Here is a 57,671-nt window from a genome sequence, read left to right as displayed (position 1 = left end):
GCGAACGCGGGCGCCCAGCGGCGCACCAGCATGCCGATGCCCACCGGGACGAGCACGATGGCGAACACCTGGACCACCTTGCCGAACTGCAGCCCGACCGACTCGCCGGTCTCGGCCGGGTCGAAGTAGCCGATCGCGAAGTTGGTCACCAGCGGGACCGTGACGACGGCGATGACGGAGTTGACCGCGGTCAGCGACACGTTGAGCGCGACGTCCCCGCGGAACAGATGGCTGAACAGGTTCGCCGTCGTCCCGCCCGGCGACGCGGCGAGCAGCATCATGCCGACCGCAAGGAGCGGTTGCAGATCGAACAGCAGCACCAGCCCGAACGCGACGATCGGCAGCGCGATCAGCTGGCAGACCAGGGCGATGGCGGCGATCCGCGGGTTCTTCGCGATGCGCGCGAAATCGGCGGTGGTGAGCGACAGACCCAGTCCGAACATGACCACGGCAAGGGCCAGTGGCAATCCGACGGATATCAGCGGTGAGTTCATAGCCATCCTCATCGAGCAGCCCGGCGAACCCGGGTTTGAGACTCGTTCGTCTCAATGAGAGAGCGTAAACAGCTGTGACCTACATCGCAGTGAAATCACGGTATTACGCCACCACGGATTCCTCGGATGTCGCGTTGCTGCGCTCACACAGCTCGTGCACGAAGCGCATCTTCTCCAGGACATGATCGGGCAGGACGAACGGATAGAGATCGTCGTGTCCCATCGAGCGGTTGACCATGTTCAGCGACCAGGCCAGGGGCAACCACAGCTCGATGATCTTGTCGAAGCCGGCGCGCCCGACCTGCGGCCGATCCAGGGTGGCGCCCGCCGGGGCGATCCCGAAGGCGGCCGCGGTGTCGAGGGTGTCGCGGATGTGCAGGTAGTGGGCGAAGGTCTCGGCCCAGTCCTCGGCGGCGTGCATGGTGGCGTAGGACGACACGTAGTCGTCTTCCCAGCCGGGCGGCGCGCCCTGCGAATAATGCCGGTTCAGCGCCTCCTGGTAGTCGGCGAACGGATCACCGAACAGATCGCGGAACCGTTGCAGCGCTTCGTATCCGGTGACCAGCACGGTGAAGTAGTAGTGGCCGATCTCGTGCCGGAAGTGGCCGAGCAGGGTCCGGTAGGGCTCGTCCATCTCGATCCGCAGCTGCTCGCGGTGCGGGTCGCTCGCCTCGGCCAGGTCGAGGGTGACGACGCCGTCGATATGGCCGGTGCGCACGCCGTCGGTGCGGCTGGAGAGCAGGTCGAAGGCGAGGCCGTGCTGGGGATCGGCGTCCCGGCCGACGATCGGAAGCCCGAGTTCGACCAGCTCGAAGATCAACCGCCGCTTGGCCGCCTCGGCCTCGGCGAACGCGGCGAGGCCGTCGGCGTCGGCGTCGTTGGGCCGGGTGCGGGTGAGCGCGCACGACTCGCACAGCATCGGCCCTGCGGTGTCGCCGGATCGCGAAACCAGCCAATTGCATTGCGCGACATGCAGGTTGTCGCACAACCGGAACCGGTCCCCGCAGACGACGCCACCGGCGTGATCGATCGCCGCGTCGCCAGGCGGATAGCCGATCACCACCAGCGCCCGTTCCCGCAGGCTGAATCCGAGCGGGCTCGAGCACGACAGGCACACCGAATTCTCGAAAGCCAGCTGCTGTCCGCAATTCGGGCAGACGAAATCACGCAAGGGACTACACCTCCACCGGGGCTACATCGACCGAGACCGTGATCGTGGACTGTTTGGCGTCGGTGTAGATGATGCCACGCAGCGGCGGAACATCCTGGTAATCGCGCCCCCAGGCCACGGTCACGTAGCGCTCGTCGGCGAACTGATCGTTGGTGGGGTCGAAGGCGATCCAGCGGCCGGTGCGGTCGGTCTCGTCGGTGCCCGGCAGCCAGACAGCGGCCCACGCGTGCGTGGCGTCGACCCCGACCATGCGTTCCTTGCCCGGCGGTGGATCGGTGGCGAGGTACCCCGAGACGTAGCGCGCGGCCAGCCCCAGCGACCGCAGGCAGGCCGCGCCGATCCGGGCGAAGTCCTGGCAGACACCCTCGCGCGCGGCGAAGACGTCGGCGACGCTGGTGCTCACGGTCGTCGAGCCGGAGCGATACCGGAAATCCTCGTGGATGCGGGTGTTCAGCTCGGTGACCGCGCCCAGCAGCGGCCTGCCCGCCGGGAAACTCCGCGCGGCGTAGGCGGCGACCTCCGGGGTGATCTCGGGCGGCAACAGGTCGAGGGTGAACTCGACGGCCAGCGGACCGGTGGCGGCGCTCGGCCGTGCCCGCTCCCACGGCAGGTCGGCGCCCGGCATCGTCGACGGATGGTCGCCGTCGACGTCGACGAGCGATTCGCCGGTGACCTCGAGCCTCCGATGTTCCGATGTCACATGGAAATACGTCGTCGTATTGCCGTAGACATCGGTGCCGACGGATCGGTCCGACGGCACCGGGTCGATGTAGATGTCGTGCTCGAGCGGCCGCTGACCGCCGAATTCACGCGGGGTCAGATACGCGCGGCCATAGGAACTGGTGACCTCGTCGGAGTAGCTGTAGGTGGTGCGGTGCACCACCCGGTACCGCCTGCTCATCCGACCATCCTGGTGTTGCCCCACAGCGGCTGGATAGCCACCGGTACAGCGAGTTTGGTCGTCTCGAACGACTCCGACAGCTTGCGCAGCCGCAAGTGCACCCCCTCCAGCAATTCCACCAGCTCGGTGCGCACGCCGTCGGCGTCGGTGGTTTCCAGCTCGGCCGGGTCGATGCGGCGCAGCATGCGCTGGGCGTCGGCGAGCAACCGCTGTGACCTGGACGCGCCGGAACCTCCCGGCAGCGCCTGGAAATCGGCTTCGAGGCGGTCGAGCTGGTACACCAGCGATCGCGGGTTGCCCGCGTCGAACAGCAGCAGCCCGGCCAGCGCGGCGACATGCGCCGAACCACGGTGGCGGCGGCGGTAACTCACCGCGGACTCGGTGGCGACGAGCACCGAATCGGTGACCACCCGCTCCACCTCGGGCGGACTCGCCTGCGCCAGTGCGGCTTTGAGCAGCGAGGTCAGCGCGAGTCCGCGTTCGATCCGTTTGCCGATGTCCATGACATACCAGCCGGTGTCACGCACCAGCGATTCCGCGCCGATGCCGGAAAGGGACAGCAGCGCGGCCAGCGACAGCGAGTGCACCGAGGACAGCGCGGTCTCCTGTTCGGTACTGGCACTGCGGAATTCGGCCAGCGCGCGATCGACGGCGCCGACGATCATCCAGGTATCACCGGAGAGCTGGTCGCGCACGGCGCGCGCCGCCGAACCGTAGTGGTCGACGGCGTAGGACAGCGAGCCGGGCAGATGCCGGTCGCCGGTGAGCGTGGCCAGGTATTGGAAGCCCGCGGCGGAGGCGCCGGCGACGGCGCGGGGTTCCGCGCTGACCGGCTTGCCCGAAACCTTGGGGCGTGCGGTGGCTTTCACCTGATCCTGGCGCTCGCGATCGTCACGGTCATCCTCCGCGGACTCCGTGCCGCGCTCGGCCGCACTTCCCGTGGTGCGCAGGGCACGGGCCAGCGCACTCGTCCCCGCGCGCTCCCACGGCGAGGACTGCTCGTCATCGGAATCCGCCTCGGCAGACTCCGCACTGGTGATCTCCCCGTCCTTCGAGTTCGAGGACCGGCCCGGTGTGGCGGCGTCCGGCGCGCTGGAACTCGCCCCATCGCCGGCCTGTGGCTCCACCCTGACCAGCGCGCCGACAGGCCTGGTCACGTTGGGCAACACCGATTCCGGCGCGACCGTGCCCGTGGTCACCGACAACGCCCGCATCAGAATCGGCAACGCCTCGGCGCCGTCCAGCCAAGGCCGGTACCGGTAGTCCTGATAGACGTCGTGGGTCGCCGCGAGCAACCGGACCACCGCTTCGGCGCGTTCGCTGTAGCGGCCCATCCAGAACAGATCGTTGAGCACACGCGGCGAACTGATCGCCTCGACGACCGGCACGGCCCGGCGCAGCCGTTCCTCGTGCGGCGCGTCGGCGCCGACGGCGGGCGCGGTCGCAGGCGCGGCGCGCACCCAGACATCCTTGGCCGCCACCTTGATCACGCTGCGCGTCGGTTCCAGCCGCATCCGCTGCTGGCCGAGCCCACCCGACATGGCCGTATAGCCACCGCGCCGGGCCAGCGAGAACAACCGCATGCCGACCGGGGCAGGCGCGATCCCCGCCTCCCCTTCGACCGCGGGCGCGACCGAGAACTCGGCGGGTTCCTGCCCGACCCATTTCCACCGCTCGGCCTCGATCCGCGCGGCGAGTTCCGCGCGTTCGGCGGCGGCCAGGCTCGGCCCGAAGATCGTCGATCCGTCGACGGCGGAACGGATCACCAGGTCACCGAGGTTCGCGACGAGGTGCGCGCGCTCGGTGTCGTCGCCGCCCCAGTAGGCGGGCATCCCGTCGAGCTGCAGGTCGGTGCCGAGGACCGAGCGGGCGATCCGCGGCAGGAACGCGCTCAGCGCGGGCGATTCCAGCAGGCCGCTGCCGAGGGTGTTGACCACCGTGACAGCACCGCGGCGCAGGACCTCGACCAGCCCGACCACGCCGAGACGCGAATCGGGACGCAGGTCGAGCGGATCGGAGAACTCGGCGTCGACGCGGCGCAGCACCACGTCGACCCGTTCCAGACTGCCGAGCGAGCGCATCCACAGCGCGCCGTCGCGCACGACCAGATCGGCGCTCTCGACCAGCGGGAAGCCGAGCGTCTGCGCGAGATAGGCCTGGTCGAACGCGGTTTCGGAATGCGAGCCCGGGCTCAGCACGACGACGACCGGTTCCTCGCCGTCGGCCAGCTCGGGCGCGGCTTCCTCGAGCATCAGCCGCATGGCCCGCGCGAACGGGGTGAGCGGGCGCGGGCCCGCGTGCTCGAACGCCTCGGGGATGGCCGAGGCGACGACGCGGCGGTCGGCCAGCGCGTAGCCCGCGCCCGACGGCGCCTGCGCCCAGTCGGCCAGCACCCGGAACTGCCCGTCGCTCCAGCGACTGATGTCGCAGGCGTGCAGGAACAGCTGATGGGTGCCGGGGATGGTGATGCCGTGCGCGGCCCGCACATACCCGGTATTGCCGAACACGATCTCCGGCGGCAGCAGGCCGGAGGCGATCAGCCTGCGCGGGCCGTAGACATCGGTGAGCACCTCGTCGAGCACGAGCGAGCGTTGCACCAGACCGGTTTCCAGGCGGGTCCAGTCGTCTGCGGAGACCAGCAGCGGGATCGGGTCGAGCCGCCACGGCATGGGGGTCGGCGCGTCGTCGCCGAGCCCGACTTCGGTGTAGGTGACGCCGTCGTCCTCGATCTGTCTGCGGACCCGGTGATCGATCCGGCCGAGTCCGCTGATGCCCTGGTCGACGAAGTCGGCCGAGAGTTCCGACCACATCGACCGCACCCGGCCGCGTCCGTCGACCAGTTCGTCGTAGTAGCCCCGGGTCGGCCTGCCGCACTCGTCGTAGCGCGCCCCCGTCTTGCTCTCGGCCCGGTACCGCGCCAACTGCTCGGCGACCTGAGCGCGCACGCCCGGTGCCTTCCCGTCCCGTAGCGCCTCGTCGCGCTGAGTCACCGAGCCGACCTCGCTTCCTGTTGTCGCCTACCGGCCGTCGGCCCAGTCCCACACGGTGCGCGCGCGACGTAGATCCAGGATGCCCGGCGCACCGACATCGGTCGACCGCGCCGCGATCTTCGCACGGAGCTCGGCGGGATCCATCGGATTCACCGTATGCCCCGCCGCCTCGAAGCGACGGTTGCGGCGCGACTGCGCGGCCACCGCGTTGACGGGCGCGTCGTCGAAGGCGCGGCCGCCGGGATGGACGACGTGATATGTGCAGCCGCCGTGTGAGAGGCCGGTCGCGGCGTCGACCAGGTCGAACACCAGCGGCGCGTCCACCGTGATGGACGGATGCAGCGAGTTCGGCGGCTGCCAGGCGCGATAGCGCACGCCCGCCACCTGCACATCGGTCTTGTCGGTGGCCAGCAGTGGTACCGGCATGCCGTTGCAGGTCACCACGTAGCGGCCGCGGTCGGCGCCGACCACCCGCACCTGCAACCGCTCCACCGAGGAGTCGACATAGCGCGCCGTGCCCTGGCCGGTGGTCTGCTCACCGAGGGTCAGCCACGGTTCGATCGCGCCGCGCAGTTCCAGTTCGACGTCGCCGATCATCGCGGTCCCGATCCGCGGGAAACGGAATTCGGTGAACGGGTCGAGCCAGCTGGTGTCGAAGTCGATGCCGTGCGCGCGCAGATCGGCGGCGACCTCGGCGATATCGCTCATCAGGAAGTGCGGCAGCAGGTATCGGCCGTGCAGGTTGTCGCCGTGCCGCAACAGCGGCGCGCGGAAGGGCTCGTCCCAGAACATCGCGACCAAGCCGCGCACCAGCAGCGACTGCACCATCGCCATCTGGAAATGCGGCGGCATCTCGAAGCCGCGCAGTTCCAGCAGGCCGAGCCTGCCGCGCGCGGAATCGGGACTGTAGAGCTTGTCGATACAGAACTCGGCGCGGTGGGTGTTGCCGGTGAGATCGGTCAGCAGATGCCGCAGCGCGCGGTCGATATGCCAAGGGGCGGAACGGATTTCCGATGGCGTGCCTGCTGCTACCTGCGCGCCGGTCAATCGGGCGATCTCGGCGAAGGCGATCTCGAGTTCGTACAGCACGCCCGCGCGCCCCTCGTCGGCGCGCGGTGCCTGCGAGGTCGGGCCGACGAATCGGCCGGCGAACAGGTACGACAACGCCGGATGACGCTGCCAGTAGGTCAGCATCGACACCAGCAGATCGGGCCTGCGCAGCAGCGGCGAGCGCGCGGGCGAGACCCCGCCCAGGGTGATGTGGTTGCCGCCGCCGGTACCGCCGTGGGTGCCATCGACATCGAACGACTCGGTGCTAAGCCTGGCCAGCCTGGCTTGCTCGTAGAGGGTGCCGAGCACCACGGCCTGCTCGGCGAACGAGCTGGTCGGCATGATGTTCACCTCGATAACGCCAGGATCGGGCGTCACCGAGAAGGTGTGCAGCCGAGCGTCGTTCGGTGGCGCGTAACCCTCCAGCACCACCGGCTGACCGAGCGCGACCACGGCCTGCTCCACCTTGGCGATCAGGTCGAGGAAGTCGTCGAGCTCGCCGACCGGCGGCAGGAACACATGCAACCGCCCCGCCCGCACCTCGGCCACGAGCGCGGTGGTCGGGGTGAAGTCCGCCGGTTCGAGCACGGCGGGTGGTTCCGCGCGTGGCAGCCGCAGCGGACCCTGGAACAGTGGATCGGCTTCCGGGAGCGGCGGCGGGGTGTGCCAGGACACCGAGTCCAGCGGAAGCCGCAGTCCCGCGGGCGAATCGCCGTCGGTCAGAACGATTCGACCAGGACTATCGTCGCCGTCGCGACCGCGCCGCAGCTGCCAGTCGGCACTGGCCCAGCCCATACCGTCGTCCCTGCGGTGAATAGGCAGCACGTAAGCGGTCGGTTCGTTGACGGACTCGTCGAGACGGCCGAGCAGGGCTCGCCGGGCAGCGGGCGAATCCTCGGCCGGGTCGAGATCGGCCTCCGGCGGTTCGCCTACCGGTGCGGTGACGGTGGCGGCCAACCGTGCCAGTGGGTCCTCGAAGGCGGGGCGGACCTGGCTGTCGGGCAAGCCGAGCGTGCCGGCGACATGGGCGATCAGCGATCGAGCCGCAGCGACACCGGGACGCACCGAATTGCGCCGTGGCAGAACAGCGGTAGAGGTGGGGTGGCCTTCGACCGGTCGGGTCGCAGCAGCGTTGGGCTGCTGCGCCGCTGTGCTCTGTGCGCGGTCCCCAGCCAGGGCGAGTCCGCCCGGCGCCGTGTCGCGCCCCGGTGGGACGTCGCGACCGTTCGCTCCCGCAACCGGCGACCCGGCACCCGGTACAGCGCCACGTGCCCCGTCGCCGTCATCGTGCGACGCGGCATCGTTCACCGGCGCGCCGTCGCGGTCCTGTGCCGCACCATCTTCCGAATTACCGGCGGCGGCGTCGGACACCGGCGACGGCCCGGCGAGGTCGCCCGCGACCGGTGACCACGGGTCGGCGAGCAGGTCCTGCCTGGTCCACACCGGCTCACCATCCGCCCGCCAAGCGATGGCGATCTCCCAGCGCGGCAACGGTTCTCCGGGGTACCACTTGCCCTGGCGGTACTGCACCAATCCGGTCGGCGCGTAGATCGAGCGCAGGCGATCGGCCAGGTCGACGGCGCGTTCGCGTTTGTGCGGGCCATCGGCATCGGTGGTCCACTGGGCACTCATCTGATCGTCGATGGAGACGAACGTCGGTTCGCCGCCCATCGTCAGGCCAACGTCGGCGGCGGCCATCCGCTTGTCGACGGCCGCGCCGGACGCGGTGATCCGCTCCCACTGGGAATCGGTGTAGGGCAGGGTGACTCGCGGGTCCTCGTGCACCCGCCGCACCACATTGCTGAATTCGAGCGTGGCCTCGGTGATCCCCGTCGCGCCGGTGATCGGAGCGGCGGCGCCGGGGTGCGGGGTCGCGGCGAGCGGGATGTGTCCTTCGCCCGCGAACAGGCCGGAGGTGGGGTCCATGCCGATCCAGCCCGCGCCCGGCAGGTACACCTCGGTCCACGCGTGCAGGTCGGTGAAGTCGGCGCTCGGCCCGGACGGTCCGTCCAGCGCGGGCGTGTCCGCGGTCAGCTGCACCAGGTAGCCGGAGACGAAACGCGCCGCCAGGCCGAGTTCGCGCAGGATGGCGACGAGCAGCCACGCCGAATCACGGCAGGAACCGAGCCGGCGGCGCAGCGTGTCGTCGGGCGTCTGCACGCCCGGCTCCATCCGCACCGTGTAGTCGACGGTGTTGCGCAGGGCGTAGTTGAGTTCGACCAGGTAGTCGATGGAACGGATACGGCCCTGCGCGCGATGCACCCGCACCCAGTCGCGCAACAGCTCCCCCGGCCCCGATCCCGGCTCCGCCTCGTCGACCGGGCGCAGATACGGCTCCAGGTCGGCGGCCAGCGCCTCGGGATAGGCGAACGGGAAATGCTCGGCGTAGTCCTCGACGAAGAAGTCGAACGGGTTGACCACCTCGAGGTCGGCGATCAACCCCACGGTGATCGACAACTCCCGGGTCGGCTCCGGGAACAACAGCCGCGCAACGAAATTGCCGAACGCGTCCTGCTGCCAGTTCACATAGTGTCCGGGCGGTGACACCCGCAGCGAGTAGGCCTCGATCGGCGTCCGCGAATGCGGCGCGGGCCGTAGCCGCACCTCGTGCGGATGCACGTCGACGAGACGATCGAAGGAGTACGCGGTCCGGTGCTCGAGTGACACCTTGATGCCCATGCACCCAGTTGACCACACCCCACCCGTGCGCCGTGGCCTGACGAAACCGGAGTTTCCCGACGGGCACCGGGTCGAAACACACCGGAAATGGTATCGGCCCGCCCTCGATTCTGGACTGACCGGAGGGTGCGACGAAGGAGTGCCCGGAGGGAGGGAAGAATCGAGGTCACAGGGCCGATACCCGCGGCGCCAGCCGCCGATGTCACAGCCCGTAGGGTGGGGCGGGTGAGCTACGACCACATCCTCTTGCCGTCCGGCGTCGCCACCTCCGTCGACGAGGTGGACGCGTACCTGGCCGCCCAGGAAGGTCAGCCGGAGTCCGACGCGATCGCCGAGATCGCGGCCGAGTTGAACGCCCGCAACAACGAACTGCCGGTGGACGACTCGTTCCTCAGCGTGGAATCCGTCGGCGGCGCGAACGGGACCACGCTCTACATCCCGTCGCCGTACGACGCGATCGGCTTCGTCCGCACCCTGCTCTTCGACCTCGCCACCCCGCGCGGCTACGCCGTCTACGACCCGCAGCTGAGCTGGCTGATCGACCCGGCCGGGCACGTGCCGGTCGCCGTCACCCACGGTGGCGCAGGCGAATTCCCGTATCTCACCGAGGAATTGGCGCACCAGTGGGTCGCCGGACTGGCCGACCCGAACCCGTACCTGATCGTCGAACGCGGCGAGCAGCGCTACATCCAGACCTACCGCGACCCGACGGGCCCCTACACCGTCGAATACCGCGACGGCTCGCCCGACAAGCACTTCGGCACCACCGTCGAGGATCCGGCGCAGGTCGCCCGCATCATCTGGGACTGGACCACCGAGAACCACGACGCCGGTGCCGAGGTGACCTGGACCCGCGTGGAGTTCTAGAGCGCCCGCCTGCCCGACAGCGCGCGGCCGAGCGTCAGCTCGTCGGCGAACTCCAGATCGCCGCCCATCGGCAGACCGGAAGCCAGCCGGGTGACGGTGAGCCCGGGGAAATCGCGCAGCATGCGCACCAGGTAGGTGGCCGTCGCCTCGCCCTCGGTGTTCGGGTCGGTCGCGATGATCACCTCGCTCACGTCGACGCCGTCGTCCTGATTGCCGATGCGGGTCAGCAGTTCCCTGATCCGCAGCTGATCGGGGCCGACGCCGCTGAGCGGATCGAGCGCACCGCCGAGCACGTGGTAGCGACCACGGAACTCGCGAGTGCGCTCGATCGCCTGCACATCCTTGGGTTCCTCGACCACACAGATCATCGTGCGGTCGCGGCGCGGGTCGGCACAGATCCGGCACAGCTCACCATCGGCCACGGTGCCGCACGAGACGCAGAACTGCACGCCGTCGCGCACCTTCTGCAGCGCGGCCTGCAACCGGTCGATCTCCGGCGGTTCCACCTGCAGCAGGTGAAAAGCGATGCGCTGTGCGCTCTTCGGACCGACGCCGGGCAGCTTGCCCAGCTCGTCGATCAGATCCTGAACCGGCCCCTCATACATCAGAAATCGGGCAGACCGGGCATCGAACCGCCGCCGAGGCCCTGCGAGAGCGGGCCGAGACGCTCGGCGGCCAGCTTCTGCGCGTTGGCCATGGCGTCGTTGATCGCGCCGATCACCAGGTCCTGCAGGCCGTCGACATCGGTGGGATCGACGATCTTCGGGTCGATCGTCAGCGCGATGACCTCACCGCTGACCTTGATGGTCGCCTGGACCAGACCGCCACCGGCCTGCCCCCGCACCTCGGACTCGGCGAGCTCGGCCTGGGCCTGCATCACCGCCTGCTGCATCTGCTGGGCTTGCGCGAGCAGGGCCTGCATATCGAACTGACCATCACCGGGTTGCACAGCACGTCCTCTCCAGAAGTTTCGTCCGCGTCAAGCGTAGCCCTCACGCGCCGCCGGGATACTCCCACACCCGCCGCCGCGGTGGCGCCTACCGACCGTGCCGTTATCCGTGACCTTCCTGGTAACAGCTTGATTGCTGCCTGCCCGCAACAGATCCGGGGATGGGCCTCACGCCTAGGATCGATCGGGGTCGGATCCAGGTTCAGCAATTCTAGGGAGAACAGATGAGTGTCATCCGCGCGTCCCTGATCACCGTCTCGGTGTCAGCCGTTGGCCTGCTCGTTCTAGCACCGGTCACCGCGTCGGCCGAGCCTGCCGCGGAGCGCGCCGACTACGGGAACGGCTGCGTTGTCGATCCCGGCAATTCCGCGGCGACCCTCAATTCGCTGCGTACTCGCTGCAGTGTCACCCAGCAGGACCAGATCTACCGCGACGCGCAGGCGGGCGCCGTGCCGACGGGTGTCACCAACGGCTGGGTGACCCGCCCGCCGCAGCTGGTGGCGGTGGCGCCCGCCCTGTGGACCGGCAAGGTGTTCCGCACCGGCCCCGACGGCGGCACCCTGACCAACCGGGTGGTCGGCACCGAGGCGTTCCCCGCCGATGTCTACCAGGCGCCGTCCATCCTCGACGGCCGTCCCGCCTGGGCACTGAACTACGCCCCGTCACCGACACCGCAGGTCTACGACGAGATCCGCGAGATCACCCCGGGTGTCTGGTTCGGCTATTCGTGGTGGCGCGAGGGCGAGTGGCCGCTGATCACCGCGTTCATCCTCGCGCCCGCGTGAGTCGATATTGACCCTCCCCCCGCTGGAGGGTGTTGGCTGATTCTCATGACAGCCACCGTGGCGATCGGCGAGTTCGCCCGCCTCACCCATCTGAGCGTCAAGACGCTGCGCTACTACCACGAGATCGAGCTGCTGGAGCCGGTCGCGGTGGACGCGGGCACCGGGTACCGCCGCTACTGCACCGACCAGGTGGAGACGGCGCACCTGATCCGCAGACTCCGCGACCTGGACATGCCGCTGCCGCAGATCCGCACCGTGCTCGCCGCCGCCGACCCGGCCGACCGCGACGCCACCCTGCGCGCGCATCTGACCAGGATGGAAGCCGAATTACGGCGGACCAGCGAGGTCGTCGCGTCGCTGCGCGCGCTGCTCACCGAGCCCGCGCCGCCGCTGCGCGTCGACTATCGGGTCGAGCCGGCGTTCACCGCGCTCACCCGCACCGAGCGGGTCGAACGCGGCGCGATCGCGCAGTGGTGCGGCGTCACGTTCGAACAGCTGTACGTGAGCCTGCTCGGTGCGGGCGTCACACCGGGAGGCGTTGCGGGCGCGACCTATTCGACGGAGTTCTTCGCCGAGGACACCGGCGCCGTCACCGCGTACGTACCGCTGCCGCCCGGCACCGAGCTCACCCCGCCCGACGGGCTGGCGATCACCGAATTCCCGGCCCGCCGCTTCGCCGTCGCCGTGCACACGGGCGCGTTCGAGGACTTCGACCGCACCTACGGCGCGCTGGGCAGCCATGTCGCCGAGCACGACACCGTCGCCCCCGACGAACCGGTCCGCGAGCGCTATCTCGTCGGACCTGACCTCACCGATAACCCGGCCGACTACCGCACCGAAGTGTGCTGGCCGATCACCGAAGGAGAAACCCGATGACCCTCGCCCTTGGCAATGTCACGTTCGACTGCGACAACGCGACCGCGCTGGCCGAGTTCTACGCCCAGCTGCTCGACCGGCCCGTCGACCCGGAGGCCTCGGCGTTCTTCGCCACCGTCGGCCAGACCTCCGGCGCCTCGCCGGTGCTGATGTTCATCAAGGTGCCCGACAAGACGCCGGGCAAGAACGTCGTGCACCTGGACTTCCACTCCGTCCAGTGGCGCGACTACGTCGAGCGCGCGATCAGCTTGGGCGCCAAGCACATCGGCGACTTCGACGAGTACGGCCAGCAGTGGGTCACCCTCGCCGACCCCGAAGGAAATCTCTTCGACATCGGCAAGGAGTAACGCTCAGGCGAGCTCGCGCGCCAGGTTCGCGAGCACCTCGGCCTGGATCTTCTTCAGGCCGAGCGGGGCGAAGATGCCCTCGAAGATGCCCGACACACCACCTGCGCCCTGCCAGGTGGTGCGGAGGGTGACCTGCGAGCCCGCGCCGTCCGGGGTGACGGTCCAGGTGTTGACCATCGAGGAGTTGGCGTCGCGCTCGGTGAGGATCGAGTCCGACACCGTGACGTTCGCGCGCACGTTGCGCGAACGCTTCTCGGTGGCCTGCAACGTCCACTCCACCACGGTGCCCGCGCCCTTACCGCCCTCGACGACCTTGTAGTCGTGGTAGTGCGAGGAAAGGATGCGCGGACGGATCGTCTCGTAATCACCGATCGCTTCGAGCGTGCGCTGCGGATCCGCGGCGACGACAATCGAACTGCTGGCGCTGACCTGTCCCACTGTTGACTCCTTGTCGGGGGTGCGATGTCTCGACCTGGTTACATCCTGCCTTGCGCAAGATCGGATCGGCCGACCAGGTTGGGCGAAAAGAGAAACATATGCGTGACATTTCGTCGTGGCGTGCAGTTATCTGGTAGCCGGACGGACACGGTCGTACTAGCGTCGAACCCGTGGCAGTGAGTCTTTTGGGTAGGGCCGGCCACGAACCGGCCGCACGCGAGTCTGGATATGCCGCGCACCGAGCGGGTGTGGAGCGACTGCTGGCAAGCTATCGCGCCATTCCACCCGGCGCCGTCGTCCGCTTGGCGAAGAAGACGTCGAACTTGTTCCGGGCCAGGGCGGCGACCACCGCGCCCGGCCTCGACGTGTCCGGTCTCGGGCAGGTGATCGCCGTCGACCCGAATTCCAGAACCGCGGACGTCGCCGGGATGACCACCTATGAGGACCTGGTCGCGGCAACACTCCCCTACGGTCTGGCGCCGCTGGTGGTTCCGCAGCTCAAGACCATCACCCTGGGTGGCGCGGTCACCGGTCTCGGCATCGAGTCGACCTCGTTCCGCAACGGCCTGCCGCACGAATCCGTGCTGGAAATGGACGTGCTGACCGGTTCCGGCGAGATCATCACCGTCAAGCCGGATGGCGACCGCGCCGATCTGTTCAAGGGTTTCCCCAATTCCTACGGCACCCTGGGTTACACGGTCCGCTTGAAGATCGAGCTCGAACCCGTCAAGCCCTATGTCGCGCTGCGCCACGTGCGCTTCCACGACCTGCGCGAGCTGGAAGCCGAGCTGGAGCGCATCGTCACCGAGCGCAGCTATGACGGCGAGCAGGTCGACTACCTCGACGGCGTCGTGTTCACCGCGACCGAGAGCTACCTGACCCTCGGCAGGCAGACCGACGAGCCGGGCCCGGTCAGCGACTACACCGGCATGGACATCTATTACCGGTCCATCCAGCACCCCAACGGGGTGAAACCGGACCGGCTGACCATCCACGACTACCTGTGGCGCTGGGATACCGACTGGTTCTGGTGCTCGCGCGCCTTCGGCACCCAGAACCCGAAGATCCGCCGCTTCTGGCCGAAGTCGCTGCGCCGCAGCAGTTTCTACTGGAAACTCGTCGCCCTCGACCGCAAATACCACATCGGCGACCGTTTGGAGGCCCGCAAGGGCAACCCGCCGCAGGAACGGGTGGTCCAGGACATCGAGGTGCCGGTGCACCGCACCGCCGACTTCGTCGAATGGTTCCTGAAGGAAATACCGATCGAGCCGATCTGGTTGTGCCCGTTGCGGTTGCGGGAGAACGCGGCCGACCCGGCGGGCGACCGTCCGTGGCCGCTGTACCCGCTCGAACCAGGGCGCACCTACGTCAACGTCGGATTCTGGTCGGCCGTCCCGGGCAAGCCGGGTCAACCGGAGGGGGCGGCCAACCGCGCGATCGAGAAGATCGTGTCCGAATTCGACGGGCACAAGTCGCTGTACTCGGATTCCTACTACGCCGAGGACGAATTCGCCGCGCTGTACGGCGGCGAGACGTATGCCGCACTGAAGAACCGTTACGACCCGGACCAACGACTGCTGAATCTGTATTCGAAGGCGGTGCAACGCAAGTGACGACATTCAAGGACCGATCCGAGGTATTCGCCGAGCTGGGAACCCGGCTCAGCATTGCCGAGGTGTTCGAGACACTCATCGACGGTGAGATCCCGATCCGCCTGAAGGCCTACGACGGCAGCGCGACGGGACCGGAGACCGCGCCCTACACCCTCGAGATCAAGACGCCACGCGGCATCAACTACCTGGCCTCGGCGCCCGGCGACCTCGGCATGGCACGCGCCTACATCGCCGGCGACATGGTCACCGAAGGCGTGCATCCCGGCGACCCGTACGAACTCTTGAAGGCCATGCAGGCGATGAAGTTCCATCGCCCGTCGGCGCTGTCGCTGGTCACCATCGCGCGCTCGCTGGGCTGGGAACGGCTCAAGCCGATCGCGCCGCCGCCGCAGGAGACGCTGCCCCGCTGGCGCCGGATCGCCCTGGAAGGCCTGCGCCACTCCAAGACTCGCGACGCCGAGGCCATCCACCACCACTACGACGTCTCGAACAAGTTCTACGAGTACGTCCTCGGCCCGTCGATGACCTACACCTGCGCGGTCTACGGCGAGCCGGACTGGACCCTCGAGCAGGCCCAGGAGAACAAGTACCGGCTGATCTTCGAGAAGCTGCGGCTGAAGGAAGGCGACCGGCTGCTCGACATCGGCTGCGGCTGGGGCGGCATGGTCCGCTACGCGGCCCGGCGCGGGGTCAAGGTGATCGGTGCGACGCTCTCGGCCGAGCAGGCCGCCTGGGCGCAGCAGAAGATCGCCGAGGAGGGCCTGAGCGAGCTGGCCGAGGTCAGGCACAGCGACTACCGCGACATCCCCGAGGGCGAATTCGACGCGGTCTCCTCCATCGGCCTCACCGAGCACATCGGCGTGCACAACTACCCGTTCTACTTCGGCTACATCAAGGACAAGCTGCGCGACGGCGGCCTGTTCCTCAACCACTGCATCACCCGGCCGGACAACACCCGCACCACCAAGGCGGGCGATTTCATCGACCGCTACGTCTTCCCTGACGGCGAGCTGATCGGCTCGGGCCGCATCGTCTCCGAGATCCAGAACATCGGCCTGGAAGTACTGCACGAGGAGAACCTGCGCGAGCACTACGCGCTGACCCTGCACGAATGGTGCAAGAACCTGGTCGAGAACTGGGACGCGTGCGTCGCCGAGGTCGGCGAGGGCACCGCGAAGGTGTGGGGCCTGTACATGGCCGGGTGCAGGCTCGGCTTCCAGCGCAATGTGGTGCAGCTGCATCACGTGCTCGGGGTGAAGCTGGGTTCCGACGGCGCCTGGACCGTGCCGCTGCGCCCCTGGTGGCAGCCGTAGTTCGCGCCTGAGCCCGGGTGCGCGCGCACCCGGGCTCAGGCGAGCAGCTCGTCGAGGAAGTCGCTCGGCACCCCGTCGAGCACCGGATGACGCTGCTCGTCGTGGGCTTGCGTGCGCAGCACGTGCAGCAGCCCGACGACACCGGGACCGGCGTCGAGCAGCGGCCGGGTCCAGCCCAGGTCGGCGCAGGTGCGCAGCACCGGCAGCACCAGCCCGGTGGCCTCGCCGACCCAGCCCGCCGTCGCCAGGCACTCCGCCAGCAGCAGAATCGCGTCCAATTCCGCACGCGGCCGGGACTGGTCGAGCAGCCGCGCGTAGAGCACCCTGGCGTGCCGGGCGGCCCGATCGTCGGCGCGCAGGCGCTGTTCGGCCAGCAGAGCCCTGATCTCGGCGAGCTCGCGGGCCTCCGCGATGAGCACGGCGGCACCGGACTTGCGCCGCTTGCCGTTGGCGGACAGCTCGGTGGCGAACCGGTCGGCGCTGTCGCCGGTGGGCAGGCCGAGCCGGGACCGTTCGGCCCGCACCTGCGCGTCGAGCCGGGCCAGTCCGTTCTCCGCGGCCACCCGTGTGCCCTCGTCCAGCCGTGCCGCCGCCGTGTACTGGTCGCCGAGCGCGGCCTTCACCCGCGCCCCGATCACGAAGGTCGCGACCAGGAAGTCGACCGGGCCGACCCGGGTCACCAGTTCGTGGCTCTCGTCGAGCAGCCGGTCCGCCAGCGCCAGATCGCCACGGCGGTAGGCCACTTCGCCGAACAGCGCCGCGGCGACGCGCGCGGCGTCCGAGCGCGGGCCGGCCCCGTCTCGTGCCTTCTCGTAGGCCAGCTCGAAACACTCGGTGGCGGTGGCGATGTCGAGTTGCTCATAGGCGGCGGCACCACGGCAGCAGAGCCCGAAGACGGCGCCGAGCGGGTCCTTCGACTGCACGTGATAGTCCGCGGCCCAGTCCTGCATCTCCGTCACACCCACGAAGTCGAATTCGCAGATCCGGACGAACGAGATCAAGTTGGCTGCGGTCGAGACGATCCACGCGGGCAGCTCGCCCGGGTCGGCCAGCAGGTCCGCGAGGTGGTCGGCCACCTCCGCGGTGTCATCGTGCGCCACCCGGTCGGCGGCGTCGAGCACCGTTGCCGCACCCAGTTGTTCGGCCAGCTCCGGCTCGCCGCCACCGCGGGCGAGCAGATTCGACAGCCTGCTCAGCGCCGAGCGCGCCGTGCTGGTCTGCTGGAGGTTCATATTGGCCCGGGCGACGGCCATCAGCAGCTTGGACCGTGACGTCACCTGTTGCACCGGCAGTTTGGACACACTGCCGAGCAGGGTCGCCAGCCGGGAGCGGTCGATCAGGTCCATGCCGCCGCTCTCGAGCAGGTCGCCTGCGAGCTTGAGATCGGTCGCGGCCAGCGCGTGGTCGACCGACTTGCGCAGCAGGTTGTGCTCGGCGTACCAGCGAGCGGCCTTGCGGTGCAGCATCTTCGCGCGTCCAGGGTGCATGCGGTCGAGCCGGGTGCGCAGGTGCTCGGCGAACAGCGGCTGCATCCGGTACCACTCCGGGTCGTGCTCGATCCGGTGCACGAACAGTTCACGCTGCTCGGCTTGTTCGAGCATCGACGCGCCGTCGGGGACATCGGCGAGCAGCGCGGCCAGCGAGCCGCTGACCCGCTCGACCACCGAGATCGCCATCAGGAACTCCAGCAGCTCCGGATCCATGCTGTCGAGCACGTTCTCGGCCAGGTACTCCCGCATCCCGTGCCCGCCCTCGGCGAGCTGAGCGAGCAGCTGGACCGGATCGGCCTTGCCGCGCAGGGTCAGGCTCACCAGCTGGATCGCGGCGGGCCAGCCCTCGGTGGCCGTGTGGATCTGCTCGACCTGCTCGTCGGTGAGCGCGAAACCATTGCGCTCCACCAGGATCTGGCGCGTCTCGGCCTCGGTGAGCCGTAGCTCCACCGCGCCGAGCTCGACCAGCTCGTCGCGGACCCGCAGCCTGCTGATCGGCAGCCCGGACTGGTCACGGCTGGTCACCACGAAACGCACATGGTGACAGCCGTTGTCGAGCAGGGTCGCCATCGCGCGGTGCACGCCGGGGTCGCTGACCCGATGCCAGTCGTCGACGACGACCACCACGCTGCGGTCGCTGGCGTGGATCTCATCGATCAGGGTCGCGATCACGAACGCGGCGGCGTCGGCGGGGCGCTCCTCGAGCACCTGCTCCAGGCCGGCGCCAACATCGGGGCGGACCCGGCGGATGGCCACGATCAGGTGGGCGAGGAACCAGATCTCGCTGTCGTCGTCCTGGTCGATGCCGAGCCAGGCGACCGGGATATCGCGGGCGATCAGGTCGGCCCGCCACTGCGCGGCGACGGTGCTCTTGCCGAACCCGGCGGGCGCGTGGACCAGGGCGAGCCTGCGACGGCCACCGGCGCGCAGCACGTCGAGCAGGCGCTGCCGCGGGAGGGGTTCGCGGGCGGGCGTCGGTGGCCGGAACTTCGTCGCCGCGGTCGGTGGAAAGGTGCCGGTGTTGCCGCTGCGCAGCGGCACAGCGGAGCCGACGGGCTGCAAGGTCAGCGGCCAGCTGCGGCGGCCGGTGACGGCTTTCAGCGATTCCGGGGTGTCCGCCTCGGCGGTTTCCGCGGTGGTGTCGAGCAGGGCCATCTCGTCGGGCATCTGGCCGTGCGCGCGCTGCACCTGGCGCAGCATCTCGCCGAATTCGTAGGCCGTGGCTGGACGGTCGACCGGGTCGGGTGACATGGCCTGCTCGATCACCGCGGCCACGTCGCCGGGGATGTCCTGGGCGCGCAGATCCGGCACCGGCTGGGTGGTGATCCGCAGGAACTGCGCGACCACCTTCTCCCCCGCCTGCCGCTCGAACGCGGCGTGGCCGGTCAGCAGGGCGAACAGGGTCGCGCCGAGCCCGTATATATCAGACCGCACAGTCGGTTCATGGCCTTTGAGCACCTCGGGAGCGGTGAACGCGGGCGAACCGGTGATCAGGCTGCTCGAGGTCTGGAAGCCGCCGGGGATGCGGGCGATGCCGAAATCGGTGAGCTGCGGTTCGCCGTATCCGCTGATCAGCACGTTCGCCGGCTTCACATCGCGGTGCAGGATGCCCGCCCGGTGCGCCGACTCGATCGCCGCCGCCAGCTTCACCCCGGCACGCAGGGTATCGGCCCAGGTCAACGGTCCGCGATCGTGGATGAGCCGTTCGAGCGAACCGCGCGAGCAGTACGGCATGACGATCAGCGGCAGCCCGGTCGCGGTCACGTCGACCTGCAGGATGTCGACGATGTTCGGATGCCCGGACAGCCTGCCCATCGCCTGTTCCTCGCGCAGGAACCGTTCCCGGCTCTCCTGATCGATCTCCGAAGACAGCACTTTCACCGCGACGACCCGGTCCAACGCGGGCTGCAAACACCGGTACACCACGCCGAATCCGCCGCGCCCGATCTCCTTGGCCCCGGTGAGCCCCATGGCGTCGAGCTCGGCGACAACCGCCTCGTCGATCTCCCCCGGCACCTTGGCCCGCTGGGTATTCGTCGCCACCGGTGACGACTCGGACGGCCCGCGCTGTATACGGGTCGGCTCCGGTTCCATGTGACCACCCCTCGAAGCGAATCGGCGTCACCGGCGTTTCAGTCGGCATACGGACCCCCGAACAATCCGTACATATCCAAGCTAGCGCGATCCGGCATCTATCGGGTGGAGATTCGATGCTGCGGCGGCATCGGTTACCCGCCGTATTGCCTGCCGGTCAGTGCGGGGTGGATGACCGGCGGGCGTTGAGGGCGTACATGATCAGGGCGCCGAGGGTGGCGCCGACCGGCCAGGACAGGGCGGTGATATTGCCGGAGTCGGGGGCGAGGGCGACGACCACCGCGACCGGACCGGCGATGCCGAGGGCGATCAGCGCCTTGGGGTTGAAGCCGCGGGTGTACCAGTAGCTTCCGGTGGGCTGGTCGCTGTAGAGGTCGGCCTGGACGGTGCGCTGGCGGCGCACCAGGTAGTAGTCCACCACCAGGATGCCGAACACCGGACCCATCAGGGCGCCGACGCCGCCGAGGAAGTAGATGATGAAGTCCTGGTTCTCCCACAGCTTCCACGGCAGCACCACGATCGACAGCAGGGCGGTGATCACGCCACCCGTGCGGAACGAGATGTACTTCGGCGCCGCGTTGGAGATGTCGTAGGCGGGCGAGACGAAGTTGAGCACCACGTTGATGCCGACGGTCGCGGTGGCGAACAGCACGGCCGCGACGACCACGATCACGTCGCTGTCGATATCGGCGACCAGGGCCACCGGGTCGGCGAGCACCTTGCCGTACACCTTCAGGGTGGCCAGCGCGATCACGATGGACAGCACAACGAACGCGGTCTCGTTGAACGGGATGCCCCAGGCGTTGCCACGCAGCACCGCCTTGCGACTGGGCGAGAAGCGCGCGAAATCGGCGTAGTTCACCAGCGGACCCGCCATGAACGCCACCATCAGGAACGCCACGCCGACGAACGTCGCGACGGTCGCGCCGCCGCTGAGCGGCTCCCCGGCCCGCGCGTTGAAATCGATGCTCCAGTCGGCCTTGCCGAGAATCCAGATCGCCAACGCGATCATCCCGATCCAGACCGCGGGTCCGGCGAAGTCGGAGGCCCTGCGCACCACCTCCATGCCGTAGTTGATGATCGCCAGCTGGACGGTCCACAGCACCAGGAACGCGATCCAGCCCAGCGTGGACAGGCCGAGCACGTCGTTGTCGGTCAACGATTCGAGCCCGGGCGCCACGCGCAGCAGCAGGATCATCAGCGCGGTCGAGGCCAGGTAGGTCTGGATGCCGTACCAGAACACCGCGACCAGGGCCCGCAGCAACGCGGGGATATTGGCGCCGAACACCCCGAACGCGCCACGGGCGAAGACCGGGAACGGCACCCCGACCTTCTGCCCCGCGACGCCGATCAGGTTGCTGCCCAGCCACAGCATCAGGACACCGGCGAACAGCGCGAGCATCGTCTGCCAACCGGTCATGCCGAGGGCGAGCATGCCGACGGCGAAGCCGTAGCTGGCGATACTGTGCGCCGAGGTCATCCAGAGGCAGAAGATGTCCCAGGTACGCCAGGTCGCCGTCTCCTTGGTAGTTGGTGCCAAGTCGTCGTTGACCAGCGTGGAACCGCCCGGCGCGTCATCGGACCGCCGTACCCGAGTTTCTGTCATCGGATGTCCTTCGTGCTTGGATCGTGCTAACTGTTCCGCGGAAAACCGAGGTCGATGCCGCCGTGGCTCGGATCGAGCCAGCGGGAGGTGATCGCCTTCTCCTGGGTGAAGAAGGCGAAACCGGTGGGGCCGTAGGCTTTCGCGTCGCCGAACAGCGACGCCTTCCAGCCGCCGAAACTGTGGTAGGCCACCGGCACCGGGATCGGCACGTTGACGCCGATCATGCCCACGTTCACCTGCCGCTGGAAGCGCCGCGCTGCACCGCCGTCGTTGGTGAAGATGGCGGTGCCGTTGCCGTAGGGCGAGGCGTTGATCAGCTCGACGGCCTGCTCGAACCCCTCGACCCGCACCACCGACAGGACAGGGCCGAAGATCTCGTCGCGGTACACCGCCGAGCTCACCGGCACCCGGTCGATCAGGGTGGGGCCGAGCCAGAAGCCGTTCGGGTCGCCGTCGAAGCTCGACTCGCGCCCGTCGACCACCAGCTTCGCCGCGTCGGCGACAGCGGTGTCGAGGTAGCCGGCCACCTTGTCGCGGTGTTCGCGGGTGATCAGCGGGCCCATATCGCAGCCGCGGCGGCCGTCGCCGGTGCGCAGGTCCTTCATCCGCTCGGCGATACGCGCCACCAGGTCGTCGGCGACGGACTCGGTGGCCAGCACCACGCTGACCGCCATGCACCGCTCGCCCGCCGACCCGAATCCGGCGTTGACGGCGGCGTCGGCGGCCAGATCGAGGTCGGCGTCGGGCAGCACCAGCATGTGGTTCTTCGCCCCGCCGAGGGCCTGCACGCGCTTGCCGTTCGCGCTCGCGGTCCGGTACACGTACTCGGCGATCGGCGTCGAGCCGACGAACGAGATGGCCCCGACCTCGGGATGGGTGAGCAGCGCGTCCACGGCCTCCTTGTCGCCGTGCACCACATTGAGCACCCCGGCCGGGAGCCCGGCGTCGGCGGCGACCTCGGCCAGCCAGTTCGCCGCCGACGGATCCTTCTCGCTCGGCTTGAGCACGACGGTGTTACCCGCCGCGATGGCGATCGGGAAGAACCACAGCGGCACCATGGCCGGGAAGTTGAACGGGCTGATGATGCCGACCACGCCCACCGGTTCGCGCACCGAGTACACATCGACCCCGGTCGAGGCGTTCTGGCTGAACTCGCCCTTGAGCAGGTGCGGCATCGACAGCGCGAACTCCACCACCTCCAGCCCACGCGCGATCTCCCCTGCCGCGTCGGCGAGCACCTTGCCGTGTTCGGCGGTGAGGATCTCGGCCAGCGCGTCCTTGCGGGCATTGAGCAGTTCGCGGAAGTTCAGCAGGAAACGGTGCCTGGTGGCGATCGAGGAATCGGCCCAGCCGGGCAGCGCGGCCGCGGCGGCCTTGACCGCGGCGTCGACATCGGCGGCCGTCGCCATCCGGACCGTACGGCGCGGCACGCCGAGGGCCGGGTCGAATACCGGTGCGGTACGGGTGGATTCACCGGTCCACGGCTTGCCGTCGACCCAGTGCTCGAGCGTGTCGGTGGGATGCGTCATCGGATCTCCAAGGGTTTGGCCAGTACTTCACTCAGCGCGGCGACGGCCTCGGCGACCTCGGCCTCGGTGACCACGCAGGGCGGGACGAAATGAATCCGGTTGTCGGCGCCGAACACCAGCACGCCCCTGGCGGCCAGCCCGGCCTTGATCCGCGCGATGGTGGCGGCGTCGACCGGCTCGCGGGTCGCCTGGTCGGCGACCAGCTCGATCGCCCAGAACACGCCTTCGCCCCGCACCTCGCCGACGATCGGATGCTCGGCGGCGAGCTTGTCCAGCGCGGGGCCGATCACCGTGCGCCCGATCCGCTCGGCGTTGTCGACGATGCCCTCGGCGGCCATGGTGTCGAGCGCGGCCACGATCGAGGCGGCCGCCAGCGGATGCCCGCTGTAGGTCAGGCCGCCGGGGAAGACCCGGTCGTCGAAGGTGGCGGCGATGGCGTCGGCGATCACCACGCCGCCGACCGGCACGTACCCGGAGTTCACGCCCTTGGCGAAGGTGATCAGGTCGGGAGTGACGCCGTAGCCGTCGAACGCGAACCACCGTCCGGTACGACCGAATCCGCACATCACCTCGTCGAGGATCAGCACGATGCCGTAGCGGTCGGCGATGGCGCGCACCCCGGCCAGATAGCCGGGCGGCGGCACAAGGATGCCCGCGGTGCCTGGCACGCTCTCCACCAGGATCGCCGCGACGGTCTGCGGCCCCTCGGCCTGTACCACCCGTTCCAGATGCCGCAGCGCGCGTTCGCTCTCCTGTTCCGGCGTCTGCGCCCAGAACTCGCTGCGATACAGGTAGGGGCCGAAATAGTGGACGTGGCCGCGCGCGTACTCGTTCGGCATCCGGCGCCAGTCGCCGGTGGCGACCACCGCCGCTCCGGTATTGCCGTGATAGGACCGGTAAGCCGAGAGCACCTTGTCGCGACCGGTGTGCAGGCGCGCCATCCGGATCGCGTTCTCGACGGCGTCGGCGCCGCCGTTGGTGAAGAACACCTTGTTCATGCCGTCCGGCGCGCGCTCGGTGATCCGCGCCGCCGCCTCGCCGCGCTGCAGATTCGCCACCGCCGGACCGATGGTGGTCAGGCGGGCGGCCTGCTCGGCGATCGCGGCCGTGACCACCGGATGCTGGTGTCCGATATTGACATTCACCATCTGACTGGCGAAGTCCAGGTACTCGCGGCCCGCGTGGTCCCACACCCGGCAGCCGCGGCCACCGGCCAGCACCATCGGATCCAGGCTCGCCTGCGCCGACCACGAGTGGAACACGTGGGCGCGATCGAGTTCGTAGGCGCGTGCGTCCAGGTCGACGCCGACCGTCGCCCCGGTCATGCCGACACCGTCGTCGCGGTGACGGCCTGGCGCAGCCGCGGGATCACCGTCTCGCCGTAGACACGCAAGGTCTCCTCCTTGTTGTCGTGTTGCAGATAGCCCGCGAACTGGTCGACGCCGAGATCGGCGAGGGCCCGCAGTTTCGCGATGTGCTCCTCGGGGGTGCCGAGCACGCAGAAACGCTCAACGATCTCGTCGGAGACGAAGTCGGCGTGGGTGTTTCCGGCTCGGCCGTGCTCGTTGTAGTCGTAGCCGTGCCGATCGGCGATGTAGTCGGTCAGCGCCTTCGGAACGCCGCCGCCGGTCCCGTACCTGGTGACGATGTCGGCGACGTGATTGCCGACCATGCCGCCGAACCAGCGGCACTGCTCACGCATGTGGGCGCGATCGGTGCCGATGTACATCGGCGCGGCGACGCAGATCTTGATCGAATCCGGGTCGCGGCCGGCGGCTTTCGCCGCGGACCTGACGGTCCCGATCATCCACTCGGCGATATCGAGATCGGCCAGTTGCAGGATGTAGCCGTCGGCGACCTCGCCGGTCAGCGCCAGCGCCTTCGGCCCGTACGCGGCGACCCAGACCTCGAGGGCCGAGCCGGTGCTCCAAGGGAATTGCAGTGTGCTGCCGTTGTATTCGACCGGGCGCGAGTTCGCCAGTTCGCGGATCACGTGCACCGCTTCACGCAGGACGGCCAGCGTGGTCGGCTTCCCGCCACCCACGCGCACCGCCGAATCGCCGCGGCCGATCCCGCAGATCGTGCGGTTTCCGTACATCTCGTTCAGCGTCGCGAACAGCGAGGCGGTGACGGTCCAGTCCCGAGTCGCCGGATTGGTCACCATGGGTCCCACCGTGATCCGCTTCGTCTCGTGCATGATCTGGCTGTAGAGCACATACGGCTCCTGCCACAGCAGATGCGAATCGAAGGTCCACAGGTGGCTGAAGCCGTACGCCTCGGCCAGTTTCGCCAGGTGCACGGTGCGCGCGGCCGGTGGATTGCACTGAAGTACCGCTCCGAATTCCATGGCGTCTCCTCAGATCAGGTACTGACACGGGTCACGGCGCACGAACTTCCCGTCGCCCTTGCGGCCCCGATATTCGCCGTCGGCCACCAGGACCTTGCCGCGGGAGAGCACCACGTCGACGTGACCGTCGATCTCGTAGCCCTCCCAGGCCGAGTGGTCCATGTTCATGTGGTGGGTCTTGCCCATCCCGATGGAGGTGTGGCCGTTCGGGTCGTAGACCACGATGTCGGCATCGGCGCCGGGGGCGAGAACGCCCTTGCGGCCGTAGAGGCCGAACATCCGGGCCGGGGTGGTCGAGGTGATCTCGACCCAGCGCTCCAGGGTGATCCGGCCCTCCACCACGCCCTGATACATCAGGTCCATCCGGTGCTCCACCGAGCCGATCCCGTTGGGAATCTTGGAGAAATCACCGATTCCCATGTCCTTCTGTCCCTTCATGCAGAACGGGCAGTGATCGGTGGACACCATCTGCAGGTCGTTGGTGCGCAACGCCTGCCACACCTGGTTCTGGTGGTCCTCCTCCCGCGAGCGCAGCGGCGTCGAGCACACCCATTTCGCGCCCTCGAAGCCCGGCGCGCCGAGGTTGTCCTCCAGCGAGAGATACAGATACTGCGGACAGGTCTCGCCGAAGACGTTGCGGCCACGATCGCGGGCCGCGGCCAGCTGCGCCACCGCCTGTTTCGCCGAGACGTGCACCACGTACAGCGGCGCGCCGGTGAGGTCGGCGAGCATGATCGCGCGGTGCGTGGCCTCCTCCTCCAGCTGCCAGGCCCTGGCCACTCCGTGGTAGTACGGATCGGTCTTGCCCTGGGCGAGCAGCTGTTCGACGAGCACGTCGATGGCCGGACCGTTCTCGGCGTGCATCATGGTGAGCAGCCCGGTGTCGCCGCCGGTCTGCATGGCCCGCAGGATCTGCGCGTCGTCGCTGTAGAACACGCCGGGGTAGGCCATGAACAGCTTGTAGCTGGTGATGCCCTCGTCGGGCAGACGCCGCAGCTCCGCCAGCGACTCCTTGTTCACCTCGCCGATGATCTGATGGAACGAGTAGTCGACGGCGCACTGCCCGGCGGCCATCTCGTGCCAGGTCTGCAGGCTCTCCGGCACCCGCTCACCGAACTTCTGCACCGCGAAGTCGATGATCATGGTGGTGCCGCCCCAGGCGGCGGCCCTGGTGCCGGACTCGAAGTCGTCCGCGGCTGTGGTGCCGCCGAACGGCATCGACATGTGCGTGTGCGCGTCGATACCGCCGGGGATGACGTACTTGCCGCTGGCGTCGACGACCGTGTCGACGGTCTCGGCGAGGTTCGCGCCGAGCACGGTGCTGCCGGGTTCGAGCAGCGCGACGATGCGTTCACCGTCGACCAGCACGTCGGCCGCGCCACGCCCGGTGGCGGAGACGACGGTTCCGCCGGTGATCAAAGTCGTTGCCATGCTTACCCTCCCGTACTCAGGGCGCCACGATGGCGTCGTAGGAATCGGGGCGGCGGTCGCGGTAGAACTGCCAGTCTCCGCGCACTTCGCGCACCACATCCAAGTCGATGTCGCGGATTACCAGCTCGTCGGTGCCGGTGGAGGCGATGTCGCCGACGAAGTTGCCGCGTGGATCGACGAAATACGAACTGCCGTAGAAGGTCACCGCGTCGTCGCCGAATTCGGCTGTCTCGGTGCCGATCCGGTTGTTCGCGGCGACGAAGTACTGGTTCGCCGCGGCGGCGGCCGGCTGTTCGAGTTCCCAGAGCCGGTTCGACAGACCGGGTTTGGTGGCAGAGGGGTTGAACACCAGTTCGGCGCCGCCGAGTCCGAAGGCGCGCCAGCCCTCCGGGAAATGGCGGTCGTAGCAGATGTAGACGCCGATCTTGCCGACCGCGGTGTCGAACACCGGATAGCCGAGATTGCCGGGGCGAAAGTAGAACTTCTCCCAGAAACCCGGCAGGTTCGGAATGTGGTGCTTGCGGTATTTGCCCAGGTAGCTGCCGTCGGCATCGATCACCGCCGCGGTGTTGTACAGCACCCCTGGCTGCTCTTCCTCGTACACCGGGAGCACGATCACCATCTGATGCGCCCGCGCCAGTTCGGCGAACCGCTCCGTGGTCGGGCCAGGCACCGATTCGGCGTATTCGTAGTACTTCTTGTTCTGCACATTGCCGAAATACGGCCCGTAGAACAGTTCCTGGAAGCAGATGACCTGCACTCCAGCGGCCGCGGCCTCCTCGACGAAGCCCTCGTGCTTGGTGAGCATCGACTTCTTGTCGCCGGTCCACGTGGCCTGGGTGATGGCTGCCTTGATTGTCGTCACCTGTCGATCTCCTACCGAAGTTGGTTATGTTATCTTCGACGGTAAACATTTCCTGAATATTTCAGTCAGTGCCGGAAGTGTAAATCTCGCATCGAGATCGAGAAGTGGAAATGAACGACCGGATTCAGATCGATGACCCGACGCCCGCCGGGATCGCCGGGGCTATCGCCCGCCTGATCACCAGCGGAGAGCTGCGTCCGGGTGATCGGCTGCCGACGGTGCGGGAGCTGTCAAGCCGTCTGGGCGTGAGTCCGGCGACCGTCAGCCACGGCTGGCGGGCACTGGCCCAGGCCGGGCTCGTCGTTTCCCGGGGGCGCAGCGGCACCTTCGTCGCCGAGGGCGGACACCGCCCACGGCCCACCTCCCGCACCGACGGTATGACCAAGGGCGCCACCTCGGCGCGGCTCGACCTCTCGCTGGGCACCCCCGACCCGCTGCTGCTCCCCGAGATCGGCACGATCCTGTCCCGGCTGGCCACCGGTGCCGAGACCACCGACTACCACCAGGCACCGGTGGTACCCGAGCTCGGTCGGCTACTGCAGGCCGACTGGCCGACCAAGTCCGGAGCGCTCACCGTGGTCGACGGGGCCATGGACGCCGTCGCCCGCAGTCTGCAGGCGGTCGTCCGCTTCGGCGACCGGGTGATCGTGGAGGACCCCACCTTCCCGTACATCCTCGACTACCTCGACTCCATCGGCGCCGAGACCGTCCCGGTCGGCATGGACGAACAGGGGCTGCTACCCACCGAATTCGCCCGCGCACTGGCTACCGGGGCCACAGCGGCAGTCCTGCAACCGCGTGCGCAGAACCCGACCGGCGCGTCGATGAGCGCCGACCGCGCCGCGGAACTGGCCGACATCCTGCGTCGCGGCGAACACCGGTGCATGGTCATCGAGGACGACCACTCAGGTCCGGTGGTGCCCGCTCCCGATGTCAGTCTCGGGCGCTGGCTGCCCGACCAGGTGCTGCACGTGCGCAGCTACTCCAAATCGCACGGGCCGGATCTGCGGATCGCGGCGCTGTCGGGCCCGGCGGAGGTCATCGACCGGATCGTCGCCACCCGGGTACTCGGCCCCGGCTGGACACCGCGCATCCTGCAGCGACTCCTGCACGAGATGCTGCGCGACGAGACCGTCACCCGCACTGTCGAATTCGCTCGCGACCAGTACCAGGCCCGGCGCCGGGCCCTGGTCACCGCGCTCGGCGCCCACGGTGTGCGGGTCGCGGACGGCCAGGGCCTCAACGCGTGGCTACCCGTCGCCGACGAGCGCAGCGCCCTGGTCCACCTGGCGGCCAACGGCATTCGGGTCGCACCGGGCGGACCGTTCTTCGCCGCCGATCGCGGACACCCCGAGGCGGTGCGTGTCACCATCGCACCGCTGACCGACGCCGTCGACGAGGTGGCCGCCGTCCTCGCCATGGCCGCGCGCCCCCGCCAGGCCGAGTACTTCTCGCTCGGCGACAGCACACACTGAGCGCGAACGACGGAAGCCCGCCACCGAATCCGGTGACGGGCTTCCTTACCGGCCGAAACCGGGAACTACCGACTTACTTGCGCAGGGAGGCCGGGACCTCGAAGCGCGAGCCGAACTTCTTCGCCAGCTCGTCGGCGCGGGCCACGAAGGCCTCCTGGCCACCGGGGTAGCCGACGATGAACTGGTGCGAGCCGCCCGACCAGGCCGGGAAGCCGATGCCGAAGATCGAGCCGATGTTCGCGTCGGCGGTGCTGGTGAGCACGCCTTCGTCGAAGCACTTCTGGGTCTCGATGGCCTCGGCGAACATCATGCGGTCCTTGAGGTCCTGGAAGGTGACACCCTCCGGGAGCTCACGCTGCGAGTTGTAGATCGAGCGCAGCTCGTCCCACAGGCCCGTGGCCTTGCCGTCGACGTAGTCGTAGAAGCCAGCGCCACCCAGCTTGCCGGTGCGGCCCTGCTCGTCGACCATCTTGTTGATGACCTCGGCGGTCTTCGCGGACGCGGCGTTGAGCTCGCCACCGGCAGCAAGGATGGCCTCGGAGGTCTCCTTGTAGATCTTCTGCATGGTGGTGAAGTTCAGCTCGTCCGACAGCTTCAGCGGCGCGGCCGGGTAGCCGGCCTGCAGGCCCGCCTGCTCGATGGTGGCCGGGTCGACACCCTCGGCGACCATGGAGATGGCCTCGTTGATGAAGGTGCCGATCACGCGCGAGGTGAAGAAGCCACGGCTGTCGTTGACGACGATCGGGGTCTTCTTGATGGCGAGGGTGTAGTCGTACACCCGGGCCAGCGCCTCGTCGGAGGTGTTCTTGCCCTTGATGATCTCCACCAGCGGCATCTTGTCCACGGGGGAGAAGAAGTGGATACCGATGAAGTCCTCGGAGCGCTTGACGCCCTCCGAGAGCAGGGTGATCGGCAGGGTCGAGGTGTTCGAGCCGAGCAGGGCATCGGCGTCGACGATGTCCTCGATCTCCTGGAAGACCTTGTTCTTGAGCTCGGGGTTCTCGAACACGGCCTCGATCACGAAGTCGACGCCCTTGAAGTCGGCGGCGTCCGCGGTCGGGGTGATGCGAGCCAGCAGCGCGTCGGACTTCTCCTGGGTGGTCTTGCCACGCGAGAGCGCCTTGGCCTCGATGGCCTCCGCGTAGCCCTTGCCCTTGACGGCGGCCTCGATCTTGACGTCCTTGAGGACGACCTCGTAGCCGGCCTTGGCCGAGACGTAGGCGATGCCGGCGCCCATCATGCCGGCGCCGATGACACCGATCTTCTTGATCTCACGCTTGGGCACATCCGCGACCGACGGACGCGAGCCGCCACCGTTGATGTGGTTCAGGTCGAAGAAGAACGCCTGGATCATGTTCTTCGCGACCGGGCCGGTCAGCAGGCTCGTGAAGTAACGGCCTTCGATGGTCAGCGCGTTGTCGATGTCGACCTGCGCGCCCTCGACCGCCGCGGCCATGATGGCGCGCGGGGCGGGCATGTTGGTGCCCTTGATCTGCTTGCGCAGGTTGGCCGGGAACGCGGGCAGGTTCGCCGCGAAGGCCGGGGTGGACGGGGTGCCGCCGGGGATCCGGTAGCCCTTCTTGTCCCACGGCTGCGCAGCCTCGGGGTTGGCCGCGATCCACGCCTTGGCGGCGGGCAGCAGCTCCTCGACGGAGGAAACGACCTCGTCGATCAGGCCGATTTCCTTGGCCTTGGTGACGCGGTGACGCTGGCCCTGCAGCAGCACCTGCATCAGCGCGTTCTGCAGGCCGATCATGCGCACGACGCGGGTCACGCCGCCGCCGCCGGGCAGCAGGCCGAGGGAGACCTCGGGCAGGCCGATGGCCGAACCCTTGACGTCGGCCGCGACGCGGTAGTGGGTCGCCAGCGCGATCTCCAGGCCACCGCCGAGGGCGGCGCCGTTGATGGCGGCGACGACCGGCTTGCCGAGCTGCTCCAGGCGGCGCAGCGGGGCCTTGACGCCGTCGAGCATCGCCACGACCTCGGCCGCGTTGTCCGGGCCGACCTGCATCATGTTCTTCAGGTCGCCGCCGGCGAAGAAGGTCTTCTTGCCGGAGGTGATGACGACACCGGTGATGTCGTCCTTCTCCGCCTCGAGGCGGTCGACGGTCGCGGCCATCGAGGTGATGTACGCGTCGTTCATGGTGTTGGCGCCCTGGCTGGGGTCGTCGATGGTGAGGACGACCACGCCGTCGGCGTCCTTCTCCCAGCCGATGATGTTGTCAGTCATAGTTTTTCGTTCTCTCCTATGAGAAGTTTCGGCCGGGAATCAGACGCGCTCGATGATGGTGGCGACGCCCATGCCGCCGCCGATGCACAGGGTGATCAGGCCGTAGCGCGCGTTGCGACGCTCCAGCTCGTCGAGCACCGTGCCGGTGATCATCGCGCCGGTGGCACCCAGCGGGTGGCCCATCGCGATCGCGCCGCCGTTGACGTTCAGCTTCTCGTCCGGGACGTTGAGGTCCTTCTGGAACTTCAGCACCACGGAGGCGAACGCCTCGTTGATCTCGACGAGGTCCATGTCCTCGATCGTCAGGCCGGCCTTGGCCAGTGCCTTCTTCGCGGCCGGGGTCGGACCGGTCAGCATGATGGTGGAGTCGGCGCCGGAGGTGGCGGTCGCGACGACGCGGGCGCGCGGGGTCAGACCCGAGGCCTTGCCTGCCTCCTCGTTGCCGATCAGCAGCAGGGCGGCGCCGTCGACGATGCCCGAGCTGTTGCCACCGTGGTGGACGTGGTTGATCTTCTCGATGTAGGTGAACTTCTGCAGCGCGACGGCGTCGAAGCCACCCATCTCACCGATGCCGGCGAAGGAGGGGTTCAGCTTGCCCAGGTCGGCGGCGGTGGTGCCGGGACGCATGTGCTCGTCGTTGTCGAGCACGACGAGGCCGTTCTGGTCCTTGACCGGAACGATCGACTTGGCGAAGTAACCACCGGTGGTGGCCTTGGCCGCCAGGTCCTGCGAGCGCACGGCGTAGGCGTCGACGTCATCGCGGGAGAAGCCCTCGATGGTGGCGATCAGGTCGGCCGAGATGCCCTGCGGCACGAAGTAGCCGTCGTAGTTGGTGGCCGGGTCGAGCGCCCAGGGGCCGCCGTCGGAGCCCATCGGCACGCGCGACATCGACTCGACGCCACCGGCGATGACGAGGTCGTCGAAGCCGGAGCGAACCTTCTGCGCAGCCAGGTTCACGGCCTCGAGGCCGGAGGCACAGAAGCGGTTGAGCTGGAAGCCACCGACGGTGTCGGGCAGACCCGCGATGGTGACCGCGGTGCGGGCGATGTCCATGCCCTGGTCACCGACGGGGGTGACGACACCGAGGATGAGGTCCGAGATCTGGTCCTCGTCGAGGTTGGGGAAGCGGCCACGCAGCTCCTGGATCAGACCAACAGTCAGATCGATCGGCTTGACCGAGTGCAGCGAGCCGTTCTTCTTGCCGCGGCCGCGCGGAGTGCGGATGGCCTCGTAGATGTAGGCCTCTGTGGTCATATCGGAGTGTTTCCTTCCTTGGGGTGCGGTGGCCGCACGAACGCCACGACCATCCGTCCTGACGCCGTACAAATCCCGGCAAGCACCAGCGGAGCATAGAACCATGCCCATCCGGCGTTCCCGGCCACCCGTTCATACTACCGTGGTGTGCGAACTCCGGTTAACTTAACGTGGTCCGGCGGGTGGCTGTCAACCATCCAGACTCCTCGCTCCGAGCTCGTTGCGCAGCAACGCCAGAGCGACCTCGTCCGGGTCCTGCCGATCACCGGGCGCCACCGGCACCGCCGCGGCGGCCAGCATCTCCTGCTCCTCTTCCGGCGTCGGCGGCGCCAGCACCACGTCACCCGGCCTGCCACCGCGCCCGGAATCGCCACCGGACCGGCCCGAATCCGACCCGTACCCCTCCTCCGGCCCCGGGTCGTCGGGTAGATCGGGGAAGTCGGGCGGCGGGATGTCGTCGTCGGACACCGGCTTGGCCTGCCCCGACGCACCCGCCTGATTCCCGTTGGCCTGACTCGGCCGGGAGAACTTCGGCCGCCCGGCCGGCTTGGCCTCACCCCGCGCCGGCGCGCTCGCCACCTTCGCCGCCGGACGCGGCGCGGGCGCCCCCGTCTCCCAGCGCACATCCAGCTCGCGCCCGAGCACCGCGCGCACCGCCGACCGCACCGCCTCGATATTGCGCGGATCGGACAACCGCTGCGCCAACGGCGGACTCTGATGCGCGAACACGATCACGTCACCCTCGGCCCGCGACACCGCCGCTCCCGACAGCAGCGCCTGCAACGTCGGCCCGAACTCCCGCACCTTCCCCTTGATCTCCGCCCACGCCCCGTCGACCAGCGCGACGAGATCTTCCACCGGGGCGGCGGGCGCCTGCGGAGCTCCAGCGACCTGCGAGGCCGAAGCCGCCTGGGAAGCCCCGGCCATCCCCGAGGCGGCAGCTGCCTCCGAAGCCGCAGTCGTCTGCGGAGTGGCAGCCGCTTCCGAAGCCGCCGTGGCCCTGGCCGCCTGCGAGTCGGAAGCTCCCCGAGGAGCCGCGGGTGCCTGCGCGGCCGCGGGTGCCGACCGGACAGCAGATGATGGAGCCGAAGCTTGCGGGGGCGAATCAACTTGCAGAGCTGGGTTTTCCGAGCCACCGGCGAACGTTTCGCCAGATGACTGGGCGCCCGGATCGGCAACTCGCGACGCGGGCTCGGCCGCGGCGCCTGTCGCCGACCCGGCGTCCGGGTTAGCCGGGGCGCCGGCATCGGCCAGCTGCTCCTGGAAGGAGATCGATCGCCCGGCAGACGACACTGCGTCACCCGCAGGACCGACTCCAGCTTCTGCCGAAGATGCCTGAGGGACAGCGCCTTCCGATGCCACGCCGTCGACAGGCTGTGCGGCGGTCCCGCGCACAGACTGAGCCGGCAGCGGATTCTGTTGCGCACCCCGCGGGTTCTGATGCGCGGCAGCCGAGCTCTGCTGCTCGACAGACGCGTCCTGCTGTGAATCCAGCTGGTCCTGCTCGGCGCCCGGCTGGTTCGACTGCGCGAACGGCGCACCCGGCATGTTCTGCCGGGCGGGCGGCACGTTCTGCTGCGCCACCGGCGCATTTTGCTGCGCAGGCGGGGTCGCCGGAGCCTGCGCAGCAGGCTCGACTGCGGCAGCGGGGGTTCCTGCCACAGCCGCAGGTTGTTGACGGGTCGGCGCGGGCGATCCCGGTCCGCCTGCGGCCGCTTCCTTTTCGGCGCGGGCAGCAGCGAGAAGTTCCGCGCCGCGGCGGCGAGTCTCCCCACCTGCGGCGGGTGCGACCGGACGCTCAGCCGGTGCGGACGCACGCTCGGCGGGCGGTGCACCGGCGGCGGGGCCGGGGCGTGCGGGAGCGGCGGGGATGGCACCGCCCGCGAATCCCCGCTCCAGGCGTTCCAGGCGCTGCAGCGTCGCGGACTCGGTGTCGGAGACCGAGGGCAGGAGCATGCGGGCGCAGATGACCTCGAGCAGGAGGCGGGGGGCTGTCGCGCCGCGCATTTCGCCGAGGCCCTCGTGCAGGAGTTCGGCGTAGCGGGTGAGGGTGGCGGGGCCGAGGCGTTCGGCCTGCTCGCGCATGCGGTCGAGGACGTCGCCGGGGCCGGAGACCAGGCCGCGCTCGGCGGCGTCGGGGACCGCGCGCAGCAGGATCAGGTCGCGCAGGCGCTCGAGCAGGTCGACGGCGAAGCGGCGCGGGTCGTGGCCTGCTTCCATGACGCTGTCGATCGTGCGGAACAGCGCGGCGCCGTCGTCGGCGGCCAGCGCGTCGATCGCGTCGTCGATCAATGCCACGTCGGTGACCCCGAGCAGCGAGACCGCGCGCGGGTAGGTGACACCATCGGGCCCGGCACCGGCGAGCAGCTGGTCGAGCACGCTCAGGCTGTCTCGCGGCGACCCCCCACCGGCCCGGATGACCAGCGGATACACCGCCTCCTCCACCGGCACGTGCTCCTGCTCGCAGATCTTGCCGAGCAGGCCGCGCATGGTGGCCGGCGGCAGCAGCCGGAACGGATAGTGGTGGGTGCGCGAACGAATGGTCGGCAGCACCTTGTCCGGCTCGGTGGTGGCGAAGATGAAGATCAGGTGGGCGGGCGGCTCCTCGACGATCTTGAGCAGCGCATTGAAGCCGGCCGTGGTGACCATGTGCGCCTCGTCGACGATGAACACGCGATAGCGCGACTCGGCGGGCGCGTAGAACGCGCGATCGCGCAGCTCACGGGTGTCGTCGACGCCACCGTGGCTGGCCGCGTCGAGCTCGATGACGTCGAGATTGCCCGCACCGCCGGGGCCGAGCGCCACGCAGGAGGCGCAGACCCCGCACGGCGTCGAGGTCGGGCCCTCGACACAGTTGAGCGAGCGCGCGAGGATACGCGCGGAGGAGGTCTTACCGCAGCCGCGCGGACCTGAGAACAGATACGCATGGCTGATCCGTCCGGTATCCAGCGCCGTACTCAGCGGGTCGGTGACATGCTCCTGACCCACTACCTCAGCGAACGTCGCCGGTCGATACTTCCGGTACAGAGCCACGGCCCACAGGCTACCGCCGCCCACCGACAGGCGGATGAGCGGCCGACGCGTCGCCACGTCTCCCGGAACTCGTCGCGAAACTGTGACACGAATCACAGTTCAAGTACAGGTTTGGACAAGGCGGGCAAACCCGGTCGGCCGGGCGCAACAGCTAAGCAATCGACTGCCCGCCACGCGGCGAATCCAGCCTGGATCGGCGATCGATCCTGGTTACGGCGAGAATGCGTACTCCATCCCCGATTGACCAGGACTTTCTGGATGTAACGAAACAATCAATGGTCGTGACACCAGCGCAAGCCGCTGGCTACCGTGGATCTCGGCAACTTCGGTGGCCAAACCTTCATCAGGTTGGTGGCCCCGGCCGGTCCCTCATCCCGGCCGGGGCACAACCTTCGCGCACCGTATCGCTCCCCCACCGCCGACCGGAGGAACGTTTCACCGTGCTGTCGTGTGATGACATCGCAACCGCCTGGCTCGCCCACACCGACTTCGCGGGCGACCACGCCGCTGTCGGCCTGCTGAGCAGGGCGATCAGCCCCCAGGACTTCGACATAAAGCGCGATTCGCTGCCCGTCGCCGCCGCGGCGGACCCGGCGACCGCCGCGGCCATCCTGCAACTGCTCGAACGCGGGCAGGTGCCGACGATGGCGGCGATCCGCACCCTCACCGCGCAGAACGAGATGCGCCGCGAGGCCGAGCGGATCGAACGCCTCGGCAGGCGCGCGCAGCGCAGCATCGACGAGTTCGGCCGCATCCTGGCCAGACTCGCCGCCGCGCACTGGTCCGCGCACGATATCGGCCCGACCAGGCGCGACATCCTCGCCGACGCCGAGGTCACCGAGCTCATCGCCGAGCGGGTCGGCGAGATCGCGCCGTCGGCGGTCAAGCATCTGTGGCTGATCGAGCGGGCGCAGCGCGCGGGCTGGATCGCCTCCAACGCGAGTCCCGGTTCGCTGTGCCCGGCCCGCCGCTGGCACACGACCAAGTACGGCAATCGGGTGTCGCAGAAACCGGTCAACATGATCGGGAAGCTGGTCGCGGGTTTCGTCGTCGAGCACACCGCCGAGCGAGGCAGGCCACCGAGCTGGGCCGCGCTCGCCCGTGATTTGCGCGACGACCGCGGCAGGCGGGTCTTCTTCGACGTGGCCGACGCGCACGCCCAGCGGCGCTGGCTGATCACCGCCGAATGGCTCGCCGACGGCGATGACCAGCCCGTTCCCGGTAAGCGCGGCACGAGGGCACTGGCGAAGGAGAACCGAAGCTAGAACCCGGCCGACACCAGCGCACGCGGTGAGCATTCGGTAATTTCCACGCAACGCAATCACGCGTGGAAGGAGTTACCGTGCCCGCAACGATCGATCCCGCGGCCACCGCCTGGCTACTCGCGGCTACCGCCATGGTGCTGTTGATGACGCCGGCGCTGGCCGTTTTCTACGGCGGGATGGTGCGCTCCACCGGCGTGCTGAACATGCTGATGATGAGCTTCATCGCGATCCCGCTGGTCACCGTCGTGTGGCTGGTCGCCGGGTACAGCCTGGCCTTCGGTGACGATGCGGGCGGCGGCCTCATCGGCAACCTCGAGCACGCGGGCCTGGCCGGAATCAATCCCGGCTCCGTGCGCGGCACGATCCCGGAACTGCTGTTCGTCACCTTCCAGCTGACCTTCGCGATCCTCACCGCCGCCCTGGTCTCCGGCGCGATCGCCGACCGCGCCAAGTTCGCGGGCTGGATGGTCTTCGTCCCGCTGTGGACGCTGGCGGTGTACGCGCCGATCGCGCACTGGGTGTGGGGGCCCGACGGCTGGCTGCTCGATTTCGGCGCGCTCGATTACGCGGGCGGCCTAGTGGTGGAGATCGCCTCCGGCGCTTCGGCCCTGGCGCTTGCCCTGGTGCTCGGCCCGCGCATCGGCTTCAACATCGACGCGATGCGCCCGCACAACCTGCCGTTCGTGCTGCTCGGCGCCGGTCTGCTGTGGTTCGGCTGGTTCGGTTTCAACGCCGGTTCGGCACTCGGCGCCACCGGCACCGCGGCCGCGGTCTTCCTCAACACCCTCGTCGCGGGCAGCCTCGGCATGCTCGGCTGGCTGATCGTCGAACAGATCCGCGACGGCAGGCCGACCACCTTCGGCGCGGCCTCCGGCGCGGTCGCCGGTCTGGTCGCGATCACCCCGTCCTGCGGCGTGATCAACACCCTCGGTGCGGTGATCGTCGGCCTGGCCGCCGGCATCGTGTGTTCGTTCGCGGTCGGCTGGAAACACAAGGCAGGCTATGACGATTCGCTCGACGTGGTCGGCGTGCACTTCGTCGGCGGCATCGTCGGCACGATCCTGATCGGCCTGCTCGCCACCGAGGTGATGACCTGCGGCGTGAACGGCCTGCTCTACGGCGGCGGCTTCACCCAGCTCGGCAAGCAGCTCGTCGCGGTCCTTGTGGTCGCGGCGTACGCGTTCACGGTGTCGTTCGTGATCGGCAAGGGCATCGACAAGGTCATCGGCTTCCGGGTCAGCAAGGAGGACGAAACCGCTGGTATCGACTTCGCGTTGCACGCCGAGACAGCGTATGCCGAAGGCGTACATGGCAGTTCCCCCCGCCGCTTCGGCGAAGGCCACTACGGCCACTGATCAGACCACTGACCACGCGAGCACATGGGTAACTCACCGGGTACGGGCTGACTCGCCCCAGCTCGTCCCGCCGGCCGCCAACGCTAACCCAGGTGGCAGACGAGTCCGGCCTGAATACGCGGAGAGGCGGGTCAGCTCACTTCGCCCGCGCCGGCCGTGAAGGTGTTGCACTTGGGGGTGAGGTTGTGGTCGAGGCCGGCCTCGAACCACTCACCACCGTGCTCGGAGGTGCCGTGATCGCGCATGTCACCCGGCCCGTCACCGCGGCCGTAGGAATCCTTGGTGGCGACGGTGACCTGCGCGGCCGACAGCGAACCGCCGCCCTTCGACGAGGCGATGAACATGCCGTCGAAGCAGTTGGCCTGCAACTCGACTCGGCGCGAGAGCTCGAGGCCCTTGGGTGAGCGGGCGCCCGCGTCGACGCGTTCGCTGTTGGCCTTGCGCAGGATGCCCGACTGGGCCTGCACGTGGTGGCCGTACTCGTGCGCGAACACCGACAGGTACACGACCCAGTTGTCGCGGAACTGGTCGGTCTGCAGCTGGCTGATCGGCATGTAGATGGTCTTGTTCGCGGCGCAGTAGAAGGCGGCGAAGTTGCTCGTCGAGCCGGTGCACGGGGTGGTGATGCCCGCGGTGGTCGCGGTGACGCTCAGCGTCGGCGACTCGAACGGCAGATTGTTCTCGGCCAGCAGCGGTTTCCACGCCGATTCCAGGCAGCGGGCAGCCGATTCGAAGAACGCGCGCGCCTTGTCGACCTGGGTGCTCCACGGCGCGTAGTCGCAGGACGCCGGAACCAGGGTGCCGTCGGCGTCGGTGAGCAACGGGTTGTCGCTGGTCGCCGCCGGTGCGGTGCCGGGCTGCGGCTCGTAGGTGGTGCTCGGCTTCGGGCCGATCGCGCCGATCCCGACGTCGATTCCGGTGTTGACGGCGAACTTCACCAGGCCGCCGACCACCAGGAAGACGATCACGAGGAACAGCGAGGTCAGGCCACCGCGGCGCTTACGCGGCGGCGGGGTCGGGCGGCCGGGCGGGCCGTAGGGCATCGGCGGCGGACGGTAGCCCGACGGCGGACCGTAGCCCTGCCGCGGTCCATAACCCTGTGGATAACCCTGGGGCTGTTGATAACCGGGCGGGCCGTATCCGGGCTGCGGTCGGTAGCCCGGCGGCTGGCCATAGCCAGGGGGCGGCGGAACAGGTCGTCCACCTGGGCCGACCGGGCCATAACCGTACGGTGGTTGGGTCACGTCCCCCGTACCCCCTCGTCTAGTTCGTCGCCGACAGCCGCTGACGCAGGATAGCAAGCTGTCTAGAGTAAGCAGCCATGCTGACTTTTCGGGGGGGCGCCGCAGGCGCGCTGCTGCTCGCCGCGGCGGGTGTACTCGCGGCCGCGCCGGTAGCCAACACGGAGCCCGCGCCGATCGGCGTCACGATCACCGCCGACCTCACGCTGACCGAAGCCGGTGTGCTCGAGGTCACCGAGACGGTCGGTGTGCCCGCCGACGGCAATTTCACGATGGCACTTCCCTTGCGTCTCAAGGTCGGTGACGACGTCGAACGCGTTTTCAAGGTCACCGATGTCACCGCGAGCGGCGCAGGCACCGCGACCACGGTCGACGATCAGTTCGTCGTCGAAGCGAAGCCGGGTGAATCCAAGTTCACCTACTCGCTGCACAACACCGTCTCCGACGCACCTGGCACCCAGGTGTTCCACTGGCTCGGCGTGCTCAATGCCGATATCGCCGCGCTCGACGTCTCGGTGATCAGCCCCAGCTATCAAATGGGCATCGTCGACTGCAAACTCGGACCGGCGGGCAATGCCAAGCCGTGCGCCGATGTGCATACCGAACCCGACGGCGTGCTGTACCTGAGCCAGCGCGATCTGCGTAAGGGCGACGCGATCGATCTCACTCTGCAGCTGCCGCCCGGCACCGTGCCGGCCAACGCCGATGTGCGCGGCGGCGATTCGAACGGGTTCTTCGCCTTCACCGCGCCCGTGTACGCCGCCTTCGGCGCGCTGCTGCTCGCCCTGGCGGGCATGATCGCCTACGTGCTGCTGGCCAGGAAACGGGCGGCCGCGGCGCTCGCGGGCAGCGACGCGTTCGAACCCCTTGTCCAGCAGGGCGGCCGGGTCGACTTCACCTCGCCCGACGGCGTGCTGCCCGGCGAGGCGGGACTGTTGCTCGACGAGCACGTCGACCCGGTCGACATCGCCGCGACCGTCGTCGATCTCGCCGTCCGGCGCTACCTGTGGATCACGCCGGTGAACGCCCGCGGCGAGGACGACTGGCGGATCAGCCGGGTCAACGCGCCCGACGACCAGCTGCGCGACTACGAGCGCGTCGTCTACGACATGCTGCTACCCGAGGGCACCGACACCGTCGCCGTCCGCGAACTCCGCGCGCCCGGCCGCATGCAGCTCGAGCCGGTCCGTGCCGCCATGCGCGCCGACGCGGTCGCCACCGGCGCCTTCGCCGACCCCAAGCAGCGCGCGCTCCCCCGCTGGATCGGCGTCGCCCTGATCGCGCTCGGCGTGATCGCCACGGTCACCCTCGCGCTGACCTCCGGGCACGCGCTGGTCGGCGTCGCCATCGCCCTGGCCGGTGTCGCGGCGGTCCTGCTGCCCAACTACCTGCCGACCAGGACGACCCTCGGCGACACCGTCGCCGGGCGTGTCAGGGCCATGCAGCGCGGGCTGGATGCCGTTGCCCGCGAGCAGATCCCGCCGATCGATCAGGAGACGGTCTTCTCGCGTGCCCTGCCGTACACGGTGATCAGCGGCCGGGCCGACAACTGGATCCGCGCCTTCCGCGACATGGACCCGTCGGCCGACTCCCAGCCCGGCCTGTACTGGTTCGCCGGCTACGACCGCGACCGCAACCTGCACCGCTTCGCCGGCCAATTCCCGTTCTTCATCACAGCGTTGGAAGGTGCGTTCAACCCCCGCTGAGCGGACGGTTCGCGGCCCTCTCGAGGGCTCGCGAACCGCCTGCTAGATCCTGCGGATGGCCGCCAGCGGGTCCGCGTAGAGCGCGCTGAGCGAGGTGACCACCGCGGCGAATTCCTGTACCTTGCCGCCGAATCCGCTGATCCGGATGTCGGTGGGCGGCAGCTGGGTGCTCTGTGTGAACGCCCTCGCCACGTGCGGCAGCGCGGGCCGGTAGCCGGTGAAGGCCTGGCCGCCGAGCACGACCCGGTCGGGGTTGAGCATGTCGCGGACCAGGGCGACGGTCTGGCCGAGCATCGTCGCCCGCTCCGCGAGCAGCTCGCGCGCGCCCTCTGACCCGGATTCCGCTGCGCGGTAGAGGTCGGCGATGGTCGTGCCCGCGGTTCCGTTGTGCGCCGGGATGATTCCGCGGCCGACCGCACGGGCCTGCAGGGCCCGGTCGCCGACGGTCACTTCCAAGCAGCCACGTCGACCGCAGGTGCACTGCACGTCGGAGCCGGTGGGCAGGTGCGCGATGGAACCGGGACCGTTGTTCGGGGTGTGCACCCGGCCGTCGAGGGTGACGGCGATGCCCGCGGTCTCGCGGACGTAGAAGTAGAGGCTGCTGCCGTGCTGGGTGGCCGGCAGTTCGGTGTCGGGTTCCGGCCTGCGCGCGTCGAAGGTCGGCAGCAGCAGTTCCGAGGCGGCCATCGCCTCGACGTGCGGGGCCACCGAAACCGGCAGTTCCAGCACATCGCCGAGGACCTGCCCGATCGGCGCGCCCTTCCAGTCCAGCTTGGGATGGTCGACCACGCCGGTGTGCGGATCGACGCGCCCGCCGATGGCAACGCCGGCCCACAGCGGTGTGCGCCGATGCCAGCGCTGCAGGAACGCCTTGGCGCTGCGGGCCACGGTGGTGACCGCGAACTCCTGGCCGGTCTGCGGCGTCGCGATGGCGAGACCACCGAGAATGCGTCCGCGCAGGTCGGCCGCGACGATCTTGGTCGCGGCGGCGCCGACGTGGATACCCAGCGTCAGATAGGCCTCGTGGTCGATCTCGAACGGCACCCGGGGCCGCCCGACCGCGCCGGCAGCGGTCAGATCGGGACGCTCCCGCAGCAGACCCGCCGAAAGCAGCGACGCCACTTGCCGATTCACGGTGGCGATGCTCAAACCCGTCGCCCGCGCTGCATTGTCGCGCGAGACCGGCCCGGAGGCGGCGGTCCGCAGCACGGCGGCGGCGGGGTTGTCGCTGCGGCGCAGCTCAGGGGCGACCACGGGGCGCGAAACCCGGGGACGACCGGCGGCCGCCCGGCTGACGGGGCGATCGATGATGGGAGTAGACATATGAAGTTCCTTGCTGAAATCCCGTTGTCCCAACGGAATTGCCGACACGTATGGCGTGGCAGCTCGCGAGCCGGAGACGGCCCAGCTGCAGCATCAGGAACGACAAAGTTCACGCGTCAACGGCAACCGCAGACCCAGCGCGGCGGTCACGTAGGTGACCCGCTTGGCGGTGAGATGGTTGCCGGACATAACAATCAAGTTAACACCGAATCCGGACCCATCCAAGCCGAACCGGCGGATTGTGCCGCGCGGCACACCATTTCCCCAGGTCAACACCCCTGTCGTGGGAGCGCACAAGCGCCCCATCCGGCGGACCGGATGGGGCGCTCGCGCGTTGCTCGGCTACTTGGCCGGTGCGGTGAAGGGTGCGTTGATGGTGGTGAAGTACTGGATCGCCGCACCGATCGCCGCCGGAGCGGTGATGAAGAGCTGACCGGCGATGGCGCCGACCGGGCCGACCAGCAGGGCGCCGGCGATGCAGCCGACGGCGGCGGCGGGCAGGAAGGGGCCGAGCAGGCCGACGATGGTGCCGAGGGCGACCGTACCCGCGAGCACGCCACCGAGGACGCAACCGACGGCAGCGCCGCCGAGGCCACCGACCAGCGCGCCGATGGAGGCGGCCATCGAGATGGTGGAGGTCAGCCTGCTCCAGGCCGCGACCTCACGGTCGTACTCGCTCTTCCAGGGCGCCTTGTCCTCGAAGGGCAGGGCCACGGGCTTGTAGACGGCCTTGGCCGGGTCGAGCTGCGGGGTCAGGACGGCCTTGTTGCCCGAGATCTCGGCGGCGATCGGCAGCTCGAACTCGTCTAGGCGGAACGACAGCGGCGTGGCGGCGATGGTGTCGCCGTTGGCGGCCTTGATCTTGAAAGCGCCGTCTTCGGCGACCAGCGAACCCGCGTCGGTGGTGATGACGGACGTGCCGCCGACCTCCTCGGCCGTGAAATTGATCGGTGCATCTGCCTGCGGGGCCGGCGCCGCGACCGAGGTGCCCGCGGCAACACCGGTTGCCATGGTCAGGAGCGCCGCAACCACGGCGAGCTTCCTCATCTTCATAAAACTGCCAATCCCTCATCTGTCGTGGAGCTGTTCGAGAAGCAAGCTTCGAGCAAACCCACGCTGGTGACGAGGGAAAAACGCAGGCAGATCGTAACTAGGAATTCATACCGGCGGACTTCGCGGCCGCTTTCGCCTGTTTCTTGAATTCCCTTACTTCGGCGAGTGTTTCGGCATCGACCACATCGGCGACCGAGCGGCGCGACCCTTCGTCGCCATAGGATCCGGCCGCTGCGCGCCAGCCGTCGGGATGCACGTCACGCTGCTTACCGAGCAGCGCGAGGAAGATCTTCGCCTTCTGCGCGCCGAATCCGGGCAGGTCCTGCAACCGGCGCAGCACCTCTTTGCCGTCGGGATCGCCCTCGGTCCAGATGTTGGCAGGCACGCCGTCGTAGTGCTCGATCACGTACTGGGCCAGCGCCTGCGCGCGCCGCGCCATCGACCGCCCGTAGCGATGGATGGCGGGCGGCGTCGCGGCGAGCTCCTCGAATTCGGCCGGATCGGCGCCGGCGATCCGGCGCAGATCGAATCCGTCCATGCGCTCAGCGAGTTTGCGCGGACCCCGAAACGCGTGCTCCATCGGATACTGCTGATCGAGCAGCATTCCCAGCAGCAACGCGAAATCATCGGTGCTCAGGAGTTCGTCGGCCTCAGGGTCCTGCGCGAGACACAGCGTACGAGTCATACATTCATCGTGACACAATTCACCTATAGCCTCTGAGTCCATGCTCACCAGGACCGAGGTTCCCACGATGGCGGTAAGTATGACCGACTACACCCCACGCCCTGACCGCTTCGATCAAGCGGGCAAGGACCAACTGATCGACGCTCATGACCTGGAGGTCACCCAGCCCGGGATGCGCAGGCTACGGGCCTGGAGCCACCATGCGCTCGGCTTGCGGCCGGGCGAGAGTGCCCTCGACATCGGATCCGGTACCGGCTCGGAGGTGTTCGTCTTCGCCGACGCCGTCGGGCCGACCGGCACCGCTGTCGGCGTCGAACCCGATCCGAACCTGATCGCCTCGGCCGAGCGCAGGGCCGAGGAACATGGCTCGGCCGCGACCTTCGCCACCGGTGACGCCTACGGCCTGCCGTTCGGCAACGACACCTTCGACGCGGTGCTCTGCGAACGGGTGTTCCAGCATCTGACCGCGCCTGCGCGCGCCGCGGCCGAGATCGCCAGGGTGCTGCGGCCGGGTGGCCGCGCGGTGGTGGTCGACAGCGACTGGAAGACGGCGATCGTGCATCCGGGCGACCACCGGGTGGTCGGCGCCGTGATCGACACCCTGATCTCCTCGACAACGAACCCGCTGTCCGGGCGCAGGCTGGCCGGTCTGCTCAGCGATGCCGGCCTGGTCGTCGACGAGATCGGTTCGCACGCGCTGGTGCAGGACCGCAGTGTGGGCGCGGGCGCGCTGGTCAGCCGGATCGCCGAGCTGGCCGTGCTGCGCGGGACGATCACCGCCGCCGAGCGGGATCAGCTCGTCGCCGACCTGCAGGCGGGCGCCGATCGCGGGGATGTCCACATCTCGGTCACCATGTTCGGCGTGCTGGTGCACAAGCCTTCCTGAGCCGAAGCCGGGCGCGCGGGTGTGCGCGCCCGGCTCGTAGAACTCAGTGCTGGGCGAGCAGTTTTTCTGTCGCTGCGAGCAGCACACAGGTAGCCAGGCCGTCCATCGCCTTCTCCAGTTCCGGCAACTGCGGGAAGGAGGGGGCGATGCGGATGTTCTTGTCCTCGGGGTCGTTGCCGTACGGGAACGCCGAGCCAGCGGCGGTGAGGGCGATGCCCGCGTCCTTGGCCAGCGCGATCACCCTGGCCGCCGTGCCCTCGAGCACGTCGAGGCTGATGAAGTAGCCGCCCTTGGGCTCGGTCCACGAGGCGACCTTGGAGGCGCCGAGGCGATCCTCCAGAATGCGGCGGACCAGCGCGAACTTCGGCTCGAGCAGCCTGCGGTGCTTCTGCATGTGCTCGCGCACGCCCTCGGCGTCGGTGAAGAAGCGCAGGTGCCGCAGCTGGTTGAGCTTGTCGGGGCCGATGCTCTTCTTCGCCGCGTGCGACAGGTACCAGTCCAGGTTCGCCTTGGACGCGCCGAAGAAGCTCACGCCCGCACCGGCGAAGGTGATCTTGGAGGTGGAGGCGAACACCAGCGGCCGGTTCGGGTTACCCGCCGCCGCGGCCATGCCGAGGACGTCGAGCACCGGCGCCGCGGTATCGGTCAGCGGGTGCACCGCGTAGGCGTTGTCCCAGAACAGCCGGAAGTCCGGCGCGGCGGCAGGCATCGTAACCAGCTCGCGGACAACCTCTTCGGAGAAGACGGCGCCGGTAGGGTTGGCGTAGTTCGGCACCGCCCACAGGCCCTTGATCTGCGGGTCGTTTGCCAGCAGCGTCGCGATGGCCCTGGTGTCGGGGCCGTCATTGTTCATCGGGATGGTGATCATCTCGATGCCGAGCGCCTCGGTAATCGCGAAGTGCCGGTCGTAGCCGGGGGCCGGGCACAGCCACTTGATCGTCTCCTCCGCCGCCCAGCGGCGCGGCGAATCCGGGGCGCCGTAGAGCATGGCGAAGACGATGTTGTCGTGCATGAGCTCGAGGCTGGCGTTGTTGCCCGCGATCAGCTGCTCGACCGGGATGCCGAGCAGCTCACCGAAGATGGCGCGCAGTTCGGGCAGGCCGTTGAGGCCGCCGTAGTTACGGCAGTCGGTGCCGGACCCGTCGCGGAAATCGCCGTCACCGGGTAACGCCAGTAGGGACGCGGACAAGTCGAGTTGTTCCGGCGATGGCTTACCTCGGGTGAGATCCAGCGTGAGCTTCTCGGTCTCGAGCTTCGCGTAATTCGCGGTCTGGGACTCGTGCTCGGACACGAGTTCCGCGTGGCTCATCAAACCGATCTGCGTTTGCCGGGGCATCCTGGGCAGCCTTTCGAAGCAGCAAGGTGGGGGGTGCACGCTGCGCGTGCCGACACCCGCAACGTTACCCGGCGGTTGCTCGGAATCGGTGGGGTATCCGGGGCCGGATGAGGCTCGCACACTGCGAAGGTGCGTAGGCCGATCGATCAGGCGGGGATCCCCAGAAAATAAAGGGGACCCCGCGCACCCGGCAGAGCCCGTTGACCCTTGCTGCCTTCCGGCCCTGGGGGAGTTCACAGGATGCGCGCCGCGCGGGATCCGTCGGCCAGTGTAGCGGTTATCGGGCCGACTAGCGATCGGGGGGATCGAACAGCAGGTCGGCGGCGCGGGCCATGACCTGAACGCGGGTGCGGCCCTCGTGGTCGGCGGCGAGGAAGTGGCCGCCGATCACCGCGCAGAAGGCGAGCAGGCTGCGGGCTTCCACTTCGTCGGGATCATCGCAGAATTCACCGATCGTCTCGCGCAGCAGCGCCATTCGACGATTGTCGACCCGGCGCAGGCGCTCGGCGACGTCGTCGTCGCGGCGGGCCCAGTCGCGGATGGCGAGATCGATCGGCAGCAGCCGGTTGCTGGAGAAGGTGAGCACGCCCGCCAGCCGCGCCTTGGTCTTCGAGTCGACCCCCGCGTGCTCGACCTGCTCGATCACCTGGTCGACGGCCTCGCTCTCCCACGCCTCGAGCATGGCGACCAGCAGCGCGTCGCGATCGGCGAAATAGCCGTAGAACCCGCCCTTGGTGACGCCGATCCGCTTGGCCAGTGCCTCCACCCTGACCGCGTCGACACCCGAGGAGGCAAGGACTTGCAGGCCTTCCTCGACCCATCTCGACCGGGGAGTTCGCGCGACGCCCACGACGTGTTCCACCTCATATCGCTCGGCTTCGACCGCCACCCGAGCGGCCCGAGCCCCAGTGTACGTATCCGTATAGTCCACGGATCCGCCCTGACCGACCCGACCCGTTTTTACACCGGGGCACCAGGACCGCTATGCTGCTCCACGGAGGATTCGCCTAGTGGCCTATGGCGCTCGCCTGGAACGCGGGTTGGGTTAACGCCCTCAGGGGTTCAAATCCCCTATCCTCCGCCACAGCAGGGCCCTGATCGGTTCGCCGGTCGGGGCCCTGTTCGTTTAATCGGTGGATCTGTCGGTGGGCTTCCGTAGAGTGAGCCCCGACAGTGCGGGAGACCCCCACCACACCCACCGCCGGTGTCGCCGCCACGGTCACAGATGTGTGCGTGCCGACACAGTGGAGTGGGTACCCAACCCCAGTGCCCGTCCGTAAACGGACGGCGTGTGCCGGTCGATGTTTACCCGACGGCGCCCCTCGAGACTTCAGAAAGACATCATTCGTAGTGAATACAGCACCTGAAACGAGCATCGGTCGCGACGCGACCGGGCCGATCCGGCTGATGCTGCGTGACCGCCATGCCGCCACCGGCCCGATCGACGGCGCCTGGTGGCCGCGCACCGATCAGCCGATGACCGAGCTGCACCAGCTGGTGCACGCGGTATCGCCGCGCATCGGCAAGCTCGCCCGCCTCGGATTCGACTGGAACGCCGTCGATTCCGCTGACGACGCCAAGGGCGAGCAGGCCTCGCGCATCATGCACGTGGTCGGCAGCAATGGCGCCGCGCTGGCGCTGCTCGTCATCCCGGCGGCGACCGAGGCGCCCGCCGCCCGCAGCCAGATGCGCTGGGCGGCAGGCAAACCGCGCATCCAGGATCCCGCGCCCGCCGAATCCGCGGCCGACGGGCCGCGCACCCTCGTCCAGACTTAGTTCATCGGTCGCTGGTGTAGGTCGGGTCGAAGTCGCGCGGCGCACCGCGGCGGCTCAGCAATCGGTCGAACCACTCACCGAGAACGACGCCCGCCGCCAGCGCGCAGCCCACACCGAACGCGCCGAGAATCTGCCCGAAACCGAGCAGCGTTTCGTCCTCGAGCAGGGCGTACAGCCCGCGATACACCTTCAGACCCGGCAGCAGCGGCGTGATGCCGGCGACCGCGACGACCAGCGGCGGCGTCAGCGCCCGGCGCGCCATCAGACCACCGGCCAGACCGACCAGGGTGGCCGCCATACCGGAGGCGACGACCGGTCCGAACCCGATGTCCTGCGTGCCGAGGAAGGCCATGGTGCCCGCCGCACCGCTGAGCCCGGCCGCGAACAGGGCACGACGCTCGGCATAGCAGGCCAACGCGAAGGCGATCGCCGCCACCGCACCGGCGCTCAGCTTGATCGCCAGAAATTCGGTGTCCTGGCCCGCGCCGGCCGCGATCTCCGGCACCGCGATCCCCAGCATCGTCGAAATCCGCAGCGCCAGACCGATACCGGCGACGATGCCGCCGGTCATCATCACCACCTCGAGCATGCGGGCCGCCGCGGTGATCGGCGCGCCGGTGATGGCGTCCTGCACCGAACCGACCAGCTGCTGCCCACTGAGCAGCACGGTGATGCCCGCGGCGACGATCAGCGCGGCGTCGGCCCGCCAGTGATCACTGAACGCGGCCAGCGCGATGGCGGGCGCGGCGGCGATGACACCACCGATCATGTGCTGGAAGAAGATCGGCAGACCGAGTTGATGCAGCGCCCGGTTGACCACATCGATCAGCGCGGTCGTCGCGAAGCTGATGGCGGCGAGCAGGACGCCACCGCCGAGCAGCACCGCGATCGCGGCCGCCAGCAGCGACCAGCCCGCCGTGGACACCCATCGTGGATACGGGTGCCGCGACGAGACGATCTCGTCGAGCGCCGCGTGCGCCTGGTCGACGGGCACGACCTGGCTGCGGATCCGGCGGGTCAGGCGGTCGACCGCGGCCAGCCGGGTGAAGTCGAGCGAGCGGTACTTCACGATCCGCATATCGCTGGCAGGCGGCAGCCGGGGACCGCGGTCGGCCCAGATGCGGATCGCGTCGAAGGTGACGTCGATATCGCATTTGTCCAAGCCGTAGGTGGAGGCGATGAAGCGCACCTGCGCCGAGGTGTCCACGACACCGGTACCCGCCGACAGCACCACCTCACCCACCCGCACCGCCAGGTCGAGCACCTGCGACACCTCGGCGTCGTCGGTGAGATCGATCGGCTGCAGCGGGGTCGGCGCTGCGGTGATGTTGTCGGCGGTGGCGCGCTGCGAGGGCAGGACGAACGGCCTGCGCAACCGCCACCGCTGGCGCAGACCTGGGCGTTCGGTGATCGTGCCGCCGTCGCCTTCCGCCGCTGGGTCCGCACTCATACCATCGACGGTAACGGCGTTCGCGGCACGTTCGTCATCTCGCAACGAGTTCGTCAACGTGTCGCGTTGTCACGGCGCGGTCAGCTCAGATGTCCTCGATCAGGCCGGTGCTGTAGGCCGTGGCCGCCAGGTGCTGCAGGCAGCGCGGACCACACCCGTCGTGCTGAGTCAGCACGAAACGGGCCTGCTGGAGCGAAGAGATGGGAGAATCGGCCACGCAGTCGGCATGTGCGCCGCGCCAGTGGTCTTCGCGACCCCTGGCGGCGGCACGCGATGACGGCGGGTCTGGTGCGGATGTGTCCAGCAGGGTGTGACGGTAGGGGCCGGCGATGGAGGCGATGACTGTATGAACACCGGGACGGGGAAGGTGATCCAGGAGCGGCGGCGGTTGCTCGGGCTGTCGCAGCCCGCGCTCGCCACCGCGATCGGGGTGAGCTCGCGGCAGATCACCCGGTACGAATCCGAGGAACAGTCGCCGACGCTGCCCGTCGCGATCCGGCTGGCCGACGCGCTGCAGATCTCGCTCGCCGAATTGGCAGGCATCGTCGACAACCGGATCGACCTGGCGGGCCGGTGGTGGGCAGCCTGGCAGAAAGCGGCGAACCACGGCGACGAGGTCGAGGTAACGCCGGTGACCATCCGGCACGAGGGCGACCACCTGCTGATCGACTCGGCCGCCGAAACCCCTGCGGCGCAGGACGACCCGGCCACGCAGATGCGGGGCGAGATGCGGGTGTGGGACGGTGACGCGCTCACCGGCTGGGTTCGCGGCATGGACGTCGGGTGGCCGATCGGCACCATCTACTACTCGCTGCATCCCCAGGGCGCTCATGCCGTCGGCTCGTGGACGACGAAGTCCCGCGCGGACGGTGTCGTCCGCGGCTGGAGCGCCCTGGCCAGGGAGAAGTCCGACGCCGAGAAGCTCCTGTCGGAACTGGTCCGCACCGACGGCACGGTGGAGTCGTGGCCGGGGAGTTCGCGCTCGGACTGAAGCCGTCGCCGGATGTCGTGCACGCTCGGCCGTCCGTGATCCACGGGCGGCAGGAGTAGCAGGTAGCGGGTCAGCGCTCCGAATACGAACAGTCCCACAGCGATCCACAGGTAGATGTCCATCTGTCCCCTCCGAACCAGTCGGTGCTGCACGGGTGACGCGGTATGGTGGCGTCGAAGCCACCGCAGCAAAGTATGGTCGCCGTCAAGACCTTTTGGACAGCAAAAAGCGTCTACAAACGTCTACAGTTCTCTACGATGGGTCCATGTCCAGTCGGGGCGAGCAGGGGAACGGCGAGACCACCGTCGTCGGGGCACGGTTGCGACAACTCCGCGAAGAGGCCGGGCTATCCCTGGCCGCACTGGCGACCCGCGTCCCCTACTCCCGGGCGGCGCTCGGTCACTACGAAACCGGAACGCGCGCAGTGCCGTCCGAGGTGATCGACTGGTACGAACGGGTGCACGCGCAATCGACGCCCGCCCTCCCCGCGACCCGTCGACGCGACCCACGCGCCGCCGACGCCGCCCTCGCCGACGCGATCGCCGCCGAACTCGGCGCCACCCGCCCGCTCATCGAGATCGGCAGGCCACACCAGACCGGCACCGGCTACTTCTGCCCGTTCCGCATCGACGGCCTGATCGAAGGCGAGGCAGCGGGCACCGATCCCGCGACCGCACTGCATTCGGCCCTGCGCGCCATCGGCATCGAATTGCGCCGCACACGCGACTAGTGCGCCGCGACGACCGCGGCCAGCGACTCGCCGAGCAGGGTCAGATAGCGATCCGGATCGGCCAGGAGTTCGGCATCGAAATGTACTGACAGCGTGATGGTTTCGCCGATGCCGTGGACCCCGTGGGTGAGGTGCATGACGGTACCGATGGCGGGGAAACCACCGGTGAACAGGACGGGAGCGCCCGCGAAGGCGAGATCGGCCGCGCCGCGGTAGACGCTGGAGACCACGGTGTTGCCGTCGAGGGCGTCCGGGACGCTGTTCAGGTCGGCGCGCGCTACGTCACGTGCGGCCAGCATCGCCGGGACCGTCTCGCCGACCCGGTCCTGTACGGCGAGCAGTGGATTCAGTGCGCGCTCGCGGCGGGTGGCGAGGTCGGCGGCGATCAGGTCAGCGCGGACGGCGAGGTCGGGTTCGCCGATGTGCAGGTCGATGGACAGGCCGCGGTAGTTGTTGCGCGCCGTGCCCGACGCCGGCACCGCCATCGGCAGGGCGGTTCCGAGACGTTCGGGCCGGTCACCGTGTTCGGCGAGGTACGCCGACAGCGCTTGCGATATGGCTGTCAGGGCAACGACTGTGACGGTTCGGCCGGGCACCCGCACAGCCGCGGCGTCGACGACCAGTAGCCGCACCCGGTGATCGAGCGCGGCTACCGGCCTCGCCGGGTTGACCCGGCACGGCGCGAACCCGATTGTGGCCGCTGGCACCTCGCCCGCGGCCGTGCGCTCCGCCAATTCCCGCTGCGCCTGGTAGGCGGCGTAGCCGCGCCGGACCGTGGTGACCAGTTGCCGGGGAAAGCGCAGCACGCCAGACACTCTCGAACCGGCCGCCCATGCACAGATCTGTCCACAGTAATCCACAGGCTGTGCAGGAGTTTTCACAGGTCCGACCGGGCGATTTGCCGAGTTATCCACAGGTTCACCGGGAGAGCTGGGGACAACTTCACCGGCCGCCGCCTGCGCGAAGAGTGATCGCGCGACGGCGGCGGCGCGGGTCCCGTCGGCCAGGGCGTGCGAGAGTTGCAGCACCACGACGAGCGCGGGCCCGGCCGCGACCGGCGCATCACGCACGGCACGGAAAACATGGACGCGCCAAGGGAATTCGGTAGCGTCGAGGCCGGTGCCCAGAAGTTCGCCGAGGCGGTCGAGCAGGAAAGGCCAGCGCAGACCGTCCGGCCGATGGGTCACGAATTGCTGGGACGTGAATTCGGCGGGCTCCCACCGGGGATAGTCGAGATTGCCCGGTATCTCCCGAAGCCGGATCCGCAGATCCGGAATGGACGCGGCGCGAGCGGCGACGAAAGCGCCGAGTTCGGCTGTGGTGGCGTCGGTTTCGGCGAAGCAGTAGAGCAGAAACACATCATTGACGGTCCGCCGCGACAGCCAGAACATCGTCGCGTCACGTGGCGCCATCGTGGTCATCCGGCCACGATAGGCCACCACAGAGAAGGCCCCGAGTCCTACCGACCCGGGGCCCGTGCTGCCTTCTCGAGGCGCATGGCGCGGATCAGCCGCGCGCGAACTCTCCCGAGGTGACGTCGGCTAGGAACGCTCGCCACTCTCCCGGTCCGAAGGCCAGCACGGGACCGCGACCGCGATCCTTGGTGTCGCGGACCGCGACATCGCCGCCGGCGAGAAAGGCCACTTCCACGCAGTTCCCATCGGGTCCGCTGTAGGTGCTCTTCCGCCACACAGCGTCCGTCACATCAACCTCCACGGCACTTACTCCTTTGCATGATCGAGAACGGGATTACTCCAGGAATCGTTGCAACATTCCGATATCCGGCGCGACCGACGAGTTACTTCGTGGCACACAGGGCACTGCCACACGGCGCGCGCAACCGATCGGCACGAACCAGCGCATCGAGGCGTTTCCGCCTCCGGGGGCTGCCCCCGCGGAAGAAACACTAGCAGGTCTTCCGCAAGTTTGCGGATGAGAATTTGCTTTCTCATATGGGTTTGCCAAGCTTGCGAAGCTTCACGTTTGCGGGAGCATTGCCGGACCGTCATACCCATTCCGTATCCGGCTGACACATCAACTATTACTTCCATGTGATTAGTCCGTGATACGTCAATTTCTCAGCAGCTCCACCAGTCCCGTGCGCACCATCGGCGGCAGGCGTGGATCATGGGGGAATGATCTCCCGTGACCGCGATGCCGCAGGTCGTGCCCGTAACGACCGCCCCAGGGACCGGCTCGGCAGGCCGCTGCCACCCGGCAGTGCCGGAGTCGCCCGAATTCCGGACGACCTCGAGCTCGCGCCCCAGCAAACTCTCACCTTCGCTCAGCAACTGCTGGACGACGGTTTGGCATTCAATGCCCACGAGGTATTGGAGGCGGCGTGGAAGAACGGACCGGTAGCCGAGCGGATGCTCTGGCAGGGCCTCGCGCAGTACGCCGTCGGCATCACCCACATCCAGCGTGGAAACGCCAAGGGCGCGGGTACTCTCCTGCGCCGCGCGAGCGAGCGGCTCGGCTCCTACCCGGCGAATGCCCAGCAGCACGAGGTGGACCGTGCCGGGCTGATCGCCCACGCGGCCGAGCTGCTCGCCGCGCTCGACGCGGGGACCGCCATCACCGAGGAAGAGCTGCGACCGCGGCTGTGCCACGAGCGCGCCTGATCGGCGCAGCGCGTCAGCCCTCGTCAGACCCGAGCACGGCCGGAGCGGAGGTGGAGGTACGCCTAAGCTTGCTTGGTGCCAACCAGCCCTTCCACCGGCGCAGGCCGGTACGCCCCGAGTCCGTCGGGTGAACTGCACCTGGGCAATCTGCGCACCGCGATCCTGGCCTGGCTGTTCGCCCGCACCACCGGACGCGCGTTCCTGCTCCGCGTCGACGATCTCGACCGGGTCCGACCCGGCGCCGCCGAACGCCAGCTCGACGATCTCGCCGCCATCGGCATCGACTGGGACGGCCCCGTGGTGCGCCAGTCCGAGCGGCTGCCGATCTACGACGCGGCGATCGCCGAACTCACCGCGGCGGGACGCACCTATGAATGTTTCTGCACCAGGCGCGAAATCCAGAAGGCCGCCTCGGCGCCGCACGGGCCGATGGGTGCCTACCCTGGCACCTGCCGTCACCTCAGTGGCGCGCAACGCGCGGCCCGGCGCGCCGAAGGACGGCCCGCCGCACTGCGATTGCGCGCCGACGTCGACGATTTCGAGATCACCGATCTGCTGCACGGCCGATATCACGGCGCCGTCGACGATTTGGTGCTGCGCCGCGGCGACGGTATCCCCGCCTACAACCTGGCTGTCGTCTTCGACGATGCGGCTCAAGGCGTCGACCAGGTGGTCCGCGGCGACGACCTGCTGCCGTCGACACCGCGCCAGGCCTATCTCGCCGAGCTGCTCGGTCTGGCCGCGCCCACCTACGCGCACGTGCCGCTGGTGCTCAATCAGGAGGGCAAGCGGCTGGCCAAACGCGACGGCGCCGTGAGCCTTTCGGACCAACGCGCGCTGGGCAACACGCCCGAGGACGTGGTGGCGGCGATCGCGGATTCACTCGGCTACTCCGCACGGACAACAGCAGAGCTCCGCGAAGTTTTTAACGCAAGGCGCGTACCGAAAAAACCATGGATACTCGAGTCCATCGGGTTGTTCCGACCAGAGGGATGTCCGTAACGTACGCAGCGACCGATCTACTGATCACGACGAGGACGAATTATGACCAGCGGTGGTTACGACCCCAACCAGTACCCGCAGGGCGGTCAGCCCGGCGGCTACGGCCAGGACCCTTACGGCCAGCAGCAGCCGGGTTACGGCCAGCAGCCGGGATACGGGCAGCAGCAGCCCTATGGGCAGCCCCAGCCCGGCTACAACCAGGACCCGTACGGCCAGCAGCAGCAGCCCGCCTACCCGCAGGGCCAGTACGGCCAGCAGCCCGGCTACGGCCAGGATCCGTACGGCCAGCAGGCTTATGGCGGCACGCAGGCCGCCGACCTCGGCGTCCGGATCGGCGCGCGCATCATCGACAACCTGATCATCGGCATCCCCCTGTCGATCGTGCTCGGGCTCGTCGTCGGTGGCGGCACGGGTGGCCAGATCATCACCTCCGCGATCCTGTCGCTGGCGGTGTACGGCTACTTCGTCGGCATGGAGGTCAGCCAGGGCACGACGCTGGGCAAGAAGATTCTCGGCCTGCGCGTGGTCGCGCCCGGTGGAGCGCCGAAGCTGACCCCCGAGCAGTCCCTCAAGCGCAACCTGTTCACCGGTGCCAGCGCGATCCCCTGCATCGGTTCGCTGATCGGGCTCGGCCTGACCATCTACATCATGGTCACCATCTCGCAGGACCCGAACAAGCAGGGTTGGCACGACAAGTTCGCCGGCGGCACGCAGGTCGTCAAGGGCTGATCTTCAGCTGACGAAAACGTCAGGGGCGCTTCCGAGTACGGAAGCGCCCCTGTTCGTTTGCCGGATCAGTATGTGGACGTGGACGAATCGAAAGCGCCCGACATGCCCAAGATGAACACGAACACGAAGTAGAGGATGCCGAGCACGATCGTGATCGCGCCGATCCAGATGCCTGCCAGCGCCATGCCACGGCCTTCACCGCCGCGCTCCTTGATCTGGTTGAGCGCCATGATGCCGAGCACGATGCCGACGATCGAACCGATGCAGGTGCACAACCCGACCAGCGAGGAGACCAGCGCGCCGATCGCCAGGCCGTTGGTGCCCTGCGGCGGCGGGAATCCGCCGTACGGCTGGTATCCGCCCCCGGCGGGGTAGGCGCCGCCGTAGGCCGGCGGCTGCTGCGGCTGCGGGTACTGCGGCGCGGAGGGCTGCTGGTAGTTGGGGTACTGCGGCTGCGACGGCTGCTGCGGGTACTGCGGCGCCGAACCCGGCTGGGCGGGCTGCTGCGGATACTGCGGCGTCGACGGGTAGTTCGAAGGCTGCGACGGCTGCTGCTGCGGGTACTGCGGCACCGAACCCGGCGCGCCGGACTCCGGCGACACGCCGGAGCCGCCGTACTGCTTCCACCATTCGTCGGAATCGCCGGGATTCGTCATTGGTACAGCCTATTCCACAACCCGCGCCCGTGAGGCACCCCGACCTTGGTTGGATAGGAGCCGTGACTGATGCAAACACGCTCGACCAACCTGCCGAATCTGGGCGCCCCGCGCCGGACCACGCGGCGTTCGCCCAGGTTGCGCGGGGGTTCTACCCGGTAATTGTCGCCCTGTTCACGGCGACGCTGATCATCTCCAACATCTGCGCCACCAAGGGCGTCGAGTTCTTCGCCGACAAGTCGGTGATGCTCGGCCCGCTACAGATCCTGCCGATCGCGACCGACGGCGCCTTCTTCCTCTTCCCGCTCGCCTACATCCTCGGTGACGTGCTCAGCGAGGTGTACGGCTTCCGTGCCACCCGCCACGCCATCTACACCGGTTTCGCCGCGCTGCTGCTGACCGTCGGCGCCTTCGCGATCGCGATCCGGCTCCCCGCCGCGGGCTTCTACGAGAACCAGGAGGCGTTCCGCACGGTCATCGGCACCACGCCGCAGCTGGTGCTCGCTGGCCTGGCCGGCTACTTCGTCGGGCAGTTGCTGAACTCGGCCACCCTGGTGCTGATCAAGGAACGCACCAAGGAGAAGCACCTGTGGGCCCGGTTGCTCGGGTCCACCGTGGTCGGCGAGTTCGCCGACACGCTGATCTTCTGCTCGATCGCCGCCACCGCCATCGGTATCGACAGCTGGCAGTCGTTCGTCAACTACGTGATCGTCGGCTTCCTGTGGAAGACGCTGGTCGAGATCATCGTCATGCCGATCACCTACCGCGTGATCGCGTTCCTCAAGAAGACCGAACCGACCTACGCCCCGGCGAAGGTCGACGCATTGCACGATTGAGTTCCGCAGTGGGCGGCGGGCCGGATTCCGGTCCGCCGCTTCGCGTATCTAGGCGCCCGGGGCCTTGACCCGGCCCTTCCACTGACCAAGGAACTCGGCCTTGAATTCGTCGAAGTAGCCGCCATCGATGCTCTCGCGGATCCGGTCGACCAGCCGCACGGTGAACCGCTCGTTGTGGATCGTGCAGAGGGTGGCCGAGAGCA

General features: G+C 68.6%; 47 protein-coding genes, 1 tRNA gene, 1 other RNA gene and 2 pseudogenes (2 of these 51 only partly in view). 19 read left to right on the top strand and 32 right to left on the bottom strand.

What is annotated here, in order from left to right; genetic code table 11:
• The 6 genes and pseudogenes from ACWF9G_RS18870 to ACWF9G_RS18845 all read right to left on the bottom strand — a co-directional run.
• Positions 1–494 carry the 5' portion of a bile acid:sodium symporter family protein gene (locus ACWF9G_RS18870; protein ID WP_379307948.1) on the bottom strand. It extends 391 nt beyond the left edge of the window, so 494 of the gene's 885 nt are visible here — the first part of the coding sequence; the start codon lies at positions 492–494; its stop codon lies off the left edge, out of view.
• 103 nt (positions 495–597) lie between these two features.
• Positions 598–1,665 carry a zinc-binding metallopeptidase family protein gene (locus ACWF9G_RS18865; RefSeq protein WP_452516679.1) on the bottom strand — a complete coding sequence of 356 codons (1,068 nt, stop codon included), beginning with the start codon at positions 1,663–1,665 and terminating at the stop codon, positions 598–600.
• A gap of 4 nt (positions 1,666–1,669) precedes the next feature.
• Positions 1,670–2,566, bottom strand: coding sequence for a transglutaminase family protein (locus tag ACWF9G_RS18860; RefSeq protein ID WP_452516677.1), 897 nt, complete (start codon positions 2,564–2,566; stop codon positions 1,670–1,672).
• Positions 2,563–5,556 carry a circularly permuted type 2 ATP-grasp protein gene (locus tag ACWF9G_RS18855; protein WP_452516675.1) on the bottom strand — a complete coding sequence of 998 codons (2,994 nt, stop codon included), beginning with the start codon at positions 5,554–5,556 and terminating at the stop codon, positions 2,563–2,565. Before ACWF9G_RS18855 ends, ACWF9G_RS18860 begins: the two co-directional genes overlap by 4 nt.
• Before the next feature lie 27 nt (positions 5,557–5,583).
• A pseudogene (locus ACWF9G_RS18850) lies at positions 5,584–7,653 on the bottom strand (transglutaminase family protein); the annotation flags it as partial.
• A gap of 360 nt (positions 7,654–8,013) precedes the next feature.
• Positions 8,014–9,285 (bottom strand): annotated as a pseudogene (locus ACWF9G_RS18845) (transglutaminase family protein); the annotation flags it as partial.
• Between the two features lie 225 nt (positions 9,286–9,510).
• On the opposite strand from ACWF9G_RS18845, the gene ACWF9G_RS18840 reads away from it, so the two are divergent.
• Positions 9,511–10,152: a hypothetical protein gene (locus tag ACWF9G_RS18840; protein ID WP_379307953.1), complete on the top strand. Its 642-nt coding sequence runs from the start codon at positions 9,511–9,513 to the stop codon at positions 10,150–10,152.
• Here the strand turns inward: ACWF9G_RS18840 and recR are convergent.
• Positions 10,149–10,757 (bottom strand): recombination mediator RecR, encoded by a 609-nt coding sequence (recR, locus tag ACWF9G_RS18835; protein ID WP_019044526.1) that lies wholly within the window; start codon positions 10,755–10,757, stop codon positions 10,149–10,151. The two genes, ACWF9G_RS18840 and recR, sit on opposite strands and share 4 nt — an antisense overlap.
• Positions 10,757–11,101, bottom strand: coding sequence for a YbaB/EbfC family nucleoid-associated protein (locus ACWF9G_RS18830; protein WP_452516672.1), 345 nt, complete (start codon positions 11,099–11,101; stop codon positions 10,757–10,759). Before ACWF9G_RS18830 ends, recR begins: the two co-directional genes overlap by 1 nt.
• A gap of 224 nt (positions 11,102–11,325) precedes the next feature.
• Here ACWF9G_RS18830 and ACWF9G_RS18825 point away from each other — a divergent pair, with 224 nt between their 5' ends.
• Genes ACWF9G_RS18825 through ACWF9G_RS18815 form a run of 3 tightly spaced genes read left to right on the top strand, consistent with a single transcriptional unit; the run spans position 11,326 to position 13,109 of the window.
• Entirely contained in the window at positions 11,326–11,886 is a 561-nt protein-coding gene (locus ACWF9G_RS18825) for a hypothetical protein (protein WP_379307955.1), read from the top strand.
• 45 nt (positions 11,887–11,931) lie between these two features.
• Positions 11,932–12,762, top strand: a complete 831-nt coding sequence (locus ACWF9G_RS18820; protein ID WP_452516670.1) for a MerR family transcriptional regulator — start codon at positions 11,932–11,934, stop codon at positions 12,760–12,762.
• On the top strand, positions 12,759–13,109 hold the full coding sequence (locus ACWF9G_RS18815; protein WP_379307957.1) for a VOC family protein: 351 nt from the start codon (positions 12,759–12,761) through the stop codon (positions 13,107–13,109). Before ACWF9G_RS18820 ends, ACWF9G_RS18815 begins: the two co-directional genes overlap by 4 nt.
• A 3-nt stretch (positions 13,110–13,112) precedes the next feature.
• Here the strand turns inward: ACWF9G_RS18815 and ACWF9G_RS18810 are convergent, their stop codons facing one another.
• Entirely contained in the window at positions 13,113–13,547 is a 435-nt protein-coding gene (locus ACWF9G_RS18810; protein ID WP_379307958.1) for an SRPBCC family protein, read from the bottom strand.
• A 176-nt stretch (positions 13,548–13,723) separates the two neighbouring features.
• Between ACWF9G_RS18810 and ACWF9G_RS18805 the strand changes: the two genes are divergently transcribed.
• Both ACWF9G_RS18805 and ACWF9G_RS18800 read left to right on the top strand, forming a co-directional pair.
• Positions 13,724–15,160, top strand: a complete 1,437-nt coding sequence (locus ACWF9G_RS18805) for an FAD-binding oxidoreductase (RefSeq protein WP_452516693.1) — start codon at positions 13,724–13,726, stop codon at positions 15,158–15,160.
• Entirely contained in the window at positions 15,157–16,473 is a 1,317-nt protein-coding gene (locus ACWF9G_RS18800; RefSeq protein WP_452516667.1) for a class I SAM-dependent methyltransferase, read from the top strand. The genes ACWF9G_RS18805 and ACWF9G_RS18800 overlap by 4 nt, the downstream gene beginning before the upstream one ends.
• 35 nt (positions 16,474–16,508) lie before the next feature.
• Here the strand turns inward: ACWF9G_RS18800 and ACWF9G_RS18795 are convergent, their stop codons facing one another.
• The 7 genes from ACWF9G_RS18795 to ACWF9G_RS18765 all read right to left on the bottom strand — a co-directional run bounded on the left by ACWF9G_RS18795 (position 16,509) and on the right by ACWF9G_RS18765 (position 27,835).
• Positions 16,509–20,057 (bottom strand): protein kinase domain-containing protein, encoded by a 3,549-nt coding sequence (locus tag ACWF9G_RS18795; protein ID WP_452516666.1) that lies wholly within the window; start codon positions 20,055–20,057, stop codon positions 16,509–16,511.
• A gap of 157 nt (positions 20,058–20,214) precedes the next feature.
• Positions 20,215–21,663 (bottom strand): NCS1 family nucleobase:cation symporter-1, encoded by a 1,449-nt coding sequence (locus ACWF9G_RS18790; protein WP_452516664.1) that lies wholly within the window; start codon positions 21,661–21,663, stop codon positions 20,215–20,217.
• A 26-nt stretch (positions 21,664–21,689) separates the two neighbouring features.
• The gene (locus ACWF9G_RS18785; RefSeq protein WP_452516663.1) at positions 21,690–23,192 is read right to left on the bottom strand and encodes a CoA-acylating methylmalonate-semialdehyde dehydrogenase; all 1,503 of its coding nucleotides are present in this window, start codon (positions 23,190–23,192) and stop codon (positions 21,690–21,692) included.
• Positions 23,189–24,517, bottom strand: coding sequence for an aminotransferase class III-fold pyridoxal phosphate-dependent enzyme (locus ACWF9G_RS18780; protein ID WP_452516661.1), 1,329 nt, complete (start codon positions 24,515–24,517; stop codon positions 23,189–23,191). The genes ACWF9G_RS18785 and ACWF9G_RS18780 overlap by 4 nt, the downstream gene beginning before the upstream one ends.
• The gene (locus ACWF9G_RS18775) at positions 24,514–25,539 is read right to left on the bottom strand and encodes a TIGR03842 family LLM class F420-dependent oxidoreductase (protein WP_452516660.1); all 1,026 of its coding nucleotides are present in this window, start codon (positions 25,537–25,539) and stop codon (positions 24,514–24,516) included. Before ACWF9G_RS18775 ends, ACWF9G_RS18780 begins: the two co-directional genes overlap by 4 nt.
• Before the next feature lie 9 nt (positions 25,540–25,548).
• Entirely contained in the window at positions 25,549–26,970 is a 1,422-nt protein-coding gene (gene hydA, locus ACWF9G_RS18770; protein ID WP_452516659.1) for a dihydropyrimidinase, read from the bottom strand.
• A 16-nt stretch (positions 26,971–26,986) separates the two neighbouring features.
• Complete coding sequence (locus ACWF9G_RS18765) at positions 26,987–27,835, bottom strand: nitrilase-related carbon-nitrogen hydrolase (protein ID WP_379307498.1); 849 nt, start codon at positions 27,833–27,835, stop codon at positions 26,987–26,989.
• Positions 27,836–27,945: 110 nt separating this feature from the next.
• On the opposite strand from ACWF9G_RS18765, the gene ACWF9G_RS18760 reads away from it, so the two are divergent.
• Complete coding sequence (locus ACWF9G_RS18760) at positions 27,946–29,310, top strand: aminotransferase-like domain-containing protein (RefSeq protein ID WP_379307496.1); 1,365 nt, start codon at positions 27,946–27,948, stop codon at positions 29,308–29,310.
• A 73-nt stretch (positions 29,311–29,383) separates the two neighbouring features.
• Here ACWF9G_RS18760 and ACWF9G_RS18755 read toward each other — a convergent pair whose 3' ends face one another.
• The 3 genes from ACWF9G_RS18755 to ACWF9G_RS18745 form a co-directional block, all read right to left on the bottom strand.
• On the bottom strand, positions 29,384–31,540 hold the full coding sequence (locus ACWF9G_RS18755; RefSeq protein WP_452516656.1) for a 3-hydroxyacyl-CoA dehydrogenase NAD-binding domain-containing protein: 2,157 nt from the start codon (positions 31,538–31,540) through the stop codon (positions 29,384–29,386).
• Between the two features lie 39 nt (positions 31,541–31,579).
• A complete protein-coding gene (locus ACWF9G_RS18750) occupies positions 31,580–32,794 on the bottom strand; it encodes an acetyl-CoA C-acetyltransferase (protein ID WP_452516654.1) in 1,215 nt (404 codons plus the stop codon).
• A 189-nt stretch (positions 32,795–32,983) separates the two neighbouring features.
• A complete protein-coding gene (locus tag ACWF9G_RS18745; protein ID WP_452516652.1) occupies positions 32,984–35,827 on the bottom strand; it encodes a DNA polymerase III subunit gamma and tau in 2,844 nt (947 codons plus the stop codon).
• Between the two features lie 440 nt (positions 35,828–36,267).
• On the opposite strand from ACWF9G_RS18745, the gene ACWF9G_RS18740 reads away from it, so the two are divergent.
• Positions 36,268–37,092: a hypothetical protein gene (locus ACWF9G_RS18740; protein WP_379307490.1), complete on the top strand. Its 825-nt coding sequence runs from the start codon at positions 36,268–36,270 to the stop codon at positions 37,090–37,092.
• A gap of 77 nt (positions 37,093–37,169) precedes the next feature.
• Positions 37,170–38,447, top strand: coding sequence for an ammonium transporter (locus tag ACWF9G_RS18735; RefSeq protein WP_452516650.1), 1,278 nt, complete (start codon positions 37,170–37,172; stop codon positions 38,445–38,447).
• 131 nt (positions 38,448–38,578) lie between these two features.
• On the opposite strand, the gene ACWF9G_RS18730 is transcribed toward ACWF9G_RS18735, so the two are convergent.
• A complete protein-coding gene (locus tag ACWF9G_RS18730; RefSeq protein ID WP_452516648.1) occupies positions 38,579–39,490 on the bottom strand; it encodes a neutral zinc metallopeptidase in 912 nt (303 codons plus the stop codon).
• A 278-nt stretch (positions 39,491–39,768) separates the two neighbouring features.
• Here ACWF9G_RS18730 and ACWF9G_RS18725 point away from each other — a divergent pair, with 278 nt between their 5' ends.
• Positions 39,769–41,394 (top strand): DUF2207 family protein, encoded by a 1,626-nt coding sequence (locus ACWF9G_RS18725; RefSeq protein ID WP_452516647.1) that lies wholly within the window; start codon positions 39,769–39,771, stop codon positions 41,392–41,394.
• 42 nt (positions 41,395–41,436) lie between these two features.
• On the opposite strand, the gene ACWF9G_RS18720 is transcribed toward ACWF9G_RS18725, so the two are convergent.
• The 3 genes from ACWF9G_RS18720 to ACWF9G_RS18710 form a co-directional block, all read right to left on the bottom strand.
• Complete coding sequence (locus tag ACWF9G_RS18720) at positions 41,437–42,717, bottom strand: ROK family transcriptional regulator (protein ID WP_379307483.1); 1,281 nt, start codon at positions 42,715–42,717, stop codon at positions 41,437–41,439.
• A 342-nt stretch (positions 42,718–43,059) separates the two neighbouring features.
• Entirely contained in the window at positions 43,060–43,770 is a 711-nt protein-coding gene (locus tag ACWF9G_RS18715; protein WP_452516646.1) for a hypothetical protein, read from the bottom strand.
• 97 nt (positions 43,771–43,867) lie between these two features.
• Positions 43,868–44,455 carry an HhH-GPD-type base excision DNA repair protein gene (locus ACWF9G_RS18710; protein ID WP_379307479.1) on the bottom strand — a complete coding sequence of 196 codons (588 nt, stop codon included), beginning with the start codon at positions 44,453–44,455 and terminating at the stop codon, positions 43,868–43,870.
• A 67-nt stretch (positions 44,456–44,522) separates the two neighbouring features.
• Here ACWF9G_RS18710 and ACWF9G_RS18705 point away from each other — a divergent pair, with 67 nt between their 5' ends.
• Positions 44,523–45,341: a methyltransferase domain-containing protein gene (locus tag ACWF9G_RS18705; protein ID WP_452516644.1), complete on the top strand. Its 819-nt coding sequence runs from the start codon at positions 44,523–44,525 to the stop codon at positions 45,339–45,341.
• Between the two features lie 43 nt (positions 45,342–45,384).
• Here ACWF9G_RS18705 and ACWF9G_RS18700 read toward each other — a convergent pair whose 3' ends face one another.
• From ACWF9G_RS18700 to ACWF9G_RS18690, 3 genes are all read right to left on the bottom strand, one after another.
• Positions 45,385–46,677: an aminotransferase class I/II-fold pyridoxal phosphate-dependent enzyme gene (locus ACWF9G_RS18700; protein ID WP_379307477.1), complete on the bottom strand. Its 1,293-nt coding sequence runs from the start codon at positions 46,675–46,677 to the stop codon at positions 45,385–45,387.
• A 168-nt stretch (positions 46,678–46,845) separates the two neighbouring features.
• Positions 46,846–46,940: signal recognition particle sRNA small type (gene ffs, locus ACWF9G_RS18695), an RNA gene on the bottom strand.
• A gap of 26 nt (positions 46,941–46,966) precedes the next feature.
• The gene (locus tag ACWF9G_RS18690) at positions 46,967–47,539 is read right to left on the bottom strand and encodes a TetR/AcrR family transcriptional regulator (RefSeq protein WP_452516643.1); all 573 of its coding nucleotides are present in this window, start codon (positions 47,537–47,539) and stop codon (positions 46,967–46,969) included.
• Positions 47,540–47,673: 134 nt separating this feature from the next.
• Between ACWF9G_RS18690 and ACWF9G_RS18685 the strand changes: the two genes are divergently transcribed.
• Positions 47,674–47,761, top strand: a tRNA-Ser gene (locus tag ACWF9G_RS18685).
• A gap of 266 nt (positions 47,762–48,027) precedes the next feature.
• A complete protein-coding gene (locus tag ACWF9G_RS18680) occupies positions 48,028–48,453 on the top strand; it encodes a DUF5994 family protein (RefSeq protein WP_379307473.1) in 426 nt (141 codons plus the stop codon).
• A gap of 1 nt (position 48,454) precedes the next feature.
• Here the strand turns inward: ACWF9G_RS18680 and ACWF9G_RS18675 are convergent, their stop codons facing one another.
• Both ACWF9G_RS18675 and ACWF9G_RS18670 read right to left on the bottom strand, forming a co-directional pair.
• Positions 48,455–49,903, bottom strand: coding sequence for a threonine/serine exporter family protein (locus ACWF9G_RS18675; RefSeq protein ID WP_379307471.1), 1,449 nt, complete (start codon positions 49,901–49,903; stop codon positions 48,455–48,457).
• 85 nt (positions 49,904–49,988) lie between these two features.
• On the bottom strand, positions 49,989–50,120 hold the full coding sequence (locus ACWF9G_RS18670) for a hypothetical protein (RefSeq protein WP_268241490.1): 132 nt from the start codon (positions 50,118–50,120) through the stop codon (positions 49,989–49,991).
• Between the two features lie 129 nt (positions 50,121–50,249).
• Here ACWF9G_RS18670 and ACWF9G_RS18665 point away from each other — a divergent pair, with 129 nt between their 5' ends.
• A complete protein-coding gene (locus ACWF9G_RS18665) occupies positions 50,250–50,894 on the top strand; it encodes a helix-turn-helix domain-containing protein (protein WP_379307469.1) in 645 nt (214 codons plus the stop codon).
• A 265-nt stretch (positions 50,895–51,159) separates the two neighbouring features.
• Positions 51,160–51,624 (top strand): helix-turn-helix domain-containing protein, encoded by a 465-nt coding sequence (locus ACWF9G_RS18660; RefSeq protein ID WP_452516641.1) that lies wholly within the window; start codon positions 51,160–51,162, stop codon positions 51,622–51,624.
• Here the strand turns inward: ACWF9G_RS18660 and ACWF9G_RS18655 are convergent.
• Positions 51,621–53,045: a wax ester/triacylglycerol synthase domain-containing protein gene (locus ACWF9G_RS18655; RefSeq protein WP_379307465.1), complete on the bottom strand. Its 1,425-nt coding sequence runs from the start codon at positions 53,043–53,045 to the stop codon at positions 51,621–51,623. The two genes, ACWF9G_RS18660 and ACWF9G_RS18655, sit on opposite strands and share 4 nt — an antisense overlap.
• Positions 53,046–53,130: 85 nt before the next feature.
• The gene (locus tag ACWF9G_RS18650) at positions 53,131–53,328 is read right to left on the bottom strand and encodes a DUF397 domain-containing protein (protein WP_379307463.1); all 198 of its coding nucleotides are present in this window, start codon (positions 53,326–53,328) and stop codon (positions 53,131–53,133) included.
• Between the two features lie 431 nt (positions 53,329–53,759).
• Here ACWF9G_RS18650 and ACWF9G_RS18645 point away from each other — a divergent pair, with 431 nt between their 5' ends.
• From ACWF9G_RS18645 to ACWF9G_RS18635, 3 genes are all read left to right on the top strand, one after another.
• A complete protein-coding gene (locus ACWF9G_RS18645; RefSeq protein WP_452516639.1) occupies positions 53,760–54,245 on the top strand; it encodes a DUF309 domain-containing protein in 486 nt (161 codons plus the stop codon).
• A 75-nt stretch (positions 54,246–54,320) separates the two neighbouring features.
• On the top strand, positions 54,321–55,247 hold the full coding sequence (gene gluQRS, locus ACWF9G_RS18640) for a tRNA glutamyl-Q(34) synthetase GluQRS (RefSeq protein ID WP_452516638.1): 927 nt from the start codon (positions 54,321–54,323) through the stop codon (positions 55,245–55,247).
• Positions 55,248–55,289: 42 nt separating this feature from the next.
• The gene (locus ACWF9G_RS18635) at positions 55,290–55,976 is read left to right on the top strand and encodes an RDD family protein (protein ID WP_452516636.1); all 687 of its coding nucleotides are present in this window, start codon (positions 55,290–55,292) and stop codon (positions 55,974–55,976) included.
• A gap of 65 nt (positions 55,977–56,041) precedes the next feature.
• Here the strand turns inward: ACWF9G_RS18635 and ACWF9G_RS18630 are convergent, their stop codons facing one another.
• Positions 56,042–56,632, bottom strand: coding sequence for a DUF4190 domain-containing protein (locus ACWF9G_RS18630; RefSeq protein WP_379307455.1), 591 nt, complete (start codon positions 56,630–56,632; stop codon positions 56,042–56,044).
• A 62-nt stretch (positions 56,633–56,694) separates the two neighbouring features.
• Here ACWF9G_RS18630 and ACWF9G_RS18625 point away from each other — a divergent pair, with 62 nt between their 5' ends.
• Complete coding sequence (locus ACWF9G_RS18625) at positions 56,695–57,468, top strand: queuosine precursor transporter (protein ID WP_373291753.1); 774 nt, start codon at positions 56,695–56,697, stop codon at positions 57,466–57,468.
• A 48-nt stretch (positions 57,469–57,516) separates the two neighbouring features.
• On the opposite strand, the gene tgt is transcribed toward ACWF9G_RS18625, so the two are convergent.
• On the bottom strand, positions 57,517–57,671 hold the final stretch of the coding sequence (gene tgt, locus ACWF9G_RS18620; protein WP_452516634.1) for a tRNA guanosine(34) transglycosylase Tgt. Its footprint extends 1,099 nt past the window's final position; 155 of the gene's 1,254 nt are visible here — the last part of the coding sequence; its start codon lies beyond the right edge, outside the window; the stop codon is at positions 57,517–57,519.

Source organism: Nocardia sp. NPDC055029, assembly GCF_053608525.1.
Note: the sequence above shows the minus strand (reverse complement) of the source record. Positions and strands in the feature narration are given on the sequence as shown.

Excerpts from the sequence above, each read along its gene's own strand:
- ACWF9G_RS18630 (WP_379307455.1), bottom strand. The coding sequence starts at position 56,632 with ATGACGAATCCCGGCGATTCCGACGAATGGTGGAAGCAGTACGGCGGC.
- ACWF9G_RS18675 (WP_379307471.1), bottom strand. The coding sequence starts at position 49,903 with ATGAGTGCGGACCCAGCGGCGGAAGGCGACGGCGGCACGATCACCGAA.
- ACWF9G_RS18815 (WP_379307957.1), top strand. The coding sequence starts at position 12,759 with ATGACCCTCGCCCTTGGCAATGTCACGTTCGACTGCGACAACGCGACC.
- ACWF9G_RS18775 (WP_452516660.1), bottom strand. The coding sequence starts at position 25,539 with ATGGAATTCGGAGCGGTACTTCAGTGCAATCCACCGGCCGCGCGCACC.
- ACWF9G_RS18710 (WP_379307479.1), bottom strand. The coding sequence starts at position 44,455 with ATGACTCGTACGCTGTGTCTCGCGCAGGACCCTGAGGCCGACGAACTC.
- ACWF9G_RS18720 (WP_379307483.1), bottom strand. The coding sequence starts at position 42,717 with ATGTCTACTCCCATCATCGATCGCCCCGTCAGCCGGGCGGCCGCCGGT.
- ACWF9G_RS18860 (WP_452516677.1), bottom strand. The coding sequence starts at position 2,566 with ATGAGCAGGCGGTACCGGGTGGTGCACCGCACCACCTACAGCTACTCC.
- ACWF9G_RS18665 (WP_379307469.1), top strand. The coding sequence starts at position 50,250 with ATGAACACCGGGACGGGGAAGGTGATCCAGGAGCGGCGGCGGTTGCTC.
- ACWF9G_RS18725 (WP_452516647.1), top strand. The coding sequence starts at position 39,769 with ATGCTGACTTTTCGGGGGGGCGCCGCAGGCGCGCTGCTGCTCGCCGCG.
- ACWF9G_RS18655 (WP_379307465.1), bottom strand. The coding sequence starts at position 53,045 with ATGACCACGATGGCGCCACGTGACGCGACGATGTTCTGGCTGTCGCGG.
- ACWF9G_RS18820 (WP_452516670.1), top strand. The coding sequence starts at position 11,932 with ATGACAGCCACCGTGGCGATCGGCGAGTTCGCCCGCCTCACCCATCTG.
- ACWF9G_RS18645 (WP_452516639.1), top strand. The coding sequence starts at position 53,760 with ATGATCTCCCGTGACCGCGATGCCGCAGGTCGTGCCCGTAACGACCGC.
- ACWF9G_RS18715 (WP_452516646.1), bottom strand. The coding sequence starts at position 43,770 with ATGAAGATGAGGAAGCTCGCCGTGGTTGCGGCGCTCCTGACCATGGCA.
- ACWF9G_RS18795 (WP_452516666.1), bottom strand. The coding sequence starts at position 20,057 with ATGGAACCGGAGCCGACCCGTATACAGCGCGGGCCGTCCGAGTCGTCA.
- ACWF9G_RS18825 (WP_379307955.1), top strand. The coding sequence starts at position 11,326 with ATGAGTGTCATCCGCGCGTCCCTGATCACCGTCTCGGTGTCAGCCGTT.
- ACWF9G_RS18780 (WP_452516661.1), bottom strand. The coding sequence starts at position 24,517 with ATGACCGGGGCGACGGTCGGCGTCGACCTGGACGCACGCGCCTACGAA.
- ACWF9G_RS18700 (WP_379307477.1), bottom strand. The coding sequence starts at position 46,677 with ATGCCCCGGCAAACGCAGATCGGTTTGATGAGCCACGCGGAACTCGTG.
- ACWF9G_RS18730 (WP_452516648.1), bottom strand. The coding sequence starts at position 39,490 with ATGCCCTACGGCCCGCCCGGCCGCCCGACCCCGCCGCCGCGTAAGCGC.
- hydA (WP_452516659.1), bottom strand. The coding sequence starts at position 26,970 with ATGGCAACGACTTTGATCACCGGCGGAACCGTCGTCTCCGCCACCGGG.
- ACWF9G_RS18790 (WP_452516664.1), bottom strand. The coding sequence starts at position 21,663 with ATGACAGAAACTCGGGTACGGCGGTCCGATGACGCGCCGGGCGGTTCC.
- ACWF9G_RS18750 (WP_452516654.1), bottom strand. The coding sequence starts at position 32,794 with ATGACCACAGAGGCCTACATCTACGAGGCCATCCGCACTCCGCGCGGC.
- ACWF9G_RS18785 (WP_452516663.1), bottom strand. The coding sequence starts at position 23,192 with ATGACGCATCCCACCGACACGCTCGAGCACTGGGTCGACGGCAAGCCG.
- ACWF9G_RS18635 (WP_452516636.1), top strand. The coding sequence starts at position 55,290 with ATGACCAGCGGTGGTTACGACCCCAACCAGTACCCGCAGGGCGGTCAG.
- recR (WP_019044526.1), bottom strand. The coding sequence starts at position 10,757 with ATGTATGAGGGGCCGGTTCAGGATCTGATCGACGAGCTGGGCAAGCTG.
- ACWF9G_RS18660 (WP_452516641.1), top strand. The coding sequence starts at position 51,160 with ATGTCCAGTCGGGGCGAGCAGGGGAACGGCGAGACCACCGTCGTCGGG.
- ACWF9G_RS18760 (WP_379307496.1), top strand. The coding sequence starts at position 27,946 with ATGAACGACCGGATTCAGATCGATGACCCGACGCCCGCCGGGATCGCC.
- ACWF9G_RS18705 (WP_452516644.1), top strand. The coding sequence starts at position 44,523 with ATGGCGGTAAGTATGACCGACTACACCCCACGCCCTGACCGCTTCGAT.
- ACWF9G_RS18755 (WP_452516656.1), bottom strand. The coding sequence starts at position 31,540 with ATGACTGACAACATCATCGGCTGGGAGAAGGACGCCGACGGCGTGGTC.